The 56,236-nt window shown below is 69.4% G+C and carries 53 protein-coding genes (2 of these 53 only partly in view); 25 read left to right on the forward strand and 28 right to left on the reverse strand.

Annotated features, from left to right (window positions below; translation table 11 throughout):
- A protein-coding gene (locus AWC24_RS08560) for a nitronate monooxygenase (protein ID WP_085083909.1) crosses the window boundary here: on the forward strand, nucleotides 1-263 show its end. It extends 868 nt beyond the left edge of the window; only the last 263 of its 1,131 coding nucleotides appear in the window; its start codon lies beyond the left edge, outside the window; it ends in the stop codon at nucleotides 261-263.
- Nucleotides 264-268: 5 nt separating this feature from the next.
- On the opposite strand, the gene AWC24_RS08565 is transcribed toward AWC24_RS08560, so the two are convergent.
- The 8 genes from AWC24_RS08565 to AWC24_RS08600 all read right to left on the reverse strand — a co-directional run bounded on the left by AWC24_RS08565 (nucleotide 269) and on the right by AWC24_RS08600 (nucleotide 7,520).
- Entirely contained in the window at nucleotides 269-712 is a 444-nt protein-coding gene (locus AWC24_RS08565) for a hypothetical protein (protein ID WP_085083911.1), read from the reverse strand.
- On the reverse strand, nucleotides 712-2,001 hold the full coding sequence (locus AWC24_RS08570) for a DUF58 domain-containing protein (protein ID WP_085083913.1): 1,290 nt from the start codon (nucleotides 1,999-2,001) through the stop codon (nucleotides 712-714). Before AWC24_RS08570 ends, AWC24_RS08565 begins: the two co-directional genes overlap by 1 nt.
- Nucleotides 1,998-2,990: an AAA family ATPase gene (locus AWC24_RS08575; RefSeq protein WP_085084057.1), complete on the reverse strand. Its 993-nt coding sequence runs from the start codon at nucleotides 2,988-2,990 to the stop codon at nucleotides 1,998-2,000. Before AWC24_RS08575 ends, AWC24_RS08570 begins: the two co-directional genes overlap by 4 nt.
- A gap of 8 nt (nucleotides 2,991-2,998) precedes the next feature.
- Nucleotides 2,999-3,481, reverse strand: a complete 483-nt coding sequence (locus tag AWC24_RS08580) for a hypothetical protein (RefSeq protein ID WP_085083915.1) — start codon at nucleotides 3,479-3,481, stop codon at nucleotides 2,999-3,001.
- Nucleotides 3,478-4,473, reverse strand: coding sequence for a DUF4129 domain-containing protein (locus AWC24_RS08585; RefSeq protein ID WP_085083917.1), 996 nt, complete (start codon nucleotides 4,471-4,473; stop codon nucleotides 3,478-3,480). The genes AWC24_RS08580 and AWC24_RS08585 overlap by 4 nt, the downstream gene beginning before the upstream one ends.
- Before the next feature lie 74 nt (nucleotides 4,474-4,547).
- On the reverse strand, nucleotides 4,548-5,567 hold the full coding sequence (gene gnd / locus AWC24_RS08590) for a phosphogluconate dehydrogenase (NAD(+)-dependent, decarboxylating) (protein ID WP_085083919.1): 1,020 nt from the start codon (nucleotides 5,565-5,567) through the stop codon (nucleotides 4,548-4,550).
- Nucleotides 5,568-5,580: 13 nt separating this feature from the next.
- Complete coding sequence (locus AWC24_RS08595; protein ID WP_085083921.1) at nucleotides 5,581-7,005, reverse strand: glucose-6-phosphate dehydrogenase; 1,425 nt, start codon at nucleotides 7,003-7,005, stop codon at nucleotides 5,581-5,583.
- A 92-nt stretch (nucleotides 7,006-7,097) separates the two neighbouring features.
- Entirely contained in the window at nucleotides 7,098-7,520 is a 423-nt protein-coding gene (locus AWC24_RS08600) for a hypothetical protein (RefSeq protein ID WP_085083923.1), read from the reverse strand.
- A gap of 128 nt (nucleotides 7,521-7,648) precedes the next feature.
- Here AWC24_RS08600 and AWC24_RS08605 point away from each other — a divergent pair, with 128 nt between their 5' ends.
- Nucleotides 7,649-8,212, forward strand: a complete 564-nt coding sequence (locus AWC24_RS08605) for a YceI family protein (protein ID WP_109560375.1) — start codon at nucleotides 7,649-7,651, stop codon at nucleotides 8,210-8,212.
- Between the two features lie 17 nt (nucleotides 8,213-8,229).
- Here AWC24_RS08605 and AWC24_RS08610 read toward each other — a convergent pair whose 3' ends face one another.
- On the reverse strand, nucleotides 8,230-9,324 hold the full coding sequence (locus AWC24_RS08610; protein ID WP_085083925.1) for a DUF7159 family protein: 1,095 nt from the start codon (nucleotides 9,322-9,324) through the stop codon (nucleotides 8,230-8,232).
- A 364-nt stretch (nucleotides 9,325-9,688) separates the two neighbouring features.
- On the opposite strand from AWC24_RS08610, the gene AWC24_RS08615 reads away from it, so the two are divergent.
- Both AWC24_RS08615 and AWC24_RS08620 read left to right on the forward strand, forming a co-directional pair.
- Entirely contained in the window at nucleotides 9,689-10,678 is a 990-nt protein-coding gene (locus AWC24_RS08615; protein WP_085083927.1) for an esterase family protein, read from the forward strand.
- Nucleotides 10,679-10,790: 112 nt separating this feature from the next.
- Nucleotides 10,791-11,249 (forward strand): SRPBCC family protein, encoded by a 459-nt coding sequence (locus AWC24_RS08620; RefSeq protein ID WP_085084061.1) that lies wholly within the window; start codon nucleotides 10,791-10,793, stop codon nucleotides 11,247-11,249.
- An 8-nt stretch (nucleotides 11,250-11,257) separates the two neighbouring features.
- Here AWC24_RS08620 and AWC24_RS08625 read toward each other — a convergent pair whose 3' ends face one another.
- Complete coding sequence (locus tag AWC24_RS08625) at nucleotides 11,258-13,021, reverse strand: CocE/NonD family hydrolase (RefSeq protein ID WP_234807307.1); 1,764 nt, start codon at nucleotides 13,019-13,021, stop codon at nucleotides 11,258-11,260.
- Nucleotides 13,022-13,295: 274 nt separating this feature from the next.
- Here AWC24_RS08625 and AWC24_RS08630 point away from each other — a divergent pair, with 274 nt between their 5' ends.
- Entirely contained in the window at nucleotides 13,296-13,775 is a 480-nt protein-coding gene (locus tag AWC24_RS08630; protein WP_407663423.1) for a nuclear transport factor 2 family protein, read from the forward strand.
- Between the two features lie 25 nt (nucleotides 13,776-13,800).
- On the opposite strand, the gene AWC24_RS08635 is transcribed toward AWC24_RS08630, so the two are convergent.
- Genes AWC24_RS08635 through bfr form a run of 3 tightly spaced genes read right to left on the reverse strand, consistent with a single transcriptional unit; the run spans nucleotide 13,801 to nucleotide 16,897 of the window.
- A complete protein-coding gene (locus AWC24_RS08635) occupies nucleotides 13,801-14,295 on the reverse strand; it encodes a carboxymuconolactone decarboxylase family protein (protein WP_085083929.1) in 495 nt (164 codons plus the stop codon).
- An 11-nt stretch (nucleotides 14,296-14,306) separates the two neighbouring features.
- Nucleotides 14,307-16,367, reverse strand: a complete 2,061-nt coding sequence (locus AWC24_RS08640) for an MDR family MFS transporter (protein WP_085083931.1) — start codon at nucleotides 16,365-16,367, stop codon at nucleotides 14,307-14,309.
- 47 nt (nucleotides 16,368-16,414) lie between these two features.
- A complete protein-coding gene (bfr, locus tag AWC24_RS08645) occupies nucleotides 16,415-16,897 on the reverse strand; it encodes a bacterioferritin (protein WP_085084067.1) in 483 nt (160 codons plus the stop codon).
- A 224-nt stretch (nucleotides 16,898-17,121) separates the two neighbouring features.
- Between bfr and AWC24_RS08650 the strand changes: the two genes are divergently transcribed.
- A complete protein-coding gene (locus AWC24_RS08650) occupies nucleotides 17,122-17,817 on the forward strand; it encodes a fatty-acid--CoA ligase (protein WP_234807302.1) in 696 nt (231 codons plus the stop codon).
- Between the two features lie 10 nt (nucleotides 17,818-17,827).
- A complete protein-coding gene (locus tag AWC24_RS08655; protein ID WP_085083935.1) occupies nucleotides 17,828-18,064 on the forward strand; it encodes a (2Fe-2S)-binding protein in 237 nt (78 codons plus the stop codon).
- Between the two features lie 10 nt (nucleotides 18,065-18,074).
- Here AWC24_RS08655 and AWC24_RS08660 read toward each other — a convergent pair whose 3' ends face one another.
- A complete protein-coding gene (locus tag AWC24_RS08660; RefSeq protein WP_085083937.1) occupies nucleotides 18,075-19,010 on the reverse strand; it encodes a hydrogen peroxide-inducible genes activator in 936 nt (311 codons plus the stop codon).
- 115 nt (nucleotides 19,011-19,125) lie between these two features.
- Here AWC24_RS08660 and AWC24_RS08665 point away from each other — a divergent pair, with 115 nt between their 5' ends.
- The 3 genes from AWC24_RS08665 (at nucleotide 19,126) to AWC24_RS08675 (ending at nucleotide 21,663) form a co-directional block, all read left to right on the forward strand.
- The gene (locus AWC24_RS08665) at nucleotides 19,126-19,713 is read left to right on the forward strand and encodes a peroxiredoxin (protein ID WP_085083939.1); all 588 of its coding nucleotides are present in this window, start codon (nucleotides 19,126-19,128) and stop codon (nucleotides 19,711-19,713) included.
- 49 nt (nucleotides 19,714-19,762) lie between these two features.
- The gene (gene ahpD / locus AWC24_RS08670) at nucleotides 19,763-20,302 is read left to right on the forward strand and encodes an alkylhydroperoxidase, AhpD family (RefSeq protein WP_085083940.1); all 540 of its coding nucleotides are present in this window, start codon (nucleotides 19,763-19,765) and stop codon (nucleotides 20,300-20,302) included.
- 116 nt (nucleotides 20,303-20,418) lie between these two features.
- Complete coding sequence (locus AWC24_RS08675; RefSeq protein ID WP_085084069.1) at nucleotides 20,419-21,663, forward strand: alpha-hydroxy acid oxidase; 1,245 nt, start codon at nucleotides 20,419-20,421, stop codon at nucleotides 21,661-21,663.
- Nucleotides 21,664-21,671: 8 nt separating this feature from the next.
- On the opposite strand, the gene AWC24_RS08680 is transcribed toward AWC24_RS08675, so the two are convergent.
- Nucleotides 21,672-23,141, reverse strand: coding sequence for a sensor domain-containing protein (locus tag AWC24_RS08680; protein WP_085083942.1), 1,470 nt, complete (start codon nucleotides 23,139-23,141; stop codon nucleotides 21,672-21,674).
- 167 nt (nucleotides 23,142-23,308) lie between these two features.
- Between AWC24_RS08680 and AWC24_RS08685 the strand changes: the two genes are divergently transcribed.
- Complete coding sequence (locus AWC24_RS08685; protein ID WP_085083945.1) at nucleotides 23,309-25,111, forward strand: NAD-binding protein; 1,803 nt, start codon at nucleotides 23,309-23,311, stop codon at nucleotides 25,109-25,111.
- A 284-nt stretch (nucleotides 25,112-25,395) separates the two neighbouring features.
- On the opposite strand, the gene AWC24_RS08690 is transcribed toward AWC24_RS08685, so the two are convergent.
- Nucleotides 25,396-26,496, reverse strand: a complete 1,101-nt coding sequence (locus tag AWC24_RS08690) for an IS110 family RNA-guided transposase (protein WP_085084071.1) — start codon at nucleotides 26,494-26,496, stop codon at nucleotides 25,396-25,398.
- 353 nt (nucleotides 26,497-26,849) lie between these two features.
- On the opposite strand from AWC24_RS08690, the gene AWC24_RS08695 reads away from it, so the two are divergent.
- From AWC24_RS08695 to AWC24_RS08705, 3 genes are all read left to right on the forward strand, one after another.
- On the forward strand, nucleotides 26,850-27,962 hold the full coding sequence (locus AWC24_RS08695) for an IS110 family RNA-guided transposase (RefSeq protein WP_234807303.1): 1,113 nt from the start codon (nucleotides 26,850-26,852) through the stop codon (nucleotides 27,960-27,962).
- Nucleotides 27,963-28,096: 134 nt separating this feature from the next.
- Nucleotides 28,097-28,732 carry an endonuclease gene (locus AWC24_RS08700; protein ID WP_085083947.1) on the forward strand — a complete coding sequence of 212 codons (636 nt, stop codon included), beginning with the start codon at nucleotides 28,097-28,099 and terminating at the stop codon, nucleotides 28,730-28,732.
- A 62-nt stretch (nucleotides 28,733-28,794) separates the two neighbouring features.
- Nucleotides 28,795-30,027, forward strand: coding sequence for an NAD(P)/FAD-dependent oxidoreductase (locus AWC24_RS08705; RefSeq protein ID WP_085083949.1), 1,233 nt, complete (start codon nucleotides 28,795-28,797; stop codon nucleotides 30,025-30,027).
- 16 nt (nucleotides 30,028-30,043) lie between these two features.
- On the opposite strand, the gene AWC24_RS08710 is transcribed toward AWC24_RS08705, so the two are convergent.
- A complete protein-coding gene (locus AWC24_RS08710; protein ID WP_085083951.1) occupies nucleotides 30,044-31,525 on the reverse strand; it encodes an acetyl-CoA acetyltransferase in 1,482 nt (493 codons plus the stop codon).
- 10 nt (nucleotides 31,526-31,535) lie between these two features.
- Entirely contained in the window at nucleotides 31,536-33,950 is a 2,415-nt protein-coding gene (locus tag AWC24_RS08715) for a CaiB/BaiF CoA-transferase family protein (RefSeq protein WP_234807308.1), read from the reverse strand.
- A 40-nt stretch (nucleotides 33,951-33,990) separates the two neighbouring features.
- Here AWC24_RS08715 and AWC24_RS08720 point away from each other — a divergent pair, with 40 nt between their 5' ends.
- From AWC24_RS08720 to AWC24_RS08730, 3 genes are all read left to right on the forward strand, one after another.
- Complete coding sequence (locus AWC24_RS08720) at nucleotides 33,991-36,396, forward strand: phosphoketolase family protein (protein WP_085083954.1); 2,406 nt, start codon at nucleotides 33,991-33,993, stop codon at nucleotides 36,394-36,396.
- Between the two features lie 5 nt (nucleotides 36,397-36,401).
- Nucleotides 36,402-36,812 (forward strand): MmpS family transport accessory protein, encoded by a 411-nt coding sequence (locus AWC24_RS08725; protein ID WP_234807304.1) that lies wholly within the window; start codon nucleotides 36,402-36,404, stop codon nucleotides 36,810-36,812.
- A gap of 66 nt (nucleotides 36,813-36,878) precedes the next feature.
- A complete protein-coding gene (locus AWC24_RS08730; protein WP_085083958.1) occupies nucleotides 36,879-37,646 on the forward strand; it encodes a CPBP family intramembrane glutamic endopeptidase in 768 nt (255 codons plus the stop codon).
- Between the two features lie 24 nt (nucleotides 37,647-37,670).
- Here the strand turns inward: AWC24_RS08730 and AWC24_RS08735 are convergent, their stop codons facing one another.
- The 6 genes from AWC24_RS08735 to modA are packed head-to-tail and all read right to left on the reverse strand — an operon-like array spanning nucleotide 37,671 to nucleotide 42,747.
- Nucleotides 37,671-38,699, reverse strand: a complete 1,029-nt coding sequence (locus AWC24_RS08735) for a zinc-binding alcohol dehydrogenase family protein (protein WP_085083960.1) — start codon at nucleotides 38,697-38,699, stop codon at nucleotides 37,671-37,673.
- A 32-nt stretch (nucleotides 38,700-38,731) separates the two neighbouring features.
- Nucleotides 38,732-39,046, reverse strand: a complete 315-nt coding sequence (locus tag AWC24_RS08740; RefSeq protein ID WP_085083961.1) for a GlsB/YeaQ/YmgE family stress response membrane protein — start codon at nucleotides 39,044-39,046, stop codon at nucleotides 38,732-38,734.
- A 56-nt stretch (nucleotides 39,047-39,102) separates the two neighbouring features.
- Nucleotides 39,103-40,032 carry an alanine and proline-rich secreted protein Apa gene (locus AWC24_RS08745; protein WP_085083963.1) on the reverse strand — a complete coding sequence of 310 codons (930 nt, stop codon included), beginning with the start codon at nucleotides 40,030-40,032 and terminating at the stop codon, nucleotides 39,103-39,105.
- 37 nt (nucleotides 40,033-40,069) lie between these two features.
- Nucleotides 40,070-41,185, reverse strand: a complete 1,116-nt coding sequence (locus AWC24_RS08750) for a sulfate/molybdate ABC transporter ATP-binding protein (RefSeq protein WP_085084075.1) — start codon at nucleotides 41,183-41,185, stop codon at nucleotides 40,070-40,072.
- 5 nt (nucleotides 41,186-41,190) lie between these two features.
- A complete protein-coding gene (locus tag AWC24_RS08755) occupies nucleotides 41,191-41,979 on the reverse strand; it encodes an ABC transporter permease (protein WP_085083965.1) in 789 nt (262 codons plus the stop codon).
- Nucleotides 41,980-41,982: 3 nt separating this feature from the next.
- Nucleotides 41,983-42,747 carry a molybdate ABC transporter substrate-binding protein gene (gene modA / locus AWC24_RS08760; RefSeq protein ID WP_085083967.1) on the reverse strand — a complete coding sequence of 255 codons (765 nt, stop codon included), beginning with the start codon at nucleotides 42,745-42,747 and terminating at the stop codon, nucleotides 41,983-41,985.
- 147 nt (nucleotides 42,748-42,894) lie between these two features.
- Between modA and AWC24_RS08765 the strand changes: the two genes are divergently transcribed.
- A complete protein-coding gene (locus AWC24_RS08765) occupies nucleotides 42,895-43,566 on the forward strand; it encodes an SDR family oxidoreductase (RefSeq protein ID WP_085083969.1) in 672 nt (223 codons plus the stop codon).
- A gap of 107 nt (nucleotides 43,567-43,673) precedes the next feature.
- On the forward strand, nucleotides 43,674-45,059 hold the full coding sequence (gene ndh, locus AWC24_RS08770; protein WP_085083971.1) for a type II NADH:quinone oxidoreductase Ndh: 1,386 nt from the start codon (nucleotides 43,674-43,676) through the stop codon (nucleotides 45,057-45,059).
- Between the two features lie 21 nt (nucleotides 45,060-45,080).
- Here ndh and AWC24_RS08775 read toward each other — a convergent pair whose 3' ends face one another.
- Nucleotides 45,081-45,494, reverse strand: a complete 414-nt coding sequence (locus AWC24_RS08775; protein WP_085084076.1) for a PaaI family thioesterase — start codon at nucleotides 45,492-45,494, stop codon at nucleotides 45,081-45,083.
- 149 nt (nucleotides 45,495-45,643) lie between these two features.
- On the opposite strand from AWC24_RS08775, the gene AWC24_RS08780 reads away from it, so the two are divergent.
- Genes AWC24_RS08780 through gnd (AWC24_RS08790) form a run of 3 tightly spaced genes read left to right on the forward strand, consistent with a single transcriptional unit; the run spans nucleotide 45,644 to nucleotide 48,516 of the window.
- A complete protein-coding gene (locus tag AWC24_RS08780) occupies nucleotides 45,644-46,060 on the forward strand; it encodes a BlaI/MecI/CopY family transcriptional regulator (protein ID WP_085083973.1) in 417 nt (138 codons plus the stop codon).
- Nucleotides 46,061-46,074: 14 nt separating this feature from the next.
- Entirely contained in the window at nucleotides 46,075-47,013 is a 939-nt protein-coding gene (locus AWC24_RS08785) for a M56 family metallopeptidase (RefSeq protein WP_085083975.1), read from the forward strand.
- 54 nt (nucleotides 47,014-47,067) lie between these two features.
- Nucleotides 47,068-48,516, forward strand: coding sequence for an NADP-dependent phosphogluconate dehydrogenase (gene gnd / locus AWC24_RS08790; protein ID WP_085083977.1), 1,449 nt, complete (start codon nucleotides 47,068-47,070; stop codon nucleotides 48,514-48,516).
- Between the two features lie 7 nt (nucleotides 48,517-48,523).
- On the opposite strand, the gene AWC24_RS08795 is transcribed toward gnd (AWC24_RS08790), so the two are convergent.
- Genes AWC24_RS08795 through AWC24_RS08805 form a run of 3 tightly spaced genes read right to left on the reverse strand, consistent with a single transcriptional unit; the run spans nucleotide 48,524 to nucleotide 51,643 of the window.
- Complete coding sequence (locus AWC24_RS08795; RefSeq protein WP_109560378.1) at nucleotides 48,524-49,408, reverse strand: alpha/beta fold hydrolase; 885 nt, start codon at nucleotides 49,406-49,408, stop codon at nucleotides 48,524-48,526.
- A gap of 15 nt (nucleotides 49,409-49,423) precedes the next feature.
- The gene (locus AWC24_RS08800; RefSeq protein ID WP_085083979.1) at nucleotides 49,424-50,554 is read right to left on the reverse strand and encodes a histidine phosphatase family protein; all 1,131 of its coding nucleotides are present in this window, start codon (nucleotides 50,552-50,554) and stop codon (nucleotides 49,424-49,426) included.
- A 12-nt stretch (nucleotides 50,555-50,566) separates the two neighbouring features.
- Nucleotides 50,567-51,643 carry a phosphoglycerate mutase family protein gene (locus AWC24_RS08805; protein ID WP_234807305.1) on the reverse strand — a complete coding sequence of 359 codons (1,077 nt, stop codon included), beginning with the start codon at nucleotides 51,641-51,643 and terminating at the stop codon, nucleotides 50,567-50,569.
- 839 nt (nucleotides 51,644-52,482) lie between these two features.
- Between AWC24_RS08805 and AWC24_RS08810 the strand changes: the two genes are divergently transcribed.
- The 3 genes in view from AWC24_RS08810 to AWC24_RS08820 are tightly spaced (at most 22 nt apart) and all read left to right on the forward strand, a layout consistent with a single transcriptional unit that may run on beyond the window.
- The gene (locus tag AWC24_RS08810) at nucleotides 52,483-53,919 is read left to right on the forward strand and encodes a GuaB1 family IMP dehydrogenase-related protein (RefSeq protein WP_085083981.1); all 1,437 of its coding nucleotides are present in this window, start codon (nucleotides 52,483-52,485) and stop codon (nucleotides 53,917-53,919) included.
- A 22-nt stretch (nucleotides 53,920-53,941) separates the two neighbouring features.
- Complete coding sequence (locus AWC24_RS08815; protein WP_085083983.1) at nucleotides 53,942-55,288, forward strand: hemolysin family protein; 1,347 nt, start codon at nucleotides 53,942-53,944, stop codon at nucleotides 55,286-55,288.
- Nucleotides 55,281-56,236: the 5' portion of a hemolysin family protein gene (locus AWC24_RS08820; protein WP_085083985.1), read on the forward strand. It continues 121 nt past the right edge of the window; the window shows 956 of its 1,077 coding nt (coding positions 1-956); the start codon lies at nucleotides 55,281-55,283; its stop codon lies beyond the right edge, outside the window. The genes AWC24_RS08815 and AWC24_RS08820 overlap by 8 nt, the downstream gene beginning before the upstream one ends.

The following is a 56,236-nucleotide window of genomic DNA, read 5'->3' on the forward strand; positions in this document are numbered from 1 at the left end:
ACGAGTGGACCGAGGCGTGGGAGGCTCCGGAGAACCCCAAGCCGCTGGGCATGCCGTTGCAGTACATGGTCTCCGGTATGGCGGTGCGGGCCACGAACAAGTACCCCAATGAGAGCGTCGACGTGGCGTTCAACCCGGTGGGCCAGGTCGTCGGCCAGTTCACCAAGGTGGAGAAGACCTCGACCGTCATCGAGCGCTGGGTGCAGGAGTACCTCGAGGCGACCAGCACTCTGGAAGCGCTCAACGAGGCTTCCGGCGTCTGACCGGTTCACCGTCCGGCGGCCAGAAACGGTTGCGCCACAACGACGCCGACACCGAGCACCACGAACGGCGCCAGTAGCGGCAGCCACGGCAAACTCCAGGGGAACGCCGTGGCCGCCGAACCGGCGACGGTGAACCCGAGGGCGGCGATCACGGTCGGCAGCGTCATGGTGCCGGCGTGCCGCAACACCAGGTAGCCCACCGCGGTCAGCCCGGCCACGGCCGCCGAAACCGTTGGCGGATCGCTGATCCCGATCGCAACGACTGCCAGCAGCACCGCAGCCGTCGCGGCTGCGCGCCACCGGAAACCAGCCAGCACCGCACCGGCGGCGGCCAGCGCCGCGCCGGCCGCCACCCCGGATGCGCCGGCGGCGACCGTCGCCGCCATCGCCATCCCGCACACCCCGGACAGCACCAGCGGCAGGGTGGCGGCGCCCGCCGGATCCCCCATCACCGCACCACCGTCGGACGGTGGGGCTGTGTCGCCAGCAGCATCGACTGTTCCAGTGTCTGCTGTTGCGGCCACGATGCGACGTCGACGCCGATGGTGGCCATGTCGCGGTACATGGCGGTGCGCTCCAGCATCCAGATTCGGGCGACCAGCGGATCGGGGTCCTCCTCGAACGGCGGGCCGGCCAGCACGTCGACGGCGAGCACCACGTGCCCGCGTTTGCGCAAGTCGGTCAGCGCGAGCGCGAACTCGGTGTCCAGCAGGGTGGAGAACGCGATGATCAGGGCACCCGGCGGCACCGCCGCCCGGGGTGCGAGCGTCCCGGTGGTGTGCTCGAAGCCGCCGCCGGCTCCCAGCACGGCGTCGACGATGCGATAGAACTGGCGCTGCCCGATATCCGCGCCCACCCAGCGCGGTTGCCGGCCTCCGAGCGCGACGACGCCGGCGCGGTCACCGTTGCGCAACGCGGTCTGCACCACCTGCGCCGCGCCGAGCACCGAGCGTTCGGTCGCGGCCGTCGCGGGCCCGCGCGGCTGCGGGTAGCCGTCGATCAGCACCACCACGTCGGCGGCCCGATCGGTCAGCCGTTCGGTCACGTGCAGCCTCCCCCGTCTCGCGCTGACCGGCCAATTCACCGAACGCAACGGATCACCGGGGAGGTAGGGGCGGATGTCGGCGTACTCCACGCCGCGGCCCGAATGCCGGGTCAGGTGCGTCCCGACCCGGTCGAGCAGTTCACTGTGCGGGATCGGGGTGGCCTGCGGGGGCGCTGACGGGAACACCGCGACCTCTGCGACCTCGACGGTGGCCGTCCCGGCCAGCAACCCGCCCCGTGCCGCCGCGGCGACGGTGGCCCGGATCGGGTAACGGCCCCAGCGTTGCGCGTGGGCCGTCACGACCGTCGGGGACCCGGCGACACCACCTGCACTGTGCAGGCTCATCGCCTGGTGCCCCGACACCGCCACCCCGATCGCGCTCGCCTCGCCGGCGACCGCGGCGGCCCGGACCGTCAGCTCCACCGGCTCGGATTCGAAGCAGCGCTGCGAGTCCGGGTTCACGCCCACCCGGAACACCGGCAGTGCTGGCTGCCAGCCCAGCGAGCACAGCACGCCCAGCAGCGGCGCGGCGAAGGCGATCAGCTGCCAACGCGCCGCGCCCACCGCCACCACCAGCGCCAGGCCCGCACCGACTGCCAGAGCATGTGTCAATGGCGAAGCATGCCAGCGTAATTCGATATCGACGCCGGGGTCCTCGCCGGGGCTCTCGCCGGGCTCCGGGTGGCCCGTCACGGCGGCGCCGTATCCGATGCGGGTCCGGGCGCACCCTGGGTTCGCGGCACCGGAAGCCGTCGCAACAGTTCTTCGACCACATCTGCGCCCTGGATGCGCCGCACCCACATCTCCGGCCGCAGCGCGATCCGGTGTGCGACCGCCGAAGTGGCCAGCGCCTTGACGTCTTCGGGGATCACGTAGTCGCGGCCGAGCAACAGGGCGCGCGCCCGGGCGAGCTGGATCAGATCGAGTTCTGATCGCGGGCTGGCGCCGACGGCGACCTGCGGGTGGTGACGGGTGCCGTTGGCCAGTGACACCACGTAGCGCAGCACGTCGTCGTGCACGCTGACCTGCTCCACCGAATCCCGCATCGCCATCACATCGTCGGCGTCGACCACCTTGCGCACCGTCGGCAGCGCGGCTCCCCGGTCGAGTCGCCGGCGCAGCATGGCCGCCTCGCCCTGCTCCGACAGGTAACCCAGGCGCAGCCGGATCGCGAACCGGTCCAGCTGCGCCTCCGGCAGCGGGTAGGTGCCCTCGTACTCGATCGGGTTGTCGGTGGCCAGCACGATGAACGGTGCGGCCAGCCGGTGAGTCTGCCCGTCGATGCTGACCTGCCCCTCGGCCATGGCCTCCAGCAGGGCGGCCTGCGTCTTGGGCGGGGTCCGGTTGATCTCGTCGGCCAACACCAGGTTGGTGAAGATCGGCCCGCGCCGGAACTCGAAACGGCCCGATGCCATGTCGTAGACGGTGGTGCCGAGCAGATCGGCCGGCAGCAGGTCCGGGGTGAACTGCACGCGGGTGAAGTCCAATCCGAGCGCGGCGGCGAACGATCGCGCGATCAGCGTCTTGCCCAGCCCGGGCAGATCCTCGATGAGCACATGACCGCCGGCGAGCACCGCGGTCAGAATGAGCCGCAGCGCGGGACGCTTGCCGACCACCGCCTGTTCGATCTCGTCGAGCACGGCGGTGCAACGCTCGGCGGTGGTCTCCGCCGTACCGGACAGCCCCGCGCTCACCGCTGCTCCAACCGGTACAGGATCTCTTCGAGCACCGCGCGTCCCGGGCCGTCCCCGCGGTCTGAGGCAGGGGCGACGTTGCCGGGGTCGACCCAGGGCCACAGCTCCGCACCGAACAGCATCACCCCGGTGGCGTTGAACGCCTCGTTCTTCGCGCGCCGCTGACCGGTGGAGACCTCGAATCGGCGGGCCAGGATGGGTCGCCAGCGCCGATCCCAGTCGGCCCTCGTCGACTCCGCCCAGCGGATTCTGGCCTCGGTGCCCGACAGCCACCGCCGCAACGACTCGCCGGGCTCGTCGAGCGCCGACGGCGCCGCCGAGCCGCGCCCACCGGCCCCGAGCAGCTGGCGGATGCCCAGCAGTGGGACCGCGACCGCCAGGCCGGCGCCCCACAGCAGCAGCTGTCGCTGGTGGGTGAACAGCACCGCCAATTGCACCGCGAGCACCAGCAGCACACCCTGTAGCACAACGGTCTTCATGTCCGAGCCCGCAATTCGTCGAGCACCAGGCGCAGTATCGCGACCGCTTCGGCGCGATGCGCCTCTGTCATCAGGTGCGGGCTGAAACGCGCTTCGGTGAACAGCTCCACCAGTCTGGATGCGTTGCCGGCCGGCAACGCGTGGTGTTCGACGGCCCGTGCCAGCACCTCGGTGGGGGTATCGAATTCCCGCGGGGCGGCGTCGGGGACGTCGGCGAGATGGCGCTCCATCACCGCGTAGCAGGCGATGATCGCCTCCCGCGGCTCCCTGCTCCGGTCGGCGATCCGGGTCAGGCCGAGTTCTGCTGCCCGCGCCAGGGTTTCGCCGGTGGTCAGCGGCGGCGCGGCAGCCGGTGCGGCATCGATCAGCGGCGCAGCCGACGGGACCCGACGGGCACGTGCGACGACGAGCATCGCCGCGAGCAGCACCAGCAGGCCCGCGGTGAGCGCCAACAGATAGCCGAGCGGAGCCGGGCCGTGCGAGGGCGGGCGCAACGGGATGGCGGCCGCATCGTCGGAGCCGGTCGGCGACGCGGGCGCCGCACCGGGTGTTCCCGGCAACCCGGCCGGGATCGAGAAACGGTGTGCTGCACCCAGTCGCACCAACACCCAGACCGCCAGCAGCCACGCCGTCAGCACCGCCAACCCGATCAGCAGCACCCGCCACGGCGGCCGTCCCCGGTGGGCGCCGACCGTCCGGGACAACTCGCCGATGCTGCCGGGCGCGGCGCGCTGATCACGTGCCCGCTGGGCGACGGCGACCGCGACGGCCACGACGGAGGCCGCCAGCAGCGCGGCCAGGATGAGCTGTTCCACCGGGCCGGCCTCGGCGGGCCGCCGCGGGTGGTGGGCGACGCCGGGGACATAACCGCGCGTCGCCGCCCCGGCCGCGAGCACCAGCACGATCAGCGCGATCACCCGGCCGGGCGCCGTATCCGCACCGGCCCGCATCGGAGCAGCACTGGTCTGGGTGGCTCGCCGTCGGTGCGGCATGCCCAATACTGGCATGCCGGCGCGGCGGGCGGCCAGGATCGCCGGTACCGCGCCCGGCGCCGGGCACGGTCGGCTCAGCCGGTCCGCTCGTCGTGCCCGCCGAACTGCTTGCGCATCGCCGAGAGCACTTTCGCGCCGAACTCGAACAGTTGACGGGAAGCGAATCGGGCATACAGCGCGGTGGTGAGCACCGGAGCCGGAACACCCTCGTCGATGGCGGCGATCACGGTCCAACGGCCCTCGCCGGAATCCGAGACCCGCCCGGCGAATTCCTCCAGCGCCGGAGATTTCTGCAGCGCGCCGGCGGTCAGGTCCAGCAACCAGGAGCCGATCACACTGCCCCGCCGCCAGACCTCGGTGACTTCCGGGATGTCGATGTCGTATTGGTAGAACTCGGGATGGCTCAGCGGGGCGGTCTCGGCGTCGCCGCGTTGGTCCTGTTTGCCGATGTTGGCGTGGTGCAGGATATTCAGCCCCTCCGCGATCGAGGCCATCATCCCGTACTCGATGCCGTTGTGGACCATCTTCACGAAGTGCCCCGCTCCCGACGGGCCGCAGTACAGGTAGCCGTTCTCGGCTTGGCCGATCGCACCGTCACGTCCCGGCGTGCGCGGGGCGGCGTCGACTCCCGGCGCGATGGTGGCGAAGATCGGCTCGACGTGGTCGAACGCATCGCGGTCACCGCCGACCATCAGACAGTAGCCCCGCTCGCGACCCCACACCCCGCCGCTGGTGCCGCAGTCGAGCAGACGAATACCCTTGTCGGACAGCAGCTTCGAGTGCGCTATGTCGTCACGGTAATAAGAGTTCCCGCCGTCGATCACGATGTCGCCCGCGCTCAGCGTGTGGGCGAGTTCCTCGATGACCCCGCTGGTGATCGAGCCGGCCGGCACCATCACCCACACCACCCGAGGCGCAGGTAGTTTCTCCGCCAGCTCGGCCGGTGAGGACACCCCGGTGGCGTGGGTCTCCGCGGCCAGCGCGTCGACCACGTCGGCATTGTGGTCGTAGACGACGCATTCGTGGCCGTCATCGACCAGCCGCCTCACCAGGTTGGCGCCCATCCGCCCCAGGCCGATCATTCCCAACCGCATGTCCGTCCTCCTTTCACCGGGACCCGGCGCACGCCGGCAGCCAGGGCCGCTGCCAACTGCGGTGGCCACGGACCAGTGCCTGGGCGGCCTCCGGCCCCCACGAGCCGCGCTCATAGGGGTGGACCTCGCCGGGTTGTTCGAGCAACGGGGCCACGATCCGCCACGTCTCCTCGATACTGTCCTCCCGGGCGAACAGTCGGCGGTCGCCAACTATCGCGGAATGCAATAGCCGCTCGTAGGGCCGGATCGGTTCACCCAGATCGTGAGCGAAGGAGGAGTCCAGGTGGACGTCACGCCAGGCTCGAGCGTCCTGATCGTCTTGGGCCACCAGCTGCAGCCGCAGCCCCGGGTCCGGATCGATACGCAACACGATCTGGTTGCGTTGGGCCCGTTCCCGGTGCGCCATGAACGCCAGCGCCGGCACCCGGCGGGTGAACAGTCGGACCTCGGTGACCCGTTCGGGCAGTGCCTTGCCCGCGCGCAGGAAGATCGGGACGCCCGCCCAGCGCCAGTTCTCGATCTCTAGGCGCAGCGCTACGAAGGTCTCGGTCTGCGATCCGTCGGCCACGCCGGGGACCTCGGCATACCCGCGATACTGGCCCCGGACGTAGTGCGCCGGGTCCGCGGCGGGCATCGCGCGGAAGACCTCGGCCTTCTTGTCGTTGAGGTCATCGTCACCGGGTCCGACCGGCGGCTCCATCGCGACCAGCGCCAGCACCTGCAGCAAGTGGTTCTGCACCACGTCACGCAACGCACCGACGGCGTCGTAGAAGCCGCCGCGCTCCTCGACACCGAAGTTCTCCGCCATGGTGATGTGGATCTCGGCGATGCTGTGCCGGTCCCACAGTTCGGCGAGCGTGGTGTTGGCGAACCGCAGGCACTCCAGGTCGGCGACCGGCTGCTTGCCCAAGAAATGGTCGACCCGCAGGATCTGGTCCTCGCGCAGCACCGCGCGCATCCGGGCGTTGAGGTCGCGGGCCGAGGCCAGGTCATGGCCGAACGGTTTCTCCACCGCGACCCGGGATCGCTGCAGTAAGCCGGCCCGGCCGAGGTTCTCCACGATCGGGGCGAACAGCGACGGCGGCATCTCCAGGTAGTACAGACACGACTGATCGGCGCCGACCCGCTCGGCGAGCTGTTCGTAGAGGGCGGCATCGGTGACGTCCCCGGGCAGATAGGACAACCGCTGCGCCAACCGGCGAAACACCGCCTCGTCGAACGGTTCGCCGGTGCGACGGATCGCCTCGGCGGCCCGGTTGATCAACTCCTCGACGGTGATGTCGTCGCTGGCCACCCCGAGGATGGGGCCCTCCAGTAGCTTGCGACGCTCCAGGCGGTACAGCGCGCGAAAGGTCATTTTGCGGGCCAGGTCTCCGGTTATCCCGAAGATCACCAACCGCTGCGACGTCTCCTCAGCGCGTCCGCCCAAGTCCGGCACCTCCTGCGTGTTGCTGCTACCCCGCCCGAAGCTAGTGCAACCGCCTGGAAGAAAGCTGTCCGCCGCCGACGCTGGGCGCGCTCACGCGGTGGTCATCCGACCTGGGCGATCCCGGGCGGGAAGTACGGTCCGATACCCCCGGTGTAGACGCCGGGCTGCCAGCCCCGCGCGCCCAGGCACAACAGCGGCAGGCCGTCGGGCGACTGGGCGGCCGACTGCGGGTTCGGGCACGGTGAACCGATCTCCTGCACCCCGTAGAGCGGGTAGGAGATCTGCCAGAACCCGGTGTCCTTGGGCGGCCACTGGTTGGCGATGAAATGGCAGGCCAGCGCCTGGCCGTTGGGGCCGTGGCCGAAGGTGTAGCGCTCCCAGCTGAAGCACGCGTCGCCCTGCCGCTGGCCGTCGACCATTCCCGGCACATCACCGGGGTAGGCCCCGGCGGCCGGTGCGGCGCCGACGGCGGCTGCCCCGGCGGCTCCGGCGATGAAAGCAGCTGCAGCTAGTTCACGAATCATTCTTCAGCCCTTAGTCTGTCGATCCTGGCCAGCAGGCGGCCCCGCGGGGAAGCCTAACGGGTGTCGGCGGCGCCTCATCGCGAATCCGCCGAATGCCGCCGATGCACCGGGCGGCTAGAGTGCCGCAGATGACCGCGCAGGGACAGTTCGACGCATCGCACGGTCGGCTGCAGCTCAGCACGGGTGTGACCGGCCGCGCCGCGAAGATGGGTCATCGACTCACGATCGCCATGGAGCGCTGGCAGGCGGTGGTGTCATGGTCCGGCGAGCAGCCCACCGCGGCGACACTGACCATCGAGGTCGATTCGCTGCGGGTGCTCGGCGGTGAGGGCGGCATGACGCCGCTGACCGGTCCGGAGAAGGCGCTGATCCGCACCAACGCGCGCAACTGCCTCGCCGCCGACAAGTACGGCCGGATCCGCTTCGAGAGCAGCGAGATCGAGGCGACCGACGACGGCTATCGGCTGACCGGAGCCCTAGAGATTCGCGGGCGGACGAAGCCGCACGTCATCACCGTGCAGGTGACCGGGCTCGACCGCGCTACGTGGCGAGTGGACGGCGACACCGTGGTGCGCCACACCGACTTCGGTGTGCGGCGCTACTCGATGCTGATGGGGGCGATGCAGGTCGCCGACGAGGTGACGGTTTCCTTCTCGGCGACCGTATCGGCCGACGAGATCCGCGGGTCCTGACCCGGCGGCCGCAAGACTCAGCGGCCGGGAAGACGCGGAATTCGCTCGCGGAACCGCTCCAACAGTGACGCTCCACCGTGCGGCGGCGGTGCCGGCGGCTCCGGGAGCACATCCGTCCCGTCCCACAGCGCTCCGAACTCGACCGGTTCCTCCACAAGCTCGGCCGGCGGCGCCGGGGCGGCCGGCGGCGGCCCCGCGGGAGCACCGGGCGGCGGGGCGGCGGGGACCGCCACCCGCGCCACCGTCACGTGTTCGGGCGCTCGCTCATCCGGGAGGTCCCTGCTCGGGCTCAGTTGCAGGCTCACCGCGGCCGACACCGACGCCACGAACATCACCGCGCCCGCGGTCAGCATCGTCAGCGCCCCGGCGTAGGGCAGCGACATCGAACGCCCGGCGGCCACGGCCCGGCCGGTCCGACCCGCCGCCCGGGCACTCGCCAGCTCCGCGTGCGGCACCAGCGCCCGTGCGGCCCCGCGCGCCAACGCCTGCTGGGCTCCGGCCTGAACGAAGACCGGTAACGACAGTTTGGCCTCGAGCCGGCGCCCGAGCCGGTCCATGCCGCGCATGGAGCCGGTCACCGTCAGCACTTGCGGCCGCCGGCCGCCGGACCCGAAGGTGTCGGCCAGCCACTCGATCACCTCGTCGGTAGTACCGATCGGACAGCCGGTGATGATCGGATCCTCGCCGTCGGCGCCGTCGAACAGCACCAGGGTGGCCGATCCGGGTTCGATGACACAGACCGCGGTCTGTCCGCCGGGCGTGGGGACGCCCGTGGTCAGCGACGCCGCCGCCCGGCTGAATCGCACCGGCACCACGTTCTCGAAGCCGGCGTCGGCAAGCGCTTCCAGCAGCAGCGCCGCCCCGACCGCCGCTTCATCGCTCCAGGTCACCCCGACGCCGTGTAGCCGGTCGCCGCGGCCGGCCAGCGCGGTGCGAACTCGGGCGGCCACCGCCGACGCCGACGCGGCCATGCTCGCCGCATCCAGCCCGGCATCACCGCGGTTGATCCCGAACTCGTCCCCGGAAAGCGTCGGGCAGTGCTCGGCCCGTCCGTCTGCCATGACCCAGCCGAGCGTCGTCGGCGTCATCGCCAGCCCCAGTACCGTGTCCAAAATCGCGCACCCCAATCGTCCTGATCTGCGATGTCACCGCGTCGGCGGAGAGCCTTCGCCTCACCCGGGGTAGGGCTCGGCGGGCACCGGAACGGACCGGGGACAGCCCAGGACAGTGTGGTTTTGTCGGCTTACCGGAGGCGAGCCTACGCGTGTCCCGCGGTTGTGCCTAACCGGGTCCCGGCCCGAAATCGGGTATGCTATGTCGCGAGTCGGGTCCCGAGACGGCCGCCTAGTAGCCAGAAGCGGCCGTTGTCGCATGTGAGGGCCGACACACGAGTGGTGGCGTGCTTTGCGTCGCGATCGACAGATTAGCTACTTTGAAAATATTTCGAGAGCGTTCCGCAGACGACAAGGGGCAGGAATGACAGACGTGACCAAAGGGATGCGCTGGGTGCGCCGATTAATGGTTGGCGCGGTGGCCGCTGCAGCGCTGCCCGGGCTGATCGGCCTGACGGGCAGTGAGGCGACCGCATCGGCGTTCTCGCGGCCGGGTCTGCCGGTCGAGTACCTGCAGGTTCCTTCAGCGGGTATGGGCCGTGACATCAAGGTCCAGTTCCAGAGCGGCGGTTCGGGATCCCCGGGCCTGTACCTGCTCGACGGAATGCGGGCCCAGGACGACTACAACGGTTGGGACATCAACACCCCGGCGTTCGAGTGGTACTACCAGTCGGGCATCTCGGTGATCATGCCCGTCGGTGGCCAGTCCAGCTTCTACAGCGACTGGTACAAGCCGGCCTGCGGCAAGGCGGGCTGCTCCACCTACAAGTGGGAAACCTTCATCGCCAACGAGCTGCCCGCCTACCTGGCGTCGGAATACGGCGTGAGCCAGAGCCGCAACGCCGCGGTCGGTCTGTCGATGGCCGGTGCCTCGGCGATGAACTTCGCGATCTACCACCCGGACGTGTTCACCTACGCGGGTTCGCTGTCGGGCTACGTCAACCCCTCCGACGGCAAGAGCTGGATCGGCCTGGCCATGGGTGACGCCGGCGGTTACAAGAAGGAAGACATGTGGGGCCCCGACGACGACCCGGCGTGGGTGCGCAACGACCCGACGCTCAACGTCGCCAAGCTGGTCGCCAACAACACCCGGCTGTGGGTCTACTGCGGTAATGGTCGCCCCAATGAGCTGGGCGGCGACAACATCCCCGCGACGTTCCTCGAGGGCAACTTCATGATCGGGCAGAACAAGAAGTTCCAGGAGGCCTACACCGCGGCCGGTGGCAGCAACGCCGTGTTCAACTTCCCGGACTACGGCACGCACAGCTGGGAGTACTGGGGTGCTCAGCTGCAGGCGATGAAGCCGGACCTGCAGAGCCACCTCGGCGCCAGCGCCGGTGGCGGCGAAGGCTAAACATCCGAGCCACCACTGAGCCCCATCCGATTCCGGATGGGGCTCAGTGCTTTCTCGTGCTTTGTCCCCCAGAGTCCTACCCCGCTGCCGCGAACATGATTGGATGGCGATCATGCAGGGTTCGGCAACAGTTCACATGGCAGCCCCGGCAGAGCGGATCTGGGATCTGGTGACCGACGTCCGCAGCATCGGGCGATTCTCCCCCGAGACATTCGAGGCCGAATGGCTCGACGGTGCCACCGGCCCGGCGGTGGGCGCCCGGTTCCGCGGACACGTCCGGCGCAACGGGATCGGGCCGGTGTACTGGACGACATGCCGGGTCACCGAGTGCGAGCCGAATCGGGTGTTCGGCTTCGAGGTGCTCGCCGGTGATCGAGCGTTGAACCGGTGGCGCTATGAGCTGACCCCGACCGCCGATGGCACCGACGTCACCGAGTCATTCCGGCTGGCCGACTCTTTTCTGACCAAGGTGTACTACTACCTGTTCGGCGGATTTCTGCGGCAGCGCAACAACATCCGTGACATGCGGCTCACCCTGGAGCGCATCCGCGTCGTTGCCGAGCAGGGCTGATACCGGCTTCAGCTCATCACGTCCGGATCGGCCAGCGGCAGCAACAGCGACGACGGCGCCGGCCCGCCCTGGTGCAGGCGGTAGGTGCCGCCGGCCAGCGTTCGGCGCGCGGGCGCGGTCGGAACCAGGTGCGGGAAGTCGTAGGTGGTCAAGGTCAGCCGCAGCCTATGCCCCGGGGTGATCATCGCGGCGGTCGGAAAGATCTCGATCTCGTAGCCGGTCAACTCCCCCGGTTCGACTGGCCGCGCCGCCGACCTGGTGCTGAGGTGGTGCGGGTGCAGGACGGTGCCGTCCGGCAGATACCAGGTGCGGTCGGGGTCCAGCTCCCGATGCGAACCGAGCAGCGCGCCCTGGCTCAGCGGGCGGTTGACCCCCTCCGGGGCGACGTCGTCGAGATGGGCGACCAGCAGTGTCTCGGTGGTGTCGGCCGTCAACTGCACGCTGAGGGTGATCGGCCCGGCGAGCAGGACCGGCGAGTCGAACGCCTCGGTTGTGTAGGTCAATGCGCCCCGCTGCAACCGCCGGTTGTCCTGATCGTGACGAGTGCGGCTGCCGGCCGCCGCGATCATGAAACTGTTGAGCCCCAACGACCACTGTTCCAGGCTGCGCCCCGACATCGGGCCGCGCGAGCGGTAGGGCAGCACGGCCACGCTCTGTTCGGCCGGGGCCTCGGCCACCAACCGGCCCTCGGGGGCCAGATACAGCCGGGTCGGAGTCGCTTCGGGGAGCGGGTACTCGCGGCTGTGGTACCAGCGGCGGTCACCGATCGCCTGGAAGGTGAACGGGGAACTCGAGATCGCGGCGTCCGCATCGTCTTTGAGCCAGTGGTCGAACCAGCGCAATTGCAGATTCTGCAGGTGCAGGCCGCCGAAGTCCGAGACGTGGTACCAGGGGCCTATCATCAGCCGGATCCGGTCGGTCACCGGTTGTCCGGGCTGCATCGGGGCGGTCGCCGGGCGGCCCACACTGGCGTTCTGCAGGCCGGCATAGTTCAGCGGCGCTCCGCGCTGGAAGGCGTCGTGCCAGCCGCCCACCAGGAAGACGGCGACGTTGTTGGCGGCGATCGCGGCCAGCACCCGGTCGGGTCGCATGCCATCCCACAACGGCCCGTCGTAGGCGGCGTCACCGCCGGCGCGCACTTCGGCGGTCAGCGGCCCGAAGTAGCTGCGCTGGTCTCTGCCGCGCTGGCGCACGGCCGCGAGCCCGCCGGAGCGGGGCCGCTCATGTCCGCCCCGGGTGAAGAACTCCAACGTCGGGTTGACGACATTGAGCAGCGAGTACACCGCTCCGTAGCCGCGCACCGCAGGCAGGTGAGGCGTTCCGCCCATTGCGGCGACATCCCGGTAGAAGTCGTTGGCGGCCATCACCGGGAAGATCGCCTTCAGCGGCGAGTCCGGGCCGACCGCGGCCGCGGTGAACAGTTGGTTGATCGCCAGGTAGGAGATGCCGAACATACCGACCCGGCCGTTGGCGTTCGGCAACGTCGACGCCCAGGCGACCAACTCGGCGCCGTCGCGGGCCTGGTCGGCGCTCAACATCTCGAACGATCCACCGGATGCCCCGGTGCCCCGGACGTCGACCATCGCCTCGATGTAGCCGCGCCGGATCAGGTGCGGGGTGGGCCCACCGCCGATCTGCGCGGCCGGGGGCGGGGCCAGCTTGCCGTAGGGCGTCACCGAGAGCAGCACCGGGAACGGCCCGGCTGCGGGCTCCCCGGTCTCGCGCACCGTCGGGAAATGCACGTCGGCGCGCAGCACGACGCCGTCGCTCATCGGCACGGCCACGTTGCGCCGCACGCCGACGCCGTACTGTGCGGGGGGCACGGTCCACTCCGGGCTCAGCGGTGAGGCGCTGGTCTTGCGCGGACGCGCGTGCCGCGACTTCCGCACCGCAACACCGGCGACCCCCGCCGCAGCGACTGCCGCCAGCATCAGTGTGACGTTGCGCGCCGTCCGCGGTTCCGGCATGACCACCTCCCGCCCCAGACTTTAAAGGTGCACCCGTCCCGCTCGGACACCTGACCGGTGGCCGCGTATATTCCGGCATGTGAGTCGTAGGCCGGAACCCGGAGTCGGCAAGCCGCCTGACCTCAAGCAGATCGTCACCGAGATGTGGCAGGCACTATCGCGTCGTGACTGGGACGCGGTGAAAGCCTTTCTGGCGCAAGACTGCATCTATGTCGACATGCCGGTGGGACCGGCCGCGGCCGCCCGCGGACCACACGACATCATCAAGCGCCTCAAGGTCGGTCTGGAGCCGCTGGCCGGCTACGTCAACCACCCGGGGCTGCTGGTCGCCGAGGGCTCCGACGTCGTCTTCGAGCACTCCGAGACCTGGACCTGGGCCACCGGCGAAACCGCGCTGTTGCGCTTCGTCACCGTGCACAAGGTGGTCGACGGCGAGATCACGCTGTGGAAGGACTACTGGGACATGGCCGGCCTGACCGCCCACGCCCCGCCGACCTGGCTGGCGGATCTGGCCGACGCCGACATGTCGTGGGTGTTCGACGCCACCGGGCTGATCTGACCGGGGCGTCCGTCGCGGGCGGGCGTCACACCCGGCTGGGCAGGGTGAACGCGCAGGCCTGACCGATGTCCATGGTGCGCAGAAATCGCCCCATGCCCAGCCACAGTGCGCACGACAGCGCGAGGTCGGCGAGCAGCTCGTCGCTGAAGTGCTCGGCGCACCGCGACCAGAAGTCCTCGTCGTCGCGTAGCCCGGTGTGGTCGGTGGCGAAACGGTGGGCGAACTCGGCGGCGAGCCGTTCGGCGTCGCTGTAGCCCGGCCAGCTGCGCCATTCCGACACATGGTCGTAGAGGTCCTCGCTCACGCCGGCCGCCGGACCGTCGGCGTCGCGGGTCTTGACGCACACCGCGCACTCGTTGTCGAAGGCGATCACCATCCGGGCCAGCTCCCGGGTGCGCATCGGCAGCCGGCCGTTGTTGTAGACCGCGGTGCTGAATCCACCGATGCCCGCAGCGAGTTCGGGCGACTTGGCCATCCAGGCCATCAGGTCATCTGCGGGGAAGTCTCCGATTCGGCTCATACCCGTCGATGCTAATCGGCTTTGCCATCACCATGGGCCGTGCCGGCGAACTCTCCCCCGTTCGCCGACCAGTCCCGGTCGATCAGTGCGCGGTGGCCGATCCGCTGCAGCGCGGCTTCGACCTCGCCGCGCTCCGGGCGGCCCTCGAACCCGGGCGAGCGGGACAGCTTGTCGCTCACCCAGTCCTGGATCAGCGAGGTCACGAACCGGACCTGCTGCAGTCCGGCCCGGGTGAGCCCTAGGTGGTCGCCGTCCCGCAGCGCATATCCCTGCGCGACCAGGCGGTCGACGGTCGGTTCGAGGATCTCGTAGGGCACCCGCAGGTTCTTGCCGATGTCGCCGAGCCGCGCGGTGCGGAACACCTGCGTGTAGCGGTAGATGCGCAGCACCGTCCACAGCCCGGCCACATCGAGCTCGCAGTCCGGTCGCATCGCGATGCTGCGCAGCCGGACCCCGGGTTCGTTGCGCAGCAGCCGGCCGATCGCGGTCTCCAGCAACTCGTCCGAGGAGGCGGTGGTGGGCATGCCGAACCCGTCGCCGAGGTCGACCGCACTGTCGTGCAACTCCTTGAGCGGGACCTCGCGCAAGAACAGCGCCAGCACGAACCCGAGCAGCGCGACCGGCGCGGCCCAGAAGAAGACCTGGCCGAGTGACTCGGCGTAGGCCTGCACGATCGGCGCCGCCTGCTGCGCCGGCAGCCGGTGCAGCGCTTCGGGGGAACCGGCTGCGTCGACCGTCAACCCGGCCGCGCTGAGCGCCGGGCCCAGCCGGCGGTCCAGGAAGTTGACGAACAGCGACCCGAAAACCGCCGCGCCGAACGCGCTGCCGATGGTCCGGAAGAAGGTGACCCCGGAGGTGGCCACGCCGAGATCGGCGAAGCTCGAGGTGTTCTGCACGACAAGCACCAGAACCTGCATCGACAGCCCGATGCCGGCGCCCAGCAGCAGCAGGTACGCCGACTGCAGCCAGGCCGCCGTGGCGGCGTCCATCTGCGACATCAGCGCGAACGCGATCGTCATCAGGGCGGTGCCGACCACCGGAAAAATCTTGTACCGGCCGGTTCGGCCGACCAGGGTGCCGCTGCCGGTGGAGGTCACCAGCATGCCCACCACCATCGGCAGCGTCCGCAGCCCGGAGGCGGTCGCCGAGACTCCGTCGACGTACTGCATGAATGTCGGCAGGAAGGTCAGCGCACCCAACATCGCGAAACCGACCACGAACGCCAGCACGCAGCAGACTGCGAACACCGGATCGGCGAAGAGCCGGGTTGGCAGGATGGGAGCCGAGACCCGGCTTTCCACCCGGGCGAACAACGCCAGTGCCGCCACGGACGCGGCGAACAGTCCGATGATCGTCACCGAGCCCCAGGAGTAGCGGGTGCCGCCCCAACTGGTCGCCAGCGTCAATCCGGTGGCGCCCAGCCCGATCAGCACGATCCCGGCGTAGTCGATCACCGGCTTGGCCCGCTCGGCCAGCGCCGGGATCGCCGCCCCGGCCACGATCATCACGACCGCCGAGATCGGCACGTTGATCCAGAACGCCCACCGCCAGGTCAGGTAGTCGGTGAAGTACCCGCCCAGCAGCGGCCCGATCACGGTCGTGACGCCGAAGACCGCGCCCAGCATGCCCTGGTAGCGGCCCCGGTCGCGCAGTGGGATGACCTCGCCGATCAGTGCGGTGGCGGTGACCGTGACGCCGCCGCCACCGATGCCCTGCAGCGCGCGGGCACCGACCAGCATCACCATCGAGGTGGACAATCCGCACAGCACCGAGCCGAGCACGAAGCACACCACGGCGCTCTGGAAGACCAGCTTGCGCCCGAACAGGTCGCCGAGCTTGCCCGCCAGGACCGTCGCGAAAGTCGATGTCAGCAGGTAGCTGGTGACGACCCAGGACTGGTGGCCGGCGTTGCCCAGGTCCGACACGATCGTCGGCAGTGCCGTGGCGACGATGGTCTGGTCGAGTGCGGCCATCAGCATGCCGAACACGATCGCCAAAAAGATCAGATTGCGACGCTGCGAGCTGACCGGCGCAGGCCGCGTTTCCGCTGCGACCGGCGTCGAACTGCTCATACCGGTGACAGATACCCGCTAGCGGGCACCCGCATCGACCGGGGAAGTCACGTGGTCGGCGGTCGGGCGACGCACTGCGCCAGGTACAACGGCTCGCCGAGCTTGTCCATCAGCTCCAGTTGCGTCTGCAGGTAGTCGATGTGGGATTCCTCGTCGGCCAGGATGGTCTCGAGCAGTTTGGCGGTGGTGCTGTCCTGCTTGTCGCGGCACATGACGATGCCCGGCCGCAACCGGTTGAGCACCTCCATCTCGATGGCGAGGTCGCTCTCGAACTGTTCGCGCAGGGTCTGGCCGATGCGCAACGACCCGATGCGCTGGTAGTTCGGCAGCCCGTTGAGCAGCAGGATCCGGTCGGTGATGGTCTCCGCATGGCGCATCTCATCCATGGACTCTTCGCGCGTGTAGGCGGCCACTTCGGTCAAGCCCCAGTCGGCCTGCATCTTGGCGTGCAGGAAGTACTGGTTGATCGCGGTGAGCTCGCTGGTCAGCTGCTCGTTGAGCAGTTTGAGAACCTCGGGGTCGCCTTGCATGATCACTCCTCTGGGTGAAGAACCTCGCATGCCGGCCGCGACGGACGGGGGTGACTCATCGCCGTAACGCGCCGAATTTCAATCTAGTGCAGGCCGGATGTGCCAGGGGGGTGATTAGCCGTGTCTCGGCGCGTCGAATCGGCGCATCGGCTCGGCTTTCGGCCCAAGCGGGTGAGCCGGCCAGGCCTACGCGATGCGCTGAAGTTAGGTTAGACTCTACTAACATGAGACTAGCCACGCCAGGCCGCCGTGTCGGCAGTTCGGGCCATGGTGTGTCCCATCGCGACGATCCGCATTCGCTGGTGCTGGCGCTGGACTACCGGGTTGACGACGTTGATCGGACCTGGTCGCTGATCCGCGACGACCATGCGCCGCTTATCAGCCTCGGCGCCCGCCACGCGGTGCTCTACACCTCGGCGGTCGAAACCGACCGCGTGCTGGTGACGATCGGCCTGCGTCACCGGGTGTCGGTCAAGGAGTTGTTGCACTCCCCCGCGGTCTTCGAATGGTTCGACCGCTCCGGGGTCAACGACTTGCCGGCGATCTTCGCCGGCGAGGTCCGAGAGAAGATCAACCTGGCCCAGCCCGGCCCGCGGCAATCCGGCGCGGAGGTGATCGTCGGGGTGGTGTCCACCGTGGCCGATCCCGCGGATCTGATGGCCAACGTGCACCGCGGACTGGATCGATTCGCCGGTGCCGGCGTGCGCAAGGTGTGGGTGTATCAGGCCGTCGACGACGGGAATGAGGTGATGACGCTGCTGGAGATCGACAGTGCGGCAAGTGCGCAACGCTGGATCGACCACCCGGACACCGCCGCGGAGTGGATGATCGGTTCCGGCGCCGGAGGGTATCCCCGGCCGTTCGTCGGAAAGCTCGCTGCCGCAATCGATCTGATGACGCCTGTGGACGACGGTCGGTAGGGGTATCGCCATGTATGTATGCCTTTGTGTCGGAGCCACCAATCAGATGGTGAGCGACGCCGTCGCGGCCGGGGCGTCGACGTCCAAAGAGGTCGCCGCGATGTGCGGGGCCGGTGGCGACTGCGGCAGGTGCCGGTGCACCGTCCGCGGCATCATCGAGGCCACGCTGGCCGCGGTGCCGTCCGCTCCGGCCAACGGTTCGCTGCGGCACCTCGCCCTGGACATCACACCGGTCGGGTCACACTGATCAGCGGCTGTTAGCCGACCAGGTCGACGCGGTGTCGCGCGGCGATCACGTCGCCGATGACGGCTGCGAGCCGCCGGTAGGAGTCCTCGCGCCCACTGGAGGTGCGAAACACCAGCCCGATGCGCCGGCCCGGTCGGGGCGCGGCGAAGTGGGCCAGCGCCAAGCCGCTGCGCTCGGCTTCCACCTCGACCGCGGTCTGCGGGATCAACGTCACCCCCAGCCCCCCGGTCACGCACTGCACCGCGGTCGCCAGGGACGCCGCCCGGGTGTTGGTCAACTGGGCCCGCACGCCGGCATTGCGGCAGATGTCCAGCGCCTGGTCCCGCAAGCAGTGCCCCTCGTCGAGCAGCAACAGCGGCAGGTCTGCCAGGGCAGCCGGCGAGACCCGTCGCTTGCCGGCCAGCGCATGCCCCGGCGGGAGGGCCAACACGAAGTCCTCGTCGTAGATGGGTATCTCGGTCATGCCGGCGGCCTCGGCCGGCAGTGCCAGCAGCGCGGCGTCCACCGCGCCCTCCCGCAACCCGGTGAGCAGTCGTTCGGTCTGGTCCTCGATCACCCGCAGGTTCAGGCCGGGTAGCCGTTCCGAGATGCCGGCCAGCACGGCGGGCAGCACGTAGGGCGCCACCGTCGGGATAAGGCCGAGGCGCATGGTGCCCTGCAGCGGATCGGCGACCCCGGCCGCCGCCGCCGAGAACTGCGACGCCGCATCGAGCACGGCGTGGGCGTGCGGCAGCAACTGCTGCCCTTCGGCGGTCAGGAAGACCCGCCGGGTGGACCGCTCTATCAACTGGATGCCCAGACCGGCCTCCAGTGACGACAGGGCCTGCGACAACGTCGACTGGCTCAGGCCCAGGCCGGCCGCCGCGAGGCTGAAGTGGTGCTTCTCGGCGACCGCGGCAAACGCCCGCAGGCCCGCCAGGGTCGGCTGATAGCTTATATCGGTCATACCGATAAGTGTAGTGCCAAGTATCACCTTTCATTTTTAATTCAGATAGGGCAACATGGAGCGTGCGGACGCTGAACTCGTCCGCGCCCCGAAAACTCACACCAGAAGGAGTGTCATGGCACTGCTGACCATTGGCGACCAGTTCCCGTCCTACCGGCTCACCGCGCTGATCCCAGGCGACCTGTCGAAGGTCGACGCGAAGGGCCCCGAGGACTTCTTCACCACCGTCACCAGCGACGACCACCCCGGCAAGTGGCGGATCGTGTTCTTCTGGCCCAAGGACTTCACCTTCGTCTGCCCCACCGAGATCGCCGCGTTCGGCAAGCTGAACGACGAGTTCGCCGACCGCGACGCTCAGGTGCTCGGCGCGTCGATCGACAACGAGTTCGTGCACTACAACTGGCGTCTGCAGCACGAGGACCTCAAGACGCTGCCGTTCCCGATGCTGGCAGACCTCAAGCGCGAGCTCGCCGAGGCCACCGGTGTGCTCAACGCCGACGGTGTCGCCGACCGGGCGACCTTCATCGTCGACCCCAACAACGAGATCCAGTTCGTCTCGGTGACCGCGGGCTCGGTCGGCCGCAACGTCGACGAGGTGCTGCGCGTACTCGACGCGCTGCAGTCCGACGAGCTGTGCGCGTGCAACTGGAAGAAGGGCGACCCGACGCTCAACGTCGGCGAGCTGCTCAAAGAATCGATGTGACCGAGGCCCAAACGGTGCAGCGGGCCGGCGATGAAAGGAATGGCGCCAGATGAGTATTGAGAATCTCAAGAACGCGGTCCCCGAATTCGCCAAGGACCTGAAGCTCAACCTGGGTTCGATCGCTCGCACCACCGCCCTCAACGAGGAGCAGCTCTGGGGCAGCCTGTTGGCCAGCGCCGCGGCGACACGCAACGCCACGGTGCTCGCCGAGATCAGCGACGAAGCGGCCGACAACCTGTCAGCCGAGGCCTATCAGGCCGCTCTGGGAGCGGCGTCGATCATGGGGATGAACAACGTGTTCTACCGTGGCCGGCACTTCCTGGACGGCGCCTACGACGACCTGCGGCCCGGGTTGCGGATGAACATCATCGGCAACCCGGGGGTCGACAAGGCCAACTTCGAGCTGTGGAGCTTCGCGGTCTCGGCGATCAACGGCTGCCAGGCCTGCGTCGGCTCTCACGAGCAGGTCGTCCGGGATGCTGGCGTCGGCCGCGAGGCGGTGTTGGAGGCACTCAAGGTCGCCTCGATCGTGGCCGGCGTGGCCCAGGCGATCTTCGCCGGACAGACCCTGCCCGAGAGTTCGGCCTAAGGATCGATGCTGGCGCGGCTCGACTCGGCGAGCCGCGCCAGCCGGTCCAGGGTGACCGGGTCCTGCCGGCCGCCGTAACAGCGGTCCGACACCGAATCTCGTGGATGGAGCAACCGATGCCGGTGACGCAGCGGCGCTTTCCCAGAGTCCACGATCTCGCGCCGCTGATCGGATTTCGCCGGCCACGGTTCAACCGCCGCGCCCGGCGGCTGGACGCCGCGCTGACCGTCGAGGATCTGCGCCGCATCGCCCGGCGCCGCACCCCCAAAGCTGCCTTCGACTACACCGACGGTGCCGCCGACGACGAGATCTCGCTGGGACGGGCCCGACAGGCCTTCCGCGACATCGAGTTTCACCCGGCGATCCTGCGCGACGTCACCGACGTCGACACCAGCCGTGACGTACTGGGCGCCGCGGTGGCGCTACCGTTCGCGATCGCCCCGACCGGGTTCACCCGGCTGATGCACACCGCCGGCGAGTTGGCCGGCGCCCGGGCAGCCGAGGCCGCCGGAATCCCGTTCTCGCTGTCGACGCTGGGCACGGCCTCCATCGAAGAAGTCGCCGCGGCCGCCCCCGGCGCCCGGCGGTGGTTCCAGCTGTATATGTGGCGCGACCGCGACCGGTCGATGGCGCTGCTGCGCCGCGCTGCCGACGCCGGCTACGACACCCTGCTGGCGACCGTCGACGCACCCGTCCCGGGGGCGCGCCGGCGCGACACCCGCAACGGCATGACCATCCCACCGGCGCTGACGCTGCGCACGGTGGCCGATGCGGTCGCGCACCCGGCCTGGTGGTTCGACCTCTTCACCACCGAGCCGCTGTCCTTCGCGTCGCTGGACCGGTGGTCGGGCACCGTCGCGCAGTACATGGACAGCATGTTCGACCCGAGCATGACCTTCGACGACCTGGCCTGGGTCAGGTCGCAGTGGCCGGGCCGGTTCGTCGTCAAAGGCATCCAGACCCTCGCCGACGCCCGGGCTGTGGTCGATCTCGGCGCCGACGGCATCGTGTTGTCCAACCACGGCGGTCGCCAACTCGACCGGGCACCGGTTCCTTTTCAGCTGCTGCCGCGCGTCGCGCGGGAGGTCGGGGCCGACACCGAAGTCCTGCTCGACACCGGGATCATGTCCGGCGCGGACATCGTGGCAGCGGTGGCACTCGGCGCCCGGTGCACCCTGATCGGCCGGGCCTACCTGTACGGGCTGATGGCCGGCGGGCAGGCCGGGGTGCAGCGTGTCATCGACATCCTCGCCGAGCAGATCCGGCGCACCATGCGGCTGCTGGGGGTCAGCGAGCTCGCCGAGCTGTCACCGCAGCACGTGACGCAGCTGCGGCGGCTGGCTCCGCTCCACGGCGGGTGAGGCCGGGCTCAGAACGCGGGAGCCTGCGTCACCAATGCCGCGATCATGTCGGTGAGCACGCTCGCCTGGTCGGTGACCACGGCACCGCAGGCCTTCACGTCGATCACCGTGTCGGCCACCGCATCGAGCACCCGCTGGCAGGTGTATCCCCCGGGCCTGAGGGTGTACGTCTGCGAGATCCGGGGCGCGTCACCCACCGCTTCCCCGATATCCCAGGTGTAGGTATTGCGGTCGGGGTAGCTCACGGTGACCGTCTTGCCCACACAGCCCCGCCACTGCGGTACCGACTGCTGGACGAAGGCGGCGGCCAGACCGGACTTCGGGGCGAACGTGGCGATGTCCTGGTCCACGAAAGGCCGGCCGTTGACCCCGGCGCGCTGCAGGCCGCCCGGCTCCTCCAACACCTTCCACGCCGCCGTTTGGGCCTGACTACCCTGGTAGACCTCGTCAATGCCCGGGTAGAGCACACCTAGACAGTCCGGCGGCGACAGCTCGATCACACCGCCCGGCTTGAACGCCGCCAGGTCGGCCTGCACCGTCGCCATCCCGGGAGCAGCCATCACGGCCTCGACGCCGGAGTCCTCCGCCAAGGCCGGCGCGGGCGGCTCCGGCGGCGTGGCGATGATCCCGGCCACCAGCGCACCCGCGGCCGCCACCGCCACCGTGGCGCCGCCGATCAGCAGCTTCTTCTTCGACCACCATCGGGTCCCCGACGAGCTCGGACCAGGATCGGCGGCTGGTATGACACTCGGTGAGCGCCGGGCGGCCACCGGCCGCGGGCCGCTCACCGCGGCGACCGGAATCCCGACGGTGGACGCGGTGAAGCTCGGGTCGTTGGCGGCCAGGACGGCGTCGACGTCGGTGCGGGTGCGGACCGTGACATCCGGCCGGTCGCGCAGCCGGCACAGCAGCTGAACGATATCGCTGCGCACAGTCGGGTCGTCGCAGTCCTCGTCCAGCCGGGACCGAAGCTCGAATACCAACTCGGCCTGCTTACGGTAACTCAGTTCGGGTCCGGCCAGATCCGAGGACAGTCGCATCAGATAGGCGAACGGCACCGTCGGCTCTTCCGGCAACGGCGCCGGCAGCGGCACGGCCCGCCGCGACATGCTGGCCAGCGCCGCGGTCAAGCGGGCATCGGCGGCCGGGTTACGGTGTCGGTAGTCGACGATCTGGGTCGCGGCCAGCGGGGTGACCCGCACACTGTCCACCGGCCCGATCTGCACCGGCAGCACCGGCCGGCGCAACGCCCGCGCATAGGCCAGCTCCGCCTGACAAGGCTTGGACCTCAGCGAGTTGTTCGACAGCGCGACGAGGAACACCGTGCAGTTGCGAATCCGATCCAGGATGGTTTGCCACCACGCGTCGCCGCCACTGAGCTCCTCATCAAGCCACACCTGCTGCTCGGTGCTGCGCAGAACCGCAACCAGCGGGTCCACCAGCGCCCGATCCTGGCTGGCGTAACTGACAAACAGCATGGTCCCCTCTCCAGGCCCATGTTCGAGGACGCGAACCGATCAATATCCCGTATTGCAAGACGGCTGGCCGATATCGGTCATCGCGCGTCCGGGTTAGTGTACGAGAGACCAAGTCGTTTCCGCGACGGGCTGGTCGGCCCGCCGGAAGCAGGAGAGGAGAAGCGTCGATGGCCGGTTCCGCCGCCGAGCCCGATGAGCGGGGGCGTAACGCGCCGCCACCGACGACCTTTCAGCACAGATTGCTGACCGGCCTGACCGATCCGCACTGGTACTGGGTGCTGATACCGGCGGGAATCGCGGCCTTCGTGCTGGGGCTGTGGGGCTACGGCTCCTATGGCGGCGGCCATCACTCGCTGTCGGATTCGGTCTACGGTGCGGTCAAGCTGTACTTCCTGCACGCCGCCCCCCAGCCGGAGCACAATGTCGGCGTCGCACTGGACATCGCCCGCTTCCTGGCGCCGATCGTCGCCGGCTGGGCCGCCCTCATTGCGGTGGTGTCGGTATTCCGCGACCGAGTGCAGCAACTGCTGATCCCGTTCAAGCACGGTCACGTCGTGGTCTGCGGCCTGGGCTATGCCGGGTTCGAGTTCGTCCGCAAGCTGCGCGCCGCGGGCTACCGGGCGGTGGTGATCGAATCCGACGAGAACAACCCGCGAATCAGGACCTGCCGTAACTGGGGGTTCCCGGTCATCATCGGGGATGCGCAACTGAGTGCCACCCTCGAGTCAGCCGGCGTCCGCCGGGCCGCCCGGTTGCTCGCGGTGACCTCCGATAGCGTGGCCAACACCGAAATCGTCACACTGGCACGCAGATTGGCCCACTCCGCCCGGCGCCAGCCGATCTTCGGCCGCTCGGGTGGACACGTCCTGCGCTGCCTGGCGCGCATCGACGACCCGGGGCTGTGTGTACTGCTGCGACTCGGCGAGTTCAATCGCGGTGACGATCAGTCAGTCGTCGACTTCTTCAACATCGACACAGTCGGTGCCCGGCTGCTACTGGACAAGTATCCGGTGGACACGCGACAGCGTCCGCACATCGCGGTCGCCCACCTCGACGGTGTCGGTTCGGGGGTGGTCTTTCAGGCGGCACGGCAGTGGCACGACGAACGCACCGGTGACCAGCCGCTGCTGGTGACGGTGATCGACGACAACGCCGCCGACAAGGTGGCCGCCCTGATCGCCCAGTACCCCGCCCTGGAGGAGATCTGCGAATTCCACTGCTCGTCGACCTCGATGCGGGACATCGACCGATTGGCGCAGGCGACCGACCGACCGGTCACCCAGGCCTATGTGACCGGCTACCGCGACGAGCGCAATGTCGGGTCGGCCCTGAATCTGCGTCGGGCCCTCGACGACACGGTCCCGGTGGTCACCACGATCTCGCGGGCCTACGGTGTGGCCGAATTGCTCGAGGAGAAGGCGGCTCTCGGAGCGGGCGTCAGCGTGTTCCGGACGTTGCAGGAGACCTGCAGCGTCGAGCTCGTCGAGGGTGGCTCGCTGGAGGCCATCGCCCAGGAAATCCACCGGCGCTACTGCCTGATGCAGCCAGCCGGTGTGCCTGCGCCGCCGCCATGGCCGGAATTGGATGACGCCCTGAAGGAATCGAGTCGAGCCCAGGCTCGCCACATCGGAGTGAAGCTGCGCAGCATCGGGTGTGTGATCGCACCGCTGCGCGACTGGCAGGCCAAGGACTTCCAGTTCACCGACGAGGAGATGGACACACTGGGTGCCATGGAGCACGACCGGTGGATGCAGGAGAAGCTCGCCGCCGGCTGGACCCTGGGCGACGAGAACCGCGAACGCAAGAAGGACCCGCATCTGGTGCCGATGGACGAGTTGCCGTCCGAGGTCGCCGAGGTGGACCGCATCTTCGTACGCGCAATCCCGCAGATGCTGGCAGCCGCCGGCCTGGAGATCGTCGATCTCACGAGGTCGGCGCCGAGGTACCCGTGCCACCGGGCGCCGCACTGATATGTAGATGGCTCGTGTCAAGAGGCATGGCGAGGCGCCCGTCCCTGGGTTGGGGCGGGCGCCTCTGCTTCGCCTTGGTCGCCGGTGTCGGTGAGCGTGTCGTTGGCGACGCGCGGTCTGACTGATATGCGCGGGTTGGTTACCGCAGGACGGTGGTTCGGCTGGAGTGGGTCCGCGTGTCTAGCATCGAGCGTCGCCTTGCAGGGTTGCTCATAGAGCGGTCGCGGGTCACTCCACGCGCTGCCACCGACGCCCGGGTCCTGGCGAAGCGGCTTTTATGCGCCTCAGGTGCTGGTGTCGAGTACCGCCAGGGACCAGCACCATCCGGCGAGTTCACGGGCGATGGCGACGTCGGCGACGGTACTGCGTTTGCGGCGGTCGATGAATTGCACCCACCGCTGGTGCAGGCGACGGTTGCCGTCGTTGCCGCGAGCGCGCGCAGCTGCCGGTGCGAGGTCCCACCGTGCGCGCAGCACCTTTCCCACGGTGTATCTGGGGCGGTGGTGCCATGCTGCTTCGACGAGCAGGCGGCGGGCGTGTCCGTTACCGGTCCTGGTGATTGCCCCTTGACTCCGGGATCCGCCCGATGAGTGTTCACTGGGTACCAGCCCGACGAAGGATCCGATGGTATTGCCGGTGAACCGTGTCCAGTCGCCGATCTCCACCGCGAGAGCGAATGCGGTCAGCGTGCCGATGCCGCGTAGGCAACCGAGGCGGCGCACGATCGCCGTGAACTCGCAATCCGCGGCGGTCTCCTCGATGGCGGTGTCGAGTCGGTCACGACGAGCTTTAACGGTCAGGACAGCGTCGTAGTCGGCGTCGAAAGTCAGCCGCGTGGCGGCGTCGCTGGGAAGCCGCCGCAGCGCGTCGTGCCGCAGCCAGATATCGTGCTTACCGGTCCACGCCTTGCCGTCGTAGTAGACGATGCCGTGGCGCAGAAGCAGTTTCGATAGCCGGTGACGGGCTCTCATTAGATCACCGCGGCAGTCCTCTCTGGCTCTGACCAGGTCCCGTGCGGCTTCCTGGGCGATCGTCGGGATCGCCACTGAGGTGATCTCATCGAGTCGCAACAACCGCGCGAGGTGGATCGCGTCCTTGGCATCGGTCTTGGCCCGGTCGCCGGCGGGGCGCTGCAGCTTGCTCGGCGCCGCCACCTCGCATCGCACACCTGCTGCCTTCAGGTGCCGATACAACCCGAACCCCGTCGGCCCGGCCTCATAGGCCACCGCGACGGGTCCAGCTAGCCGGCCCAGCCAGCCACGGACATCCCCATAGTCGGGGGTCAGCGTCGCCTGGACCACCTGTCCTGTGACGCTATCGATCGCCGCTGCCGCGACCGATCGTGCGTGCACATCGAGCCCTACGCTCGTACGCTCTGTAAACACCGGGGCCTCCCACAAATGTTGGATAGGCCGGGCAGGGACTTCTGCTCGGTAACCCACGAGCTTTTGTGAGTGAGGCCCCGGCCCGCAACCCCCGACGGAAGCCGGGCGTCACCTCATACCAACTTGTTCAATAGCGGTCAGGGGATCGGGGTCTGCAGCCCGGATCTTCGAGGTGCCGGTTCGGGATCGCTCGCTCTCATACCTGCCGCCCAGCCGGGTTGGCTCTTAGACGGCTTGCGTCCCGGGCCGGGGCCGCTGGCCGGGAGTGGCTGAAGAGAGGCCTGCAAAGCCGAAAGTTGGTGTGCCCTCCTTGCACTCACACCGTTGTCGAACGCAAGGAGGAATACTCACCCGTGCTGTCATCATCACCGACCGAGCGTGTCGTCATCGCCGTCGACCCGCACAAGGCATCCTGGACTGCCGCCGTCATCGATACCGCGCTTCAACCATTGGACGTGCTTCGGGTGGACGTCGGCGCCGACGGTTACCGCCGGCTTCGGCGGTTCGCCCGGCAGTGGACCCAGCCGGTGTGGGCTATCGAAGGTGCAGCGGGCTTGGGCGCACCCTTGACCCGGCAGCTGGCCGACGACGGCGTCGAGGTCATCGACGTTCCCGCCAAATTGGCCGCCCGCGTGCGGCTGCTCTCCACCGGGCATGGCCGCAAGACCGATGAAGCCGACGCCATCTCGGTCGGGATCGCCGCACTGACCTCCACCCGGCTCAACACCGCTACCGTCGACGCGAGCATCATCGCAATGCGTGCCCTGGTCGAACACCGTGACGACCTGGTCAAGACCCGCACCCAGACCGTCAACCGGCTCCACGTACTGCTGACTCACCTCACCCCGGCCGGCGCCCCACGCGGGCTCACTGCCGAGCGCGCCGCCGACATCCTGCGCCAGATCCGACCCCGCGAACCCGCCACCAAAACCCTGCGCAGCCTGGCCGCTGACCTCGTCGCCGAGATCCGCGCGCTCGACCGTCGCATCGCCAAGGCCGCCGCCGACATCGAGGCCGCAGTCGAGTCATCGGGAACCACCCTGACCGAACTCAGCGGCATCGGGACCCTCAACGCCGCCAAGATCGTGGCCCGCGTCGGCGCCATCAGCCGATTCCGCTCGGCCGACGCGTTCGCCACCTACACCGGCACTGCACCTATCGCAGCGTCCTCCGGCGATGTCACCCGCCACCGACTCTCCCGCGCCGGCGACCGACAACTGAACTGCTGCCTGCACACCATGGCCATCTCCCAAATCGCCCGAGACACCCCAGGACGCGACTACTACCGAAGAAAACGCGCCGCAGGCAAAAGCCACCGAGAAGCGCTGCGCTGCCTCAAACGACGCCTCTCCGATGCTGTCTACCGACAACTGCTCCGAGACGCCGCACGACATGAGGCAGGCCCGGGAGGACACTCGGGGGCGGCACTAACATCCAGCGCGGCCAGCTCAAACCCCGCACACTGACGCTTCGGACAAGTCACTTCCCGGACCTACCAGCAGCCACATTACAGCCGGGCAGTTGACACAGAGAGGCGCCGTCTAGCGGTTGATCTCACCTGCCGGGTTTGTTGTGCCTCCCGCCTGGGTATGCCCCTGCGGTGCATACCAACACGGAACTGGTGCGACGGCTGCTGCGCCGGGCCGGAAAGACCTACGCTCAAGAGGCAGGCATCCGGTTGCGCAATCAACCGATGCCGCTGTTTCAGCTGCTGACCCTGTGCATGCTCGCCAGCAAGCCGATTGATGCCGCCATCGCGGCCCGAGCCGCGCGGGAGCTGTTCAAGAGCGGCCTGCGCACACCGCACAAGGTTCTCGAGGCCGATCGCCCCACCATGATCGATGCCATGGGCCGCGCCCACTACCGCCGCTACGACGAGAGTTCGGCGACTCGGTTGGTGGAACTCGCTGAAGCCGTGCAGGAGGACTACCGCGGCGACCTGCGGCTGCTGGCGGAGCGCAGCGGGCGCGATGTCGACGCGGCCGTCAAGTTGCTCAAGGAGTTCCAGGGAATCGGTGACACCGGCGCGAGCATCTTTCTGCGGGAGGTCCAAGACGTGTGGCCCTGGGCCCGGGCCAGCTTCGACGAGCGCGCGCTGGCCGCAGCGCGTGACCTCGGGTTGCCCGGCGAAGCAAGCGAACTCGGTGCGCTGTCCGGAGGCCGCAACGCCGAACTCGCGGCAGCGCTGGTGCGTTACTCCGCCGACGCCGATATCCGTGAGCGGCTGGTCGATTAGCCCGCTGCCCGGCCGGATCGTCGGTAAGGTGGCCGGTGACGGCGCCTAGAGCGGAGGATCGCGTGTCGACATCAGCAACATTCGTGATCGTCGGCGCCGGCCTGGCCGGCGCCAAGGCCGTGGAAGCGCTGCGCGACAAGAACTTCGACGGAACACTCATTCTGCTCGGCGAGGAGCAGCAGCTGCCCTACGAACGGCCGCCGCTGTCCAAGGAATTCCTGGCCGGCAAGAAGACTCTCGGTGACTTCACCGTGAACCCACGAGACTGGTACCGCGAGCACGACGTCGACTTTCGCGCCGGCGCCCGCGTCGTGGGGTTGGACCGGGCCGGTCACACCGTCGAGCTGGCCGACGGCACCGGCCTGAGCTACCAGAAACTGCTGCTGGCCACGGGTTCGCGCTCACGACGGGTACCGATCCCGGGCGCCGACGCTCGCGGCGTGCACTATCTGCGCACGGTCGACGACGCCGCTGCACTGGATTCCGCACTGGCATCGGGCACCCCGCTGGCAGTGGTGGGCGCCGGCTGGATCGGCATGGAGGTGGCCGCCAGTGCACGCCAGCGCGGCGTCGACGTGACAGTGGTGGAGACCGCCACGCTGCCGCTGCTGGCCAGCCTGGGCGCCGAAAACGGCACCATCTTCGCCGACCTGCACCGCGACCACGGCGTCGACCTGCGCCTGGGTTCGGCCGTCGCCGAGATAACCACGGCCGACGGCGCCGCCACCGGCCTGCGATTGACCGACGGTTCGCAGATCAGCACGGGCGCGGTACTGGTCGCCGTGGGCGCACAGCCCAACATCGAGCTGGCCGAGCAGGCCGGTCTTGCCACCGGCGACGGCGGTGTCCTGGTAGACGCCAGCCTGTGCAGCAGCGATCCCGACATCTACGCGGTCGGTGACATCGCGGCGGCACAGCACCCCTTGCTGGCAACCCGGATCCGCACCGAACACTGGGCAAACGCTCTCAAGCAACCGGCGGTCGCGGCGGCGGGAATGCTCGGCGACCCGGGCGAATACACCGAGCTGCCTTACTTTTTCACCGACCAATACGATCTCGGCATGGAGTACGTCGGGCACGCGCCCGGCTACTCCCGCGTGGTCTTCCGCGGCGACACCGGTGCGCGCGAGTTCACCAGCTTCTGGCTCGGCGAGGACAACCGGGTGCTGGCCGGGATGAACGTCAACATCTGGGAGGGCCTCGATGACATCAAGGCCCTGATCAGGTCGCAGGCACCCGTCGACCCCGGCCGGCTGGCAGACCCGACGGCGCCGCTGAGCGAGCTGTCGCGCTGAGCCGCGGCGGGGTGGGCTACCGCAGCGCCGCGGTGCCGTCCTCGTGCACGTCGACGAGTGCATCGGCGATGTCCTCGCGCACGCTCGCTTGAGCGACGTCCGCATCGCGGATCACCGCCATGGTCCGTGATCCGTCGGGGGTGCGGAGCGCCAGGAAGACATGCTGGGGGTTGCCGTCCCGGTCGAACGGCGTCGTCCACGATTCCACCGTGCCGGTCCCCCGCCAGTGCGTGACAACCGGTCGTGTCGGTTCGTCCTCCACCGCGGATTGCACGTCCTTCCAGCGGAATCCAGCTGGCGGCGGTTCGGTGCCGTATACCCCGAAGCTGTGCTTGGTCAGGTAGCCGCCGTTGGCGGTGATCAGTCCGCGCCGACCCGGGTTGGCGACCAGCAGTTCGGCCAGGGTGGCTATCGAATGCATTACGTAGTTGTTCCACGGCCCACCGGCGAAGGTCAGCCCGCCGGTCACGGTCAGTGGCCGGGCCGGGTCATCGGTGGGCAGCCCCAGCTCGGCCGCGGCCACCTGGACCGCCGACGGGAAGCACGAGTACAGGTCGACGTAATCGACGTCGCCGATCTGATCGACACCGGCCAGTTCCAGTGCGCACGCCCCCGCGATCCGGATCGCCGGTGAGCGGTGCAGTTCGTCGCGGGCACCGAGGGCGTAGGTGTCGTGGGCATCGGCGCCGGCCTGCGGAAAGACCCAGCGCTCCGACGGGATCCGTAGCTCGGTGGCGCGCTGAACGGAGGTCAGTACCAGCGCCGCGGCCTGATCGACCATGTTGTTGGAGTTCATCAACTTGGTGTACGGCCAGCTGATCATCCGGTTCTTCGGCCCGGGCTGCCAGATCTTTTCGGCCCCAACGGGTTCGCGGATCCAGGCATGCGGGTTATCCACAGCGACCGCGTTGAACCGCGCCCACAGCTCACCGATGCGCCGGCGATGGCCGTCGCCGGTCTCCCCGGCCGCGATGCGCAGGGCCTCCTCGAACAGCGGGTAGACGTAAGCCGGCCGGTCCAACCCGATGCGTTCCTCGGCCGCACCCGACAACGGCACGTCCTCACCCTCGCATTCGGCAAGCGGCACGTCCGCTTCGTCCTGCCGGGTCCAGGCCAACCTGCCGCCGGCCGACCGCAGTCGGCTGCGGGTACGCCACATCTCGCCGCCGGCCAGCAGCACCACTCCGGCGCGGCCGTCTTGAATGTCCAGGCAGGCCCGATTCAGCAGTGACTGCGGCACATTGCCACCCATCGGGCTGTAGCGGGTGGCGGGCCGGTCGGCGCCGATCCGCTGCGCGAGCAGGGCACCCGGATCGCGGTAGCGCGCCGAGAGCAGGTTGACCACCCGGATCGAGTCGACGGCGCGCAGCACCCGGTCGTCGGCGGCATGGCGTGCCGCAGCCGCCATCAGGTCGACGGGTTCGACGGGATCGTGCTCGTCGCGGTGGTTGATCTGGCCGTAGCCGATCAGCACCGGTGTCCGGGGGTCGACGGGCATGGGGATAAGACTAATCGGAGGCGAACAGCACGCCGTCGGCGATCAACTGATCGGTCTGGTCGTCATCGAGCCCGAGTACGGCACGGCAGATCGCCCGGGTGTGCTGACCCGGCAGCGGGGCCGGCCGCTGCGGCGCCGGCGGAATATTGCGGAACGGTGCCGGACCGGTTTCAGCCGGCAACGGGTGCTCGATGAGCGGATGGGCCATGTCGGCGAACACCGCGCGGTGGCTCAGCTGGGGATCCTCGGCGATGTCAGGTGGCCGGTTCATCGGGCCGGCCGCTACCCCGGCCGCCTGCAGCAGCTCGCCGATATCGGCCGCAGTGCGCTCGCCGGTGTGCCGGCTCAGCTGCTCGGCGAGTTCGGCGCGGTGGGCGATGCGGCGTTCACCGGTGCCGAAGCGCGGGTCGGCGGCCAACGCCGCGTCCCCGAATGCCGCTGCCGTACGGCGCCAGTCGTCGTCGGCGCGGATCGAGACCACACACCATTCGTCGTCACCGGCACACGGGCAGACCAGGTCCAGTCCGGTGTCCGGCACTACCGATGGTCCCGCGGCGCGTGCAACGTAGCAGGTGTCGAGTTGATTGACTGCGGCCTCGGCCTGCGAGACATGGACGTGGGATCCGGCGCCTGTTCGCCGGCCGGCTATCAGCGCTGCCAGTGCCCCGATGGCGGTGACCCGCGCGACCACGTGGTCGGGGAAAACGGTGGTGGCGTCGTAGAACGGGTGGCGTCCGGTCGCTGCCGCACGCCGGCTGCCCTCCGGGCCCGGCGGGGCGGTCCACAATGCGGTGACCCCGGTGGTGGCACGCACCAGCGGGCCATAGCCCATCCGGTCACTCCACGGCCCGCTCTCCCCGAACGCGCTGCTCTCGGCCAGCACCAGCCGCGGGTTGATCCCCCGCAGCGTTTCGTAGCAGAACCCCAGGGCGGCAAGGGTGCCCGGTTTGAAATTGGCCAGTACTGCGTCAGCCGTGCCGACCAGCCGACCGAAGATCTCCTTGCCGGCCGGGCTGCGCAGATCCAGCCCGAATCCGAAGTTGTTGCGGTGCGTCCAGGCGAACGACTCGCTCATCGCCGATCCGGCACGGGTCTGCCGCAGCCCGTCCGGGTAGGCGGCGCTCTCCACCTTGATGATCTCGGCGCCCAGGTCGCCGAAGAGCCGGCTGGCCTCACCGCCGGCCACGATGACCCCCAAATCGACGATCCGCACCCCCTCGAACGGGCGTGCACCGACCGTGCCGCCGGCCGCCGGCACGTCCGGCCGGCTTCGCCACCCGGCGCCGGCATCACCGGGCGGCGGCGCCGGCGTGCGGAAACCGGCACGGTGCCCGTCGACCACGAAATAGCCGGTCGGTATCAGCGCCGAGAGACCCGGGGCCAGTTCGGTGCCGACCGCGGCGCGCGCCGCCGCGAAGTGTTCACCGGCCAGCACCCGCGCCGGTTCGCCCACCGCGGCGATCGGCACTCCGCGAGCCTGCCCCGCCGCGACCAGATCGGCCATGTCCAGCTCGGCGAACAGCTCGCGCACCAGCACGCTGATCTGCGGCCAGGCCGCGAACCGCTCACCGATCACGTCGAATCTGGGGTCGGCGTAGGCGGCCGGCTCCCCCAGCCACGCCCGCAGCCCGCGCCACTGCCGCGGCGACATCACGCACAGCCGCACGTAGCCGTCCCTGCACGGGTAGATCGGGTAGGCGTCCTGGTTGCGGGGCCGGCCACGCCAGCGGCTCGCCCCGCGACGGGCCGCGGCCACCTGCCCCTGGGAACCGAAGATCGGATCGAGCACCGTGACCACCGCATCGAAGCGGGAGAAGTCGATGTAATCGCCTACGCCGCAGCGCAACCGGTTGTAGTAGGCCACCAGCACCGCCCAGGCGGCCTGTACCGCCGCGGTCGCCGATGCGATCCCGTCCGGTGGCAGCACCGGGGTTCCGGTGGTCGGCCCCGATCGCGACAGCGCACCCGCGAGGGCGTAGAGCACCGCGTCGGTGGCCTGCCAGTGCGAACGTGGTCCGCTCATGCCGAAGTCGGTGACCGACATCGTCACCAGGTGGCTGTAGCGGTCGGCCAGTTCAGCGCACGAGGTCGCGAACCGCGAGGCCCCCAGGTCCGCGGTGCGCCCGCGCGGGCCGCCGTCCACGACGATGTCGGCGGTGCGCGCCAGCTCGTCGAATCGGCGGCGGTCCCGTTCGTCGGCCGGATCCAGGGTGACGCTGCGCTTGTTGGCGTTGTGCAACGCGAAGGAGATGCTCACGCCGCCCAGAAACGGGGCGACGGTGCGCGCCGGACTGCCAGCCGGCGGCTCCACCTTGAGCACGTCGGCTCCCAGGTCGGCGAGCAACCGGGTGACCGCGTCGGCGTCACCACCGGCCAGATCCAGGACACGAACCGATTCCAGCAGCACGTGGTCAGGGTAATGAATGGTTGCCGGGGTTCCGCTTGGGCGCGGACAATCGCAGAGTATGAGTGCAGAGACCACGACGCCGACATCCCCCACGCTCCCCGACGACGGCCTAACACGCATCGACGCCTACTGGCGAGCCGCCAATTACCTGTCGGTGGGCCAGATCTACCTGTTGGACAACCCGCTGCTGACCGAACCGCTGGCCGCCGAGCACGTCAAACCGCGGTTGTTGGGGCACTGGGGCACCACCCCGGGCCTGAACCTGCTTTACGTGCACCTGAATCGGGTCATCCGCGAGCGTGACGCCGACGTCATCTTCGTCACCGGACCCGGTCACGGCGGGCCGGCACTGGTCGCCAACGCCTACCTGGAGGGCACCTACAGCCAGGTGTACACCGGCATCGAGGAGAACCGGGACGGACTGCGGAAACTGTTCCGGCAGTTCTCTTTTCCCGGCGGCGTGCCCAGCCACGTGGCCGCCGAGACGCCGGGCTCCATCCATGAGGGAGGCGAGCTGGGCTACGCGCTGGTGCATGCCTTCGGCGCGGCCTTCGACAACCCGGAGCTGGTGGTGGCCTGTGTCATCGGCGACGGCGAGGCCGAGACCGGGCCACTGGCGGCCAGCTGGCATTCGAACAAATTCCTCAACCCGGCCACCGACGGCGCGGTGCTGCCCATCCTGCATCTCAACGGCTACAAGATCGCCAATCCGACGCTGCTGGCCCGGATCCCGCATTCGGAGTTGGAGGCCCTGCTGCGTGGCTACGGCTACCGGCCGATCACCGTCGCCGGCGACGATCCGGCCGTCGTGCACCGGTCGCTGGCGGCCGCGCTCGACGACGCGTTCGACGACATCGCGGCGATCCGCCATGCCGCGCGCGCCGACGGCTCGACCATGCGGCCGGTGTGGCCGATGATCGTGCTGCGCACCCCTAAAGGCTGGACCGGTCCGGGAAAGGTGGACGGTCAGCAGGTGGAGGGCACCTGGCGATCGCATCAGGTGCCGCTCGCTGCGACCCGCACCGATCCCGAGCATCGCTGGCAGCTGGAGGAATGGCTGCGCAGTTACCGGCCGACGGAGCTTTTCGACGAATCGGGCCGGCTGCAGCCGGAGCTGGCCGCACTGGCGCCGCGCGGGAACCGCCGGATGAGCGCCAACCCGCACGCCAACGGCGGTCTGCTGCTGCGCGACCTGGACCTGCCCGACTTCCGGGACTACGCCGTGCCGGTGCCCCGGCCGGCCACCGAGACCCACGAGGCCACCCGGGTGCTGGGGACGTTTTTGCGCGACGTCATCGACCGCAACCGCGATCGATTCCGGTTGATGGGCCCCGACGAAACCGCCTCGAATCGCCTTTCGGCGGTATTCGAGACGACCGACCGGGTCTGGCTGTCGGAGACCGCACCCGGCGATGACCACATGGCCCCCGACGGCCGAGTGCTCGAAGTGCTCTCCGAACACCTGTGCCAGGGCTGGCTGGAGGGGTATCTGCTGACCGGCCGGCATGGGCTGTTCAACTGCTACGAGGCGTTCGTGCACATCGTCGACTCGATGTTCAACCAGCACGCCAAGTGGCTTGCGGTCAGCCGGGAGCTGCCGTGGCGTCGGCCGATCGCCTCACTGAACTACCTGCTGACCTCCCACGTCTGGCGCCAGGACCACAACGGCGCGTCACACCAGGATCCGGGCTTCATCGACCTGGTGGCCAATAAACGCCCGGAGGTGGTGCGGGTCTACTTACCGCCGGACGGCAACACCCTGCTGTCGGTGGCCGACCACTGCCTGCGCAGCCGCAACTACGTAAACGTGATCGTCGCCGGCAAGCAGCCCGCACTGGCCTACCTGGACATGCCCGAGGCGGTGGCCCACTGCACCCGCGGGCTGGGCATCTGGGACTGGGCCGGCACCGCCACCGGGGAGCCGGACGTGGTGCTGGCCTGCGCCGGCGACATCCCCACCCTCGAAACGTTGGCCGCCGCGGACATCTTGCGCCGGGAGCTGCCCGGCCTTGCCGTGCGGGTGGTCAATGTGGTGGACATCATGCGGCTGCAGCCTGCCACCGACCATCCGCACGGGTTGCCCGACAGTGAGTTCGACGCTCTGTTCACCCGCGACAAGCCGGTGATCTTCGCCTACCACGGCTATGCCTGGCTGATCCACCGGCTCGCCTATCGGCGCACCAACCACGACCAGATGCACGTGCGCGGATACCGGGAGCGCGGTACCACCACCACGCCGTTCGACATGGTGATGCTCAACGACCTGGATCGCTTCCATCTGGTGCTGGACGTGATCGACCGGGTGCCGGGTCTGGCTGAGCGCAGCGCGGTGCTGCGCCAGCAGATGGTCGATGCCCGGCTGGCCGCCCGGCTCTACACCCGCGAGCACGGTGAGGACGACCCGCGGATCACCGACTGGACCTGGGGAACGAGCGTATCCGGAGCCGACGGCGAGATAAGGTGACGGCCATGACTGTTCACCCGTCACCGGTCCGGACGCCCCGCAAGGCGACAATGCTGTTGTTCGGCGCGCTCGTCGCCTCGGTGACCGTCGCCGGTGTCACCCCGGCCGGCGCCACGCCGGACCTGACCCTGGTGCCCATCCGCTATGAGCTGACCGGAACCGGTGTCGCCGGCTACATCACCTACCAGACCCAGCGCGGTCAGTCACACGCCACCAACGCCCCATTGCCCTGGTCGATCGAGCTGACCGGCCGGATGACCAACATGACCACTCCCGCCTTGTACTCGGTGAGCGCCCAGGGTGCCGGCCCCGGCACGCTGAGTTGCACGGTCAGCGTCAACGGGAAGGTCGTCAGCCAGAAGACCGCGACCGGTGACCCGGCGCGGGTGCTGTGCACGACCCACGAGCCTCGCTGAGCTTCCTGACCCCCACGCGCACCAGCGCCACTGTGTCGGCGCCTGAGCGCGCGTAGAATCCGACCAATGCCTTGCCACGATTTCGCGGCGTCCGGGGGGCGGCATCCATTGGGGGCACAACTCTCGGCGCTGAATCAGTTTCGCGCCTTCGTCGACGTCGCCGTCGTCGTGGTGGTGTTGGCGCTGGCCAATCTGGTCGCGCACTTCACCACGCCTTGGGCGGCGGTGGCCACGGTGCCCGCCGTCGCCGTCGGCCTGGTGGCCCTGGTCCGCTGCAACGGTCTGAGCTGGGCGGAGCTCGGTTTGGGCCGGGCCCACTGGAAGTCGGGGGTCGGCTACGCCGTCGCGGCGGTACTGGTTGTGGTGTCGGTGATCGCCGTCGGCGCCCTGCTGCCCTGGACCAGGCCGATGTTCTTGAACAACCACTACGCCACCCTGTCGGGCGCTGTGGTGGCCTCGATGCTGGTCATCCCGCTGCAGACCGTCATCCCCGAAGAGTTGGCGTTCCGCGGCGCGCTGCACGGCGCACTGCACCGGGCGTGGGGTTTCCGCGGGGTCGCCGCGGCGGGCTCGCTGCTGTTCGGGTTGTGGCATGTGGCCACCTCGCTCGGGCTGACCAGCAGCAACGTCGGATTCACCCGGCTGTTCGGCGGCGGGTTTCTGGGCATGTCGGCTGGGGTGACGCTGGCGGTGCTGGCTACCGGGGCAGCCGGTTTCGTGTTCAGCTGGCTGCGCCGCCGCAGTGGCAGTCTCATCGCTCCGATCGCGCTGCACTGGTCGCTCAACGGGGTCGGCGCCCTCGCCGCCGCCCTGGTGTGGCAGCTGTCGGCCTGAGCCGTTCAGCGAGGCTCCGACGGATCACACCACGAGCACGGCGGCACCGGCGACCCGGTCCGCGGCAAGGTCCGCCAGCGCCCGGTCGGCGTCTCCCAGCGAGTACTCCGGTGAAGTCACAGTGAGGTGGTGCGCCGCGGCGAAGTCGAGAAAGTCGCGGGCATCGGCGCGGGTGTTCGAGGTCACCGACCGGATCCGTCGTTCGTAGAACAGGTCACGCTGGTAGTTCAGCGCCGGGATGTCGCTCAGATGGATACCGGCGATCGCGCACGTACCGCCGCGATCCAGCGCCTGGCAGGCCGGCGGCACCAGCTCGCCGACCGGAGCGAACAGGATGGCAGAGTCTAACCGAACCGGCGGCGGGTCGGCCGCCCCCTGCACCGAGGCGGCCCCCAGCTGTAGCGCCAGCTCCCGGGCCCGCGGGTCACGGGTCATGACATGCACCTCGGCGCCGCGGGCCAACGCGACCTGCGCGGTGATGTGAGCACTGCCGCCGAACCCGTAGATCCCGAGCCGGCCGCCGGGCGGCAGGTCGGCGAGCTGCAACGAGCGGTAGCCGATGATCCCGGCGCACAGCAACGGCGCCAACTCGCCGTCGCGGTAGCCGGCGGGCAGATGATGGGCGAACGCGGCCGGGACGGTGGCGAATTCGGCGTATCCGCCGTCGGAGTCCCAGCCGGTGTAGCGCGACCGTGGGCAGAGGTTCTCGTCACCCCGGCGGCAGTATCGGCAGGTTCCGCAGGTGTGCCGCAGCCAGGCGATTCCGACCCGATCCCCCACGGCGAAGCCCCCGCCGGCTTCAGCGCCCACCTCGACGACCTCGCCGACCACCTCGTGGCCCGGGGTGACCCCGGCGCGGTGTACCGGTAGGTCACCTTCGGTGACGTGCAGGTCGGTACGGCACACTCCGCAGGCGCGCACCGCGACCAGCAACTCCGAGGGCCGTGGCCGGGGCACCGCTGCGCTGACCCGGTGCAAGGGACCGTCTGCGATGGGACCGGGACGAGCGACCCGCCAGGCGGTCATGGTCACCCCGGGAGACTGCGCACCCATGACGACATTCTGCGCAGCAGCCGCAGGTCGGGTCAGCCTTTGCGCACCAACCCGAGCAGCCATAGCAGCACGACCGACCCCAGGGTCGCGGTGAACAGCGTGAACCACCAGCCACCGCCGGCGGTGTCGAGGAAGAAACTCAGCAGGAAACCACCGATCAACGCGCCGATGACACCGATCACGATGTTCATCAGAATTCCGCGGCCGTCGCCACCGACGATCTTGCCGGCGAGCCAGCCTGCGATAGCACCGATGATGATGTAGCCGATCCAGCCGACGCTGGTCAGCGTCGTCGAGCGTTCGGCGAGGAATTCCGTTGCCGCCAGCACATACGTTTGCGCAGTCATATGGCCAGGCTAGCGGTTTTTACACCGCTGCGCGGCAAACTAGGTCAGCTGATGCGTCAGGGGGCGGGCGCCGGTGCCGGCGGTGGCGCCGGAGCGGGTTCCGGGGCCGGGGCGGGCGCCGGAGCGGGCGCCGGAGCAGGTGCGGGCGCCGGGATACCCGGGATGCCGGGAACCGGTGCGGGCGCCGGCTCGACCGGGGCCGGGGCGGCGGGCAGCGGGCGGATGGACTCCGTCAGCGCTTTAGCCGCCTCCCGGTCCACCGGATTGTTGGCGGTTCCCAGCCACACCACGAACCACCGCTCGGACTGGACGCCGGTGCCGCCGTCGGCCGGCGGCACCCCGATGACGCCGCTCCAGATCTGGCCGACCGGTTTGGCCGGGTCGGTGAACTTGACCTCGTAGTAGGACGCGCTGCCGGTCAGACCACCGCCCGCCAGCTCGGTGCCCTCCTGGTTGGCGCGGGTACCGGGGTAGGGCATGAAGAATTCGCCCATGTCCGATCCGAGCCGGGTGGCGGCCTTGGCGTTGTCGGTCTCGGCGCTGGCGTAGAGCCGCTGATCCAGCTTGCCGAGCACGATCCTGGTGTCGTTGGCCACCGGCGCGGGCTGCCCGGGCAGCATCGGCTCACCGGTCTGCTTGCTCAACAGCGACGACCCGTATTCGAGGTGGCTGGTGTCGGACTGCACCCAACCGCCGGGCAGTACGTAGCTGAATCCGCCGGCCAGGTCGTCGACCCGGCCCACCTCGGGTGCGCCCGGCTCGGCGACCGGCGGCGGTGCGTTCGGGTCGGGCGGCGGCGGGGCGGCGTCGGCCGGTGGGGCGTCGGCCGTGGCAGGCGGCGCGGGTGGCGGCGGCGGAGGCGGGTCCGCGTAGGCCGGCGATGCCATGGCGAATGCCAGCGCACCGGCGATCGCGGTGGCCCACGTCGTCGCGGCCACCGCTCGAATACCCCTGTGAGCCGTTGAGGTCACGTCCACCTGCTTCATGGCAGAAAAACCTACCGCGTCCCGACCGCTACGCAAGTTACGCCATGCCGGGGTGTGTCGCGCGCAATGTCACTTCCTGCGCCTTGACACCGAACCAGACCGGCTCCCCGGGCGCGAGCCGCAGCTCGCCGGCGGCCTCGACGGTGATGTCCGCGGCCAGTCCCGGCGCGCCGTCCGGCTGGTCGACGCCTCGCACCTGGATCGCGCTGCCTCGTGCGTCCAGTTCGGCGACGGTGACCGCGACGAGGTTGCGCGGGCTGCCGTGCCCGGGCGGCTCCCGATACACCGCAACCGCTCGCGGTGAACACACCGCGACGGCCGGTCGGCCGACGCCCGGGCCGTCGTCGGCGACCCCGTGCCACCGGTCGCCCCACCGGGTGCGCAGCACGCCGTCGCTTTCGATCACCCCGGCCACCAGATTGAATCCGGCGATGCGCGCCCCGAATCGGCTGCGCGGAGCAGCCAAAACCTCTGCGGTACCGCCGATTTCGGCAACCCGGCCCGATTCGAGCACCAGCACCCGGTCGGCCAGCGCGAACACGTCGAGCAAGTCGTGGGTGACCAGCACCGTGGTGCGGCGGGTGCCGGCGATGACCTCACGCAGCACGGTGCGCACCGCATCGGCCGCGGCGACGTCGAGCCCGGCCAACGGCTCGTCGAGCAGGAGCACGTCGGGTTCGGCGGCCAGCGCGCGGGCGATCGCGACCCGCTGGGCCTGCCCGCCGGAGAGCCGGCTCGGCCTGCGGTCGGCCAGCTCTTCGGCGCCGACGGCACGTAACCACGGGGCCGCCGCTGCCCGGGTGCGTGCCTGCCGCCGGCCGAGGCGCCACCGACGGTGCCGGCTGTGCGGGCCGAACGCCACGTTGGCGGCCACACTCAGGTGCGGGAACAGCAGTGGCTCCTGCATCAGCAGGCCGATCCGACGGTCGCAGGTGGCGATGTGCACCCCGGCCTCGGCGTCGGTCAGCACCCGGTCGCCGACCCGCACCAGGCCCAGGTCGGGCCGCAGCAGGCCGGCGATCACGTGCAGCAGGGTGGATTTGCCGGCGCCGTTGGGCCCGAGCACGGCGAGCACCTCCCCCGGCGCGACCGTGATCCGCACATCCAGGCCGCGCTCGGCCACCACCGCGCGCAGCGTCAGCCCGCCCGCCACGCCCGTCACCGGATGCCGGCCAGTCGCCGGGCTCCCAGCCCCAGCACCACCACCGCCGCCACCGCCACCAGCAGCAGCGACATCGCCGCGGCCGCATCAGCGTCGGTCACCCGCTGCAGGTAGATCGCCAGCGGCAGCGTTCGGGTGACGCCTTCGCGGGAGCCGGCGAAGGTCAACGTCGCCCCGAACTCCCCCAGCGACCGCGCGAAGGCCAGCACCGCACCCGAGATCAGGCCCGGTGTCAGCAGCGGCAGCGTCACCCGCCACCACACCGCGCTCGGCCGGGCACCCAGGCTGGCGGCCACCACCTCATAGTCGGCGCCGGCGGTGCGGGCCGCCCCCTCCAGGGCGATCACCAGGAACGGCAGTGACACGAACGTCTGCGCCAGCACCACCGCGGCCGTGGTGAACGCGATATGGATTCCGGCCGCCTCCAGATGACGGCCCAGCAGCCCGAGCCGCCCGAACGCGTACAGCAGCGCGATACCGCCCACCACCGGCGGCAGCACCAGCGGCAGCAACGTCAGCGGCCGCAACAGCCGCACCACCGGCGACTGGCTGCGCGCCAGGACCAACGCCATCGGCACGCCCAGCACGACGCAGAGCGCGGTACTGATCGCGGCGGTTTTCAGGCTCAGCACCAGCGCGGTCATCGAGGACGGACTGGTGATCAACGACCAGAAATTGGGCCAGTCGACCCTGACCGCGATCGCCACCAACGGCAGCACCACGAAGGCGGCGCCGATCGCGGCGGGCACATAGACCCAGCCCGGCAGGTCGTTGGGCCGATGCACAGATCAGGGCTCACCGAAGCCGGCGGCGTGCAGGATCTGCTGCCCTGCCGCACCGGCGACCAACTCGACGAACGCGCGGGCCGGTGCGGGTTGTGCCGCGTCTTTGAGCACTGCGACCGGGTAGGTGTTGACCGCGCTCTCCGCCTCCGGGAATTCGACGGTGGCCACCTTGTCGCCGGCGTTGATGGCGTCGGTGCGGTAGACGATCCCGGCGTCGGCCTGGCCGGTGGTGACCTTGTTGAGCACGTCGGTGACGTCGGGCTCCTCGCTGACGGGGTGCACCCGGCCCCCGGTGATGTCTTCGACCTTGCGGGTCGCCGCGCCGCACGGCACCGGCGGTTGGCAGACCACCACGGCCAGGCCGGCACGGGCCAGATCGGCGAAAGAGCGCACCGCGTGCGGGTTGTCGGGCGCGGTGACGATCACCAGCGTGTTGCTGGCGAACGGCACCGGCTCACCGTCCAGCAGGCCTGCCTCGGCGACCTTGTCCATCTGGGCGGTGTTGGCCGAGGCGAAGACGTCGGCGCCGGCGCCCTCGGTGAGCTGGGTGGCCAGATCCGAGGACCCGGCGAAGTTGAACTCCACGCCCACGCCGGGGTGATCGGTCTTGAACTGCTCGGCGATCTCGGTGAACGCCGCCTTCAGCGACGCCGCCGCGAACACCGTGATCGATGGGGCCGCCGGCCGGGAACCACAGCCGGTCAGCCCCGCCGAACCCGCTGCCAGCATGAGCGCCACCACGCCGGAGACCGCCCGGGTTCGCCACATGGCCCGAAGCCTATCGGCGATCGCAGGCGCGTCGGAGCCCCCCGGATCCGGACCGTAGCCGGATCGTGTCTGTGCCGAGTTCCGCCCTGCGCTCGCAAACCGGCTACTGTCCAGTAACATAGCTGCGAACACGAGGAGGTCCGACCGATGGATGTGCTGGTCACCGGTGGTGACACCGAATTGGGTCGCGCCGTTGCAGAAGGCTTCAGCGAAGCCGGCCACAAGGTGACGCTCGCCGGGATGCGAGGCCCCGAGCTCGAGGTCGCAGCCAAAGAACTCGACGCCAACGCCGTCGTCTGCGACAACACGGATCCGGCGAGCCTGCTGGCGGCGCGCGGCCTGTTCCCACACCACCTCGACACCATCGTCAACGTTCCGGCGCCGCGCTGGCAGGGCGGTGACCCGCGCGCCTATTCGCTGGCCGACCAGGCCGCCGCGTGGCGCAACGCGCTCGACGCCACCGTGCTCTCGGCGGTGCTGACGGTCGGCACCGTCGGCGACCACCTGCGTTCCGGCGGCTCGATCGTTTCGGTGATGCCGGAGAACCCGCTCGACGGCGGCGCCGATGCGGCCGTCAAGGCCGCGCTGTCGAACTGGACCGCCGGCCAGGCCACCGTCTTCGGCACCCGCGGGATCACCGTCAACGTGGTCGCCGCCGGCGCGGCGGCGCGCCCGGGCTATGACGGGCTCACCCGTACCCCGGCCGGCGCGGACACCGAGATCGCCCGGCTGGCGGTGTTCTTGACCACACCGGCAGCCCGGCACATCACCGGCCAGACGCTGCATGTCAGCCACGGAGCGTTGGCCCATTTCGGCTGATGTCACCGGGAGTGGTTAATCCCACAACGATCGAATTCGGTGACCGCCAAGTGGGTCGACTAGCGTATTTGTGAACGCAGTCGCCGTCGAGGAGCAACCGTATTCCCATGAGCGCCCAGCCTGAAGTCACTGCGCCGCAGAGCCGACGTCACCAGGTCGTCATCATCGGCTCCGGATTCGGCGGTTTGACCGCGGCCAAGAAACTCAAGCGAGCCGATGTCGACGTCAAGTTGATCGCTCGCACCACCCACCACCTGTTCCAGCCGCTGCTCTACCAGGTGGCGACCGGAATCCTCTCCGAAGGGGAGATCGCGCCGTCGACCCGCGTGGTGCTGCGCAAGCAGCGCAACGCCCAGGTGTTGCTCGGCGACGTCACCCGCATCGACCTCGCCGGAAAGTTCGTCACTTCCGAGGTGCTCGGCCACACCTACGACACCCCGTTCGACAGCCTGATCATCGCGGCCGGCGCCGGCCAGTCCTACTTCGGCAACGACGAGTTCGCCGAGTTCGCCCCCGGCATGAAGACCATCGACGACGCCCTGGAGCTGCGGGGCCGCATCCTGAGTGCCTTCGAGCAGGCCGAGCGGTCCCGCGACCAGGCCCGGCGGGAGAAGCTGCTCACCTTCACGGTGGTCGGCGCGGGTCCGACCGGGGTCGAAATGGCGGGGCAGATCGCCGAATTGGCCAATTACACGCTCAAGGGCGCGTTCCGCAACATCGACTCGACCAAGGCACGGGTGATCCTGCTCGACGCCGCTCCGGCGGTGCTGCCGCCGATGGGCGAGAAACTGGGCCTCAAGGCCGCCGAGCGGCTGCAGAAGATGGGCGTGGAGATCCAGCTCGGCGCCATGGTCACCGATGTCGACCGCAACGGCCTGACCGTCAAGGACTCCGACGGCACCATCCGGCGCATCGAATCGCAGTGCAAGGTGTGGTCGGCGGGCGTCTCGGCCAGCCCGCTGGGCCGCGATCTCGCCGAGCAGTCCGCGGTCGAACTCGACCGCGCCGGCCGGGTGAAGGTGCTGCCGGACCTGTCGGTGCCGGGGCACCCCAACGTCTTCGTCGTCGGGGACATGGCGGCTGTCGACGGTGTGCCCGGCATGGCGCAGGGCGCGATCCAGGGGGCCAAGCACGCCGCCAGCACCATCAAGGCCGAACTCGGCGGCGCCGATCCGGCTGACCGGGAGCCGTTCCAGTACCTGGACAAGGGCTCGATGGCCACCGTGTCGAGGTTCTCCGCGGTCACCAAGATCGGCCCGCTGGAGTTCAGTGGCTTTCTGGCCTGGCTGGCCTGGCTGGGACTGCACCTGATCTATCTGGTCGGGTTCAAGAACAAGGTCAGCACGCTGCTGTCCTGGAACGTGACGTTCCTGAGCACCCGGCGCGGTCAGCTCACCATCACCGAGCAGCAGGCCTTCGCCCGGACCCGCCTGGAGCAACTCGAGATGCTGGCGGCCGAGGCGCAGCGCGGCGCCGAACGCGCGGTCAGTTAGCAGCGGGTCGCCGCCGTCGACTCAGCTGGGCAGGTTCTGCAGCCTGACCTGCCCGCGCGCGAGCACCTTGTCATCGGAATCGGTGATCGTCACCAGCCACAGCTGTTGGCGGCGGCCGCGATGGATCGGGGTGGCCGCGGCGAACACCGTTCCCGACGACACCCCCCGCAGGAAGTCGGTGTTGTTGTTGACCCCCACCACGGTGCCGCCGGTCTCGCCGCCGCCCGCGTTCAGCCAGGCGTGACCGGACACGCTTGCCACACTCTCGACGACTGAGCAGTAGACCCCGCCGTGCACGAGGCCGGCGGGCTGGCTCAGCTTGGGCTGCAACTCCAGCGTGGCGCGGGCGCCGTCGGGGCCGATGTCGGTGAAGACCAGGCCGATCTCACGGTCGAAGGGCGCGACGGGGATGGTCGGGGAACCGCTGGCAGCCATGTCATCGTTGTACACGACCGGGTGCCGTGCGCCGAACGCAGTCGGTGCGGCGTGGGGCCCGCCCGCGCACCGCAGCACGCGCCGCCGGTACGACAGCCGGTAGTAATTGACGGTAGGCTTGCTCCATTCCGCAGGGAGTTGATTACGACATGGCTAAGCAGACCCACCTAGGCGACTTGGAACGAGCGGTGATGGACCATCTGTGGTCCGCACCGGAGGCCCAGACGGTGCGTCAGGTCCACGAAGCGCTGTCCGCACACCGAGACCTGGCCTACACCACGGTGATGACGGTGCTGCAGCGGCTGGCCAAGAAGAGCCTGGTGTCGCAGATCCGTGATGACCGCGCGCACCGCTACACCCCGGTCCGCGGCCGGGACGAGCTGGTCGCCGGGCTGATGGTCGAAGCCCTCGACCAGGCCGCCGACTCCGGGGACCGCCGAGCCGCCCTGGTGCATTTCGTGGAGCGGGTCGGCGTGGACGAAGCCGAGGCCCTGCGCCGCGCGCTCGACGAGTTGGAAGCCAAACATCACGTCGGCCTGCCCGCTGGCGGCCGGCACACGTCCTGAGGGAGACTGGCAGCGTGTCCGCGCTGGCCTTCACCCTGTTGGCGCTGCTGCTCGTGGGGCCGGTTCCCGTCCTGCTCGCGCGCGCCGACTGGCCGTTACGCGCCCCGCGGGCCGCGGTGGTGCTCTGGCAGGCCATCGCGATCGCCGCGGTGCTGTCGGCGTTCAGCGCGGGGGTCGCCACGTCGAGTCGGCTGCTGATGCCGGGCCCCGACGGTCGGCCCACCTCGACGATCCTGGGCTCCATCGACCGGTTGGGCTGGCCGCTGTGGACCTTCTACACCGCGGTGTCGGCATTGACGCTGCTCGTCGGCCTGCGCCTGACGGTGACCGTGCTGCGGGTCGCGATCGGCACCCGGCAGCGCCGGGCCCGCCACCGCATGCTGGTCGACCTGGTGGGCGTCTCTGACAGCCCGCCGGCGGTGCGCACCAGCGGCCTTCGGATTCTGCAGGTGATGCAGCCCCTGGCCTACTGCCTGCCCGGGGTGCGCAGTCGGGTGGTGCTCAGTTCGGGCGCCCTGCAGGCGCTCAGCGACACCGAACTGGCCGCCCTGCTCTGCCATGAGCGCGCCCACCTGCGCGCGCGGCATGATCTGGTGCTGGAGGCGTTCACCGCGGTGCACTCCGCGTTTCCACGGTTCGTGCGCAGCGCCAGCGCCCTGGACGCGGTGCGGTTGCTGGTCGAACTGCTGGCCGACGACGCCGCCGTTCGGGTCGCCGGTGCCCCTCCCCTGGCCCGCGCCCTGGTGACCTGCGCTTCAGCGCCCATCCCCGCCGGCGCGCTGGCTGCCGGCGGTCCCAACACGGTGTTGCGGGTACAGCGGCTGTCCGGACGAGGCAACAGTCGCACGCTGGCTGCCGCCGCCTACTCCGCCGCGGCCGGGGTGCTGACGGTGCCGACGATCGCGCTGGCGGTACCGTGGCTGACCGAACTGCATCGACTGATCGCGGGATGACCCGCGCCGCCCGGCGTGCCGCGCGGCGATCACCTACCACCGAAAGGCGAATGTATGAGCGCGTCGGAACTTGTCGGCACCGCCCAGATCGGGGTGACCGGCCTGGCCGTCATGGGATCCAACATCGCGCGCAACTTCGCCCGCCACGGCTACACGGTGGCGCTGCACAACCGATCGATCGCCAAGACCGACGCCCTGCTGAGCGCACACGGCTCGGAGGGGAAGTTCGTTCGCAGCGAATCGATTCCGGAATTCCTTGCCGCGCTTGAGAAACCACGCCGGGTGCTGATCATGGTGCAGGCCGGTGCGGCCACCGACGCTGTGATCAATGACCTCGCCGACGCCATGGAGCCCGGCGACATCATCATCGACGGCGGCAACGCGCTCTACACCGACACCATCCGCCGCGAGAAGGCGATGGCCGCCCGCGGACTGCACTTCGTCGGGGCCGGTATCTCCGGCGGGGAGGAGGGTGCGCTGAACGGGCCGTCGATCATGCCGGGCGGCCCGAAGGAGTCCTACACGTCGCTCGGACCGCTGCTGGAGGAGATCTCCGCGCACGTCGACGGGGTGCCGTGCTGCACCCACATCGGGCCGGACGGTGCCGGGCACTTCGTCAAGATGGTGCACAACGGCATCGAGTACTCCGACATGCAGTTGATCGGCGAGGCATACCAGTTGCTACGCGACGGCCTGGGGCTGGCCGCGCCGCAGATCGCCGACGTGTTCACCGAGTGGAACGCCGGTGAGCTGGACAGCTACCTGGTCGAGATCACCGCCGAGGTGCTGCGTCAGGTCGACGCCAAGACCGGCAAGCCGCTGGTCGACGTCATCGTCGACGAAGCCGAGCAGAAGGGCACCGGCCGCTGGACGGTCAAGTCCGCCCTGGACTTGGGGGTTCCGGTCACCGGAATCGCCGAGGCGGTGTTCGCCCGGGCGCTGTCGGGTTCGGTCCCGCAGCGTCGCGCCGCGGCGGGCCTGGCCGCCGGGGACCTCGGCGAGCGTCCTTCGGATGCGGCCCGGTTCACCGAGGATGTCCGCCGGGCGCTGTACGCCTCGAAGATCGTCGCTTATGCGCAGGGGTTCAACCAGATTCAGGCCGGCAGCGCCGAGCACGGCTGGGACGTCACCCCCGGCGACCTGGCGACGATCTGGCGTGGCGGCTGCATCATCCGCGCCAAGTTCCTCAACCGGATCAAAGAGGCCTTCGACACCGACCCGGATCTGGTGAGCCTGCTGGCCGCTCCGTACTTTCGCAGTGCCGTGGAGGCCGCCATCGACAGCTGGCGCCGGGTGGTGACAACGGCTGTCGCCCTGGGGATTCCGTCCCCCGGTTTCTCCTCCGCGCTGGCCTACTACGACGGGCTGCGCACCGAACGACTGCCGGCCGCGCTGACCCAGGCGCAGCGCGACTACTTCGGTGCCCACAGCTACGGCCGGGTGGACGCCGAGGGCAAGTACCACACGCTGTGGAGCGGCGACCGCAGCGAAGTTCCGGTTTAACCCGGGTTCAAACCAGCAGCCGCAGCACGGCATCGGTGTAGGCCTGCGGGTCTTCGAGCTGCGGGTAATGGCCCAACCCGGGTAGTTCGATGACGTCGCCGGCCGGGCGCAGCTCCCGCAGCCCGTCGAGCACGTTGGTGGTCGCCACCGGGTCATCGAGTGCCCACACGAATCCCAGCGGCTTGGACCAGTCGCGCACCGCGCCGTGCCAGCGTTGCGCGTGGCGCACCCGTTCGTCGAGGTAGGCCGAGAGCAGGTGCGCGATCCGATTGCCTCCGTTGTGGGTCAGCAGGGCCCACTGCGCGGCGGCCTCCTCGGGGGCCAGCGGATGGCCGGCGCTGAACAGCCGGCCAAAGCCGCGGACGAAACTGCGCCGGTTCGTCAGCCGGGCGGCCAGTCCGCCGAACGGGCCGCGCAGCACCTTCTGGATGGGCCGCAGGCTGGCCCGCTCCAGGATCACGCTGCCGTTGGACAGCACCGCACGGCGCAGGTCGAAACTCAGCGTGCCGGCCACGTCGCGGGCCAGCAGTTCGGTGGCCACCGAGGTGCCCATGTCGTGGGCGGCCAGCACCACCGGACCGGTGCCGGTCGCAGCCACCACCTGTTGCACCAGATCGGCCTGCTCGAACAGGCTGTAGCGGTGCGGGTTCGGCTTGTCCGACAGTCCGAACCCCAGAAAATCCATCGTCAGCCAGGACCGGCCGGCCAGTCGGTCGACGACGGATGCGAAATCGTAGGAGCAGGACGGAAAGCCGTGCAGCAACAGCACGGTGGGCCCGTCGCCGGTCCCGGACCGTACGAATACCCGGCCGGCGGTGGTCGACAGCCAGCGGCCGCCGTCCTGCCAGCGCCGCACGCTGTCGGGCCATGTCGTGTTCGCCATCGCGGTCATTGTGCGCGCCGCGCCTCAGATCAGCGCAAGCAGGTCGGCGAGCGCCGAGCCGGTGTCGTCCGCGGCCCCGCCGCCGAGGTTGGTCAACGCGTCGGTGATGTCGTCGAAGACGGCTTGCGGAAACCCCAGGAAAACCGAGCTGACGTCGTGCAGACCGGTCTGGAACGCCGCGCCGATCGCCGTCGGGTCGCCGTCGAGCAGCGCCTGGTAGAGATTCCAGGCCGCGACCTGCGGGGTGGTGATCAGGTCGCGTACGTCCATGATCAGCTTGGTCAGCAGTCCCGGGTCCTCCGGGACGGCGATCCCGTTCCAGCTGACCAGTGTCCAGCCGTCGGTGGGGTTGCCCTCGATCTGCACGATGCCGGTGTTGGGCAACAGCGGGGAGCCGTCGTCGTTGGCGAACATCGTCTGCAACGTCAACGGCAGCAGCAGTGAGATGTCGGGGTTCTTGACATTGAGCGCCACCCAGGCGGCGATGTCGGCCTCGTTGTTGAACGCCACGGCGGTGATGTCGCCGGTGTCGCTTTCCACCGGGTTGGCCATCGCGGCGCTGTACATCGCGTCCACGGCCTCGGTGAAGTTCTGGTTCATCACCACCCCGTTGGGGTCCTCGACCGAACCCGGGATCGGCATCAGCACCAATCCGAACAACGTCCACAGCATCGGCGTGAACTGGTACAGGAAGCCCGACAGGCTCGCGATCGGTTGGCCGGCGTAGCTGCCGCTGTCGATCTCGTTGAGTCCGGGCAGGATCTGCGTCGTCATGTTCTCCAGCGCGGCGAACGGCGCGGCGGTGTCGATGTCGCGGATGGCCTGCCCGGAGAAGATGCCCGCCACCTGGTCACCGAGTTCCTGGTGCAGTTTGTCGGCCACGTCCTGGGCCTGCTGCATCCCGAGATCGCTGAGCGGCGGGCCCGGATGATCCGGAGACGGGGTGATGACGTCGTTGAACGGCGGCATCCGCTGCCCGTGCCGCACGATGTCGATGACGACATCTTGTAGTGCGCCGTCTTGGGCTGCCCCGCTGGTGAGAGTGACCGCGGGGGCGGCGGGATCGGTGTGCACCGGCGGTGTGACGGCGATGACGCCGGCGCCGAGGAGGGCGGCGAGACCGGCGGCTACCGGCCCGATCGGGATTGCGTGCATGACAACGACCTCCTAGCCGAGGTTTCCGAGAGCGTCGGCGATGTCGCTGAAGACCGCGCCGGGGAACTGGCTCAACGCCGAGGTGACCTGCTCGAAACCGGTCTGGACCGCGTTCATGATCACTTCGGGATCCGAGCCGAGAATGGCCTGGTGCACAGCCCACAACGACTCTTGGACCGGCAGCATCACGTCCCGCACGTCGACGAAGAGCGCGGTGAACAGGTCCGGATCTTGCGGGATGGCGTGCCCGTCCCAGCTGATCAGGGTCCAGCCGTCGGTGGGGTTGCCCTCGACCTCGACGACCGCGGCGTTGGGCAGGAAGATGCTCGTCTGGCCGTTCGGGACACTGTGTGACTCGTTGAGGAGGTTCAGGAAGAACGGCAGATCGGGGTTGTCGACGTTCTGCATCACCCAGGCGAAGACGGACGCCGTGCTGCTGAACGCCACATCGGTGAGCTGGCCGTTGGCACTGACCACCCCGGAGCTCAGCGCATGGTCGTACATCGTCTGAACGGCGTCGCTGAATCGATCATCCAGCACCACCCCGTTGATGTCGTGCGAGCCCGGGCCCTGCACCAGTGCCAGCCCCAGCGGCGCTCCGAACGACCAGGCCCCCACGGTCAGAAAGGCCAACCGACCGCCAAGACTCTCAATCGGATCGAGCGCGTAGACGCCACTGTCGACCTCGTCGAGCCCGGGCAGTATATGCACATCGGCGGGGGCGCCGCCGGTGCCCTCCAGATCGGCGAACGGCGCAGCGGTCTCCTGCACCCGGAGACCCTGCCCGGTGAAGATGCCGGCGACCGGGCCGAGTTGGGTGAACAACTGCTGCCCGACGTCGTTCGCCTGTTGGTGGCCGAGGTCGCTGAGCGGGGCGCCCGGATGATCCGGCGAGGGGGTGAGCAGCAGATCGTACGGCGGTGTCATCTGCGCGTGCCGCACGAAATCGATGACGACATCCTGCGCGGTGAGTTCGACGTCGGGTGTGGTTGCCCTCGACGACGCCGGCGGTGCAGCGACCGGGGCCACGGCGATGCCGCCGACCAGGGCGGCACCGGCGGTGAGGGACAAGATCGGACTGACCTGCATGATGCGTACCTCTTCTGGATGGAAGTGACGTACGGCCGGCTGCGTAGTCGGTGTTTTGGTATTGCGCAATTCAGCGTCTTATAAGTATTGAGGTTCGCTGGTTAATGCCTGTCAGCTAACTGTCAAGCACCTGCGGTCAATGCGGCGCCGTGCGACATTCGCGGGTCCGTCCAGCGTCTTGACGTGGCCCGACACCCCGAAGGACACCCCGGAGGCGCAGACCGCCCCGGCGCTCGCCCCGGCGATGTTCGTGCGCGCCGGGCCGGCCGTGCGGTGGCTCGGACGCTCCCGGCCCGCTCTCGCACCTGCCGCCCACGGACCCGTGTCGCACCCGCCAAAAGTTGTGGGCAGCGAGGATTCTCGCGGCGGGGCGTCGGTTCGCTGCGGACCGTTAAGACCCGCGGTTTCGCCACTGCCGGTGCAGTTTGCGCTCCAGGTAGCCCTCGAGGCGGCATCCCCGCCACGCCACGGGGGCAACAGTCCGGCAGGGGCGGGCGACGCCGCGGCCCGGCCGGTTGAGCCGTCGGTCAACAGCAGGCGCAACCGGGGTCCGAATGGCCACACCCCGCCGGTCGCAGCTAACTGTCATCTCTAATCCCCTAAACGACCAGATGAGTTTAGCTGACGATGCGGCTGTGAGGAAGATCAATTTTTCCTCCGTTGAGCGCCCGATAACGAGTGGTTCCGCCGACGCGGTGCCGGTACCGTGGCTGCCGGGCAGAAACAACGCCCCCGTGGCCGGCCGTGGTGGTGTCCGGCGTCAACCTGAACCCGGCCCAGAACCAGTGGAGGAAATTGATGGGCTCGTCGGAACCCAACGGCCCGATATCGGGCGCCCGATGAGATTCGCCAGCGGGTACGACCACGGCTACGACCTGACCTACGACGATGTCTTCATCGTCCCCAACCGCTCGGCCGTCGATTCCCGACTCGACGTGGATCTGTCCACCCGCGACGGTTCGGGAGCCACCATCCCGGTGGTGGTGGCCAACATGACCGCCGTGGCGGGCCGGCGAATGGCCGAGACGGTGTCCCGGCGCGGCGGGATCGTGGTGCTGCCCCAGGATCTGCCGATCGATGTCGTGCGCCAGACCGTGGCGTTCGTGAAGAGTCGCGACCTGGTCGCCGACACCCCCGTCGTGCTCTCCCCCGACGACTCGGTCTCCGCCGCGATGGCGCTGCTCCCGAAACGAGCGCACGGGGCGGCCGTGGTCACCGTCGACGGTCGCCCGACCGGCCTGGTGACCAGGACGTGCTGCGAAGGGGTGGACCGCTTCAGCAGGGTGAGTGAGGTCGCGATGTCCGACCTGCTGAGCGTTCCGATCGGCACCGAACCCCGCAAGATCTTCGACCTGCTGGAGCATGCGCCGGTCGACATCGCGGTGCTGACCAACTCCGATGGGACGCTGGCCGGCGTCCTGACCCGTACCGGTTCGATCCGGGCCGGCATCTACACCCCCGCCACCGATGCGGCCGGCCGGCTGCGGATCGGCGCGGCGGTCGGCATCACCGGCGACGTGACGACCCGGGCCGGCGCGTTGTTGGCAGCCGGGGTGGACGTGCTGGTCATCGACACGGCGCACGGCCATCAGGAGAAGGCGATACAGGCGATCCGCTCGGTGGCCGCGCTGCAGCCGGGCGTTCCGCTGGTCGCCGGCAATGTGGTGTCCGCAGCGGGCACCCGGGATCTGATCGCCGCCGGGGCGGACATCGTCAAGGTCGGTGTCGGCCCCGGCGCGATGTGCACCACCCGGATGATGACCGGGGTGGGCCGGCCGCAGCTCTCGGCCGTACTGGAGTGTGCGGCCGCGGCACACGAACTCGGCGCCCACGTCTGGGCCGACGGCGGGGTTCGCCATCCCCGCGACGTGGCGCTGGCACTGGCCGCCGGGGCGTCGAACGTGATGATCGGCTCGTGGTTCGCCGGCACCTATGAATCGCCCGGCGACTTGATGTTCGACCGCGACGGCAAACCGTACAAGGAGAGCTACGGCATGGCGTCCAAGCGGGCGGTGGCCGCGCGCACGGCCGGCGACAGTGCGTTCGACCGCGCCCGCAAAGCACTCTTCGAGGAAGGTATTTCGACGTCGAGGATGATGCTGGACCCGGATCGCGGCGGAGTGGAGGATCTGCTGGACCACATCACCTCCGGCCTTCGCAGCACCTGCACCTATGTCGGCGCATCGGACCTGGCCCAGTTGCATGAGCGCGCCGTGCTCGGAGTGCAGTCGGCCGCAGGCTTCGCCGAGGGCCATCCGTTACCGTTCGGCTGGTGAGACCCGCGAGCAGTAGACGGTCATGACCATCGCCTTGACCCTGGGCAGCGTGCTGGCGTTCGTAATCCTCACGCTGGGCACCGCGATATTCGTCGCCGCCGAGTTCTCCCTGACCACCCTGGAACGCAGCGCGGTGGAGGCCAACGCCCGCCGCGGCGGGCGTCGCGACGGCTATATCCGAGAAGCCCACCGCACGTTGTCGTTCCAGCTCTCCGGCGCCCAGTTGGGTATCTCGATCACCACGCTGGCCACCGGTTACCTGGCCGAGCCGGTGCTGGCCCGGTGGCTGCGTCCCCCGCTGGCCGCGCTGGGGCTGTCCGAGGCGGCCGCCGCCGGGGTGGCCCTGGCCCTGGCCCTGGTCATCGCCACCTCGCTGTCGATGGTCTTCGGCGAGCTGGTGCCCAAGAACCTGGCGGTGGCGCGCCCACTGCAGACCGCCCGGGTGGCCGCCTGGCCGCAGCTGATGTTCTCCCGCCTGTTCACCGTCGCGATCAAGGCGACCAACGGGACGGCGAACCTGATCCTCAAGCGGCTCGGCATCGAGCCCGCCGATCGGCTGACCTCGGCCCGTTCCCCGCGGGAGCTGGCTTCGCTGGTGCGCAATTCGGCGCGCAGCGGCGCACTCGATCCCAGTACCGCAACGCTGGTCGAGGGTTCACTGCGATTCGGCGCCCTGACCGCCGCGGAGCTGATGACACCGCGTTCGAAGATCGTCAGCCTGCAGGCCGGCGACACCGTCGCCGACCTGGCCGCCGCGGCCATCGACACCGGCTTTTCCCGGTTCCCGGTGGTCGCCGGCGACCTGGACGCCCCGGTCGGCATCGTCCACGTCAAACAGGTGTTCGCGGTGGCGGTCGCCGATCGGGCGACCACCCCGGTCACCACCGTCGCCGAACCGGTGGCGGTGGTGCCCTCCACGCTCGACGGCGACGCGGTGATGGAGCAGATCCGGACCAACGGCCTGCAAGCGGCCCTGGTCGTCGACGAGTACGGCGGCACCGCGGGCATGGTCACGATGGAGGATCTGATCGAGGAGATCGTCGGCGACGTCCGCGACGAGCACGACGACGCCACACCGCACGTGGTGGCGGCCGGCGGTGGCTGGCAGGTGTCGGGGCTGCTGCGCATCGACGAGGTGGCCGCGGCGACCGGTTACCGGGCGCCGGAGGGCTCCTACGAGACCATCGGCGGGCTGGTGCTCCAAGAGCTCGGCCACATCCCGGCGGCGGGCGAAACCGTCGAACTGACCGCGTTCGACCCCGACCAGCTGTCCGCGCCCCCGCCGCGCTGGCTGGCCCGGGTGGTCCGGATGGACGGCCGGCGCATCGACCTGCTGGTGCTCACCCAACTGGGGGCGGGCGATGGCTGACCTGCTCAACTCCGTGTTGACCGTGCTGCTGATCGCGGCGAACGCCTTCTTCGTCGGCGCCGAGTTCTCGCTGATATCGGCGCGGCGCGACCGGCTCGAGGCGCTGGCCGAACAGGGCAGGCAAAGCGCGGTCACGGTGATCCGGGCCGGCGAACAGCTGTCGTTGATGCTGGCCGGAGCGCAATTGGGGATCACGGTGTGCTCGATCCTGCTCGGCCGCATCGGTGAACCTGCCGTCGCCGACCTGCTGGAGTATCCGTTCCGGCTGATGGGCATTCCCGACGCGCTGCTGCACACCGTGGCATTCATCGTCGCGTTGACGATCGTGGTGACGCTGCATGTGCTGTTCGGCGAGATGGTGCCCAAGAACATCGCCTTGGCAGGTCCGGAGACCGCGGCGATGCTGCTGATCCCGCCGTACCTGGTCTACATGGCGGCCGCCCGGCCGTTCATCGCCTTCTACAACTGGTGCGCCAACCTCGTCCTGCGGGCCGTGCGGGTGCAGCCCAAGGATGAGCTGGAGATCACGGTGTCCACCGTCGAGCTCAGCGAGATGATCGCCGAATCGGTCTCGGCGGGACTGCTCGACCTCGAGGAGTACACCCGGTTGACCCGCGCCCTGCAGATCCGCAACCGGACCGTCGCCGACGTGGCGCTGCCGGTCGGCGACATCCGCGCCGTCCCGGCCGCAGCGCCCGGGCGCGGCCCCAGCGTGGCGGCCATCGACAGGGCGCTTGCTCAGACCGGTTATTCCCGGTACCCCGTCGTCGACCAGGGCCAATACGTCGGCTATCTGCACATCAAGGACGTCCTGCCGCTCAGTGCGAGTGCCGGGGCGGCCCCCGGCGGCGACGGCGCAGCCGCCGTGGTCGATATCGGCGTGGTACGACCGCTGCCCCGCGTTCCCGCATCGCTACCGCTGGCCGACGCCTTGACCCGGCTGCGGCG

Origin of the sequence: Mycolicibacter senuensis, from assembly GCF_002101885.1 — a bacterium.
In the GTDB taxonomy this organism is placed as follows: Bacteria; Actinomycetota; Actinomycetes; order Mycobacteriales; family Mycobacteriaceae; genus Mycobacterium; species Mycobacterium senuense.

Excerpts from the sequence above, each read along its gene's own strand:
- AWC24_RS08565 (WP_085083911.1), bottom strand. The coding sequence starts at position 712 with ATGGGGGATCCGGCGGGCGCCGCCACCCTGCCGCTGGTGCTGTCCGGG.
- AWC24_RS08580 (WP_085083915.1), bottom strand. The coding sequence starts at position 3,481 with ATGAAGACCGTTGTGCTACAGGGTGTGCTGCTGGTGCTCGCGGTGCAA.
- AWC24_RS08585 (WP_085083917.1), bottom strand. The coding sequence starts at position 4,473 with ATGCCGCACCGACGGCGAGCCACCCAGACCAGTGCTGCTCCGATGCGG.
- gnd (WP_085083919.1), bottom strand. The coding sequence starts at position 5,567 with ATGCGGTTGGGAATGATCGGCCTGGGGCGGATGGGCGCCAACCTGGTG.
- AWC24_RS08600 (WP_085083923.1), bottom strand. The coding sequence starts at position 7,520 with ATGATTCGTGAACTAGCTGCAGCTGCTTTCATCGCCGGAGCCGCCGGG.
- AWC24_RS08605 (WP_109560375.1), top strand. The coding sequence starts at position 7,649 with ATGACCGCGCAGGGACAGTTCGACGCATCGCACGGTCGGCTGCAGCTC.
- AWC24_RS08615 (WP_085083927.1), top strand. The coding sequence starts at position 9,689 with ATGACAGACGTGACCAAAGGGATGCGCTGGGTGCGCCGATTAATGGTT.
- AWC24_RS08620 (WP_085084061.1), top strand. The coding sequence starts at position 10,791 with ATGCAGGGTTCGGCAACAGTTCACATGGCAGCCCCGGCAGAGCGGATC.
- AWC24_RS08625 (WP_234807307.1), bottom strand. The coding sequence starts at position 13,021 with ATGAGCGACGGCGTCGTGCTGCGCGCCGACGTGCATTTCCCGACGGTG.
- AWC24_RS08635 (WP_085083929.1), bottom strand. The coding sequence starts at position 14,295 with ATGAGCCGAATCGGAGACTTCCCCGCAGATGACCTGATGGCCTGGATG.
- AWC24_RS08640 (WP_085083931.1), bottom strand. The coding sequence starts at position 16,367 with ATGAGCAGTTCGACGCCGGTCGCAGCGGAAACGCGGCCTGCGCCGGTC.
- bfr (WP_085084067.1), bottom strand. The coding sequence starts at position 16,897 with ATGCAAGGCGACCCCGAGGTTCTCAAACTGCTCAACGAGCAGCTGACC.
- AWC24_RS08650 (WP_234807302.1), top strand. The coding sequence starts at position 17,122 with ATGAGACTAGCCACGCCAGGCCGCCGTGTCGGCAGTTCGGGCCATGGT.
- AWC24_RS08655 (WP_085083935.1), top strand. The coding sequence starts at position 17,828 with ATGTATGTATGCCTTTGTGTCGGAGCCACCAATCAGATGGTGAGCGAC.
- AWC24_RS08660 (WP_085083937.1), bottom strand. The coding sequence starts at position 19,010 with ATGACCGATATAAGCTATCAGCCGACCCTGGCGGGCCTGCGGGCGTTT.
- AWC24_RS08665 (WP_085083939.1), top strand. The coding sequence starts at position 19,126 with ATGGCACTGCTGACCATTGGCGACCAGTTCCCGTCCTACCGGCTCACC.
- ahpD (WP_085083940.1), top strand. The coding sequence starts at position 19,763 with ATGAGTATTGAGAATCTCAAGAACGCGGTCCCCGAATTCGCCAAGGAC.
- AWC24_RS08675 (WP_085084069.1), top strand. The coding sequence starts at position 20,419 with ATGCCGGTGACGCAGCGGCGCTTTCCCAGAGTCCACGATCTCGCGCCG.
- AWC24_RS08680 (WP_085083942.1), bottom strand. The coding sequence starts at position 23,141 with ATGCTGTTTGTCAGTTACGCCAGCCAGGATCGGGCGCTGGTGGACCCG.
- AWC24_RS08685 (WP_085083945.1), top strand. The coding sequence starts at position 23,309 with ATGGCCGGTTCCGCCGCCGAGCCCGATGAGCGGGGGCGTAACGCGCCG.
- AWC24_RS08710 (WP_085083951.1), bottom strand. The coding sequence starts at position 31,525 with ATGCCCGTCGACCCCCGGACACCGGTGCTGATCGGCTACGGCCAGATC.
- AWC24_RS08720 (WP_085083954.1), top strand. The coding sequence starts at position 33,991 with ATGAGTGCAGAGACCACGACGCCGACATCCCCCACGCTCCCCGACGAC.
- AWC24_RS08725 (WP_234807304.1), top strand. The coding sequence starts at position 36,402 with ATGACTGTTCACCCGTCACCGGTCCGGACGCCCCGCAAGGCGACAATG.
- AWC24_RS08730 (WP_085083958.1), top strand. The coding sequence starts at position 36,879 with ATGCCTTGCCACGATTTCGCGGCGTCCGGGGGGCGGCATCCATTGGGG.
- AWC24_RS08735 (WP_085083960.1), bottom strand. The coding sequence starts at position 38,699 with ATGGGTGCGCAGTCTCCCGGGGTGACCATGACCGCCTGGCGGGTCGCT.
- AWC24_RS08740 (WP_085083961.1), bottom strand. The coding sequence starts at position 39,046 with ATGACTGCGCAAACGTATGTGCTGGCGGCAACGGAATTCCTCGCCGAA.
- AWC24_RS08745 (WP_085083963.1), bottom strand. The coding sequence starts at position 40,032 with ATGAAGCAGGTGGACGTGACCTCAACGGCTCACAGGGGTATTCGAGCG.
- modA (WP_085083967.1), bottom strand. The coding sequence starts at position 42,747 with ATGTGGCGAACCCGGGCGGTCTCCGGCGTGGTGGCGCTCATGCTGGCA.
- AWC24_RS08765 (WP_085083969.1), top strand. The coding sequence starts at position 42,895 with ATGGATGTGCTGGTCACCGGTGGTGACACCGAATTGGGTCGCGCCGTT.
- ndh (WP_085083971.1), top strand. The coding sequence starts at position 43,674 with ATGAGCGCCCAGCCTGAAGTCACTGCGCCGCAGAGCCGACGTCACCAG.
- AWC24_RS08775 (WP_085084076.1), bottom strand. The coding sequence starts at position 45,494 with ATGGCTGCCAGCGGTTCCCCGACCATCCCCGTCGCGCCCTTCGACCGT.
- AWC24_RS08780 (WP_085083973.1), top strand. The coding sequence starts at position 45,644 with ATGGCTAAGCAGACCCACCTAGGCGACTTGGAACGAGCGGTGATGGAC.
- gnd (WP_085083977.1), top strand. The coding sequence starts at position 47,068 with ATGAGCGCGTCGGAACTTGTCGGCACCGCCCAGATCGGGGTGACCGGC.
- AWC24_RS08795 (WP_109560378.1), bottom strand. The coding sequence starts at position 49,408 with ATGACCGCGATGGCGAACACGACATGGCCCGACAGCGTGCGGCGCTGG.
- AWC24_RS08800 (WP_085083979.1), bottom strand. The coding sequence starts at position 50,554 with ATGCACGCAATCCCGATCGGGCCGGTAGCCGCCGGTCTCGCCGCCCTC.
- AWC24_RS08805 (WP_234807305.1), bottom strand. The coding sequence starts at position 51,643 with ATGCAGGTCAGTCCGATCTTGTCCCTCACCGCCGGTGCCGCCCTGGTC.
- AWC24_RS08810 (WP_085083981.1), top strand. The coding sequence starts at position 52,483 with ATGAGATTCGCCAGCGGGTACGACCACGGCTACGACCTGACCTACGAC.
- AWC24_RS08815 (WP_085083983.1), top strand. The coding sequence starts at position 53,942 with ATGACCATCGCCTTGACCCTGGGCAGCGTGCTGGCGTTCGTAATCCTC.